General features: G+C 61.8%; 52 protein-coding genes and 1 pseudogene (1 of these 53 only partly in view). 24 read left to right on the top strand and 29 right to left on the bottom strand.

What is annotated here, in order from left to right:
- Positions 1-397: the 3' portion of a DUF4136 domain-containing protein gene (locus AC1RMX_RS06970; protein WP_096819727.1), read on the top strand. The gene continues 161 nt to the left of window position 1, outside the view; only the last 397 of its 558 coding nucleotides appear in the window; the start codon falls outside the window, past its left edge; the stop codon is at positions 395-397.
- 137 nt (positions 398-534) lie between these two features.
- A complete protein-coding gene (locus AC1RMX_RS06965; RefSeq protein ID WP_493071223.1) occupies positions 535-2,523 on the top strand; it encodes a pilus assembly protein TadG-related protein in 1,989 nt (662 codons plus the stop codon).
- Here AC1RMX_RS06965 and AC1RMX_RS06960 read toward each other — a convergent pair.
- Together AC1RMX_RS06960 and AC1RMX_RS06955 are read right to left on the bottom strand one after the other, a co-directional pair.
- Positions 2,520-5,267 carry a PAS domain-containing sensor histidine kinase gene (locus tag AC1RMX_RS06960; RefSeq protein WP_096819725.1) on the bottom strand — a complete coding sequence of 916 codons (2,748 nt, stop codon included), beginning with the start codon at positions 5,265-5,267 and terminating at the stop codon, positions 2,520-2,522. The genes AC1RMX_RS06965 and AC1RMX_RS06960 overlap by 4 nt on opposite strands.
- The gene (locus AC1RMX_RS06955; RefSeq protein WP_096819724.1) at positions 5,264-5,710 is read right to left on the bottom strand and encodes a TadE/TadG family type IV pilus assembly protein; all 447 of its coding nucleotides are present in this window, start codon (positions 5,708-5,710) and stop codon (positions 5,264-5,266) included. Before AC1RMX_RS06955 ends, AC1RMX_RS06960 begins: the two co-directional genes overlap by 4 nt.
- A 75-nt stretch (positions 5,711-5,785) precedes the next feature.
- On the opposite strand from AC1RMX_RS06955, the gene AC1RMX_RS06950 reads away from it, so the two are divergent.
- Positions 5,786-6,256, top strand: a complete 471-nt coding sequence (locus AC1RMX_RS06950) for an A24 family peptidase (RefSeq protein WP_096819723.1) — start codon at positions 5,786-5,788, stop codon at positions 6,254-6,256.
- Positions 6,257-6,381: 125 nt separating this feature from the next.
- Positions 6,382-7,158, top strand: coding sequence for a response regulator transcription factor (locus AC1RMX_RS06945; protein ID WP_102620221.1), 777 nt, complete (start codon positions 6,382-6,384; stop codon positions 7,156-7,158).
- A 22-nt stretch (positions 7,159-7,180) separates the two neighbouring features.
- Here the strand turns inward: AC1RMX_RS06945 and AC1RMX_RS06940 are convergent, their stop codons facing one another.
- From AC1RMX_RS06940 to AC1RMX_RS06930, 3 genes are all read right to left on the bottom strand, one after another.
- Entirely contained in the window at positions 7,181-7,588 is a 408-nt protein-coding gene (locus AC1RMX_RS06940) for a response regulator (protein WP_102620071.1), read from the bottom strand.
- Between the two features lie 63 nt (positions 7,589-7,651).
- Positions 7,652-7,864, bottom strand: coding sequence for a Flp family type IVb pilin (locus AC1RMX_RS06935; RefSeq protein WP_493071220.1), 213 nt, complete (start codon positions 7,862-7,864; stop codon positions 7,652-7,654).
- 114 nt (positions 7,865-7,978) lie between these two features.
- Positions 7,979-8,188 (bottom strand): Flp family type IVb pilin, encoded by a 210-nt coding sequence (locus AC1RMX_RS06930; protein WP_255261910.1) that lies wholly within the window; start codon positions 8,186-8,188, stop codon positions 7,979-7,981.
- Positions 8,189-8,529: 341 nt separating this feature from the next.
- Here AC1RMX_RS06930 and cpaB point away from each other — a divergent pair, with 341 nt between their 5' ends.
- From cpaB to AC1RMX_RS06890, 8 genes are read left to right on the top strand one after another with little or no spacing between them, the layout of a single operon-like run.
- Positions 8,530-9,471, top strand: a complete 942-nt coding sequence (gene cpaB, locus AC1RMX_RS06925) for a Flp pilus assembly protein CpaB (RefSeq protein WP_493071218.1) — start codon at positions 8,530-8,532, stop codon at positions 9,469-9,471.
- Positions 9,472-9,491: 20 nt separating this feature from the next.
- On the top strand, positions 9,492-10,715 hold the full coding sequence (locus AC1RMX_RS06920; protein WP_493071216.1) for a type II and III secretion system protein family protein: 1,224 nt from the start codon (positions 9,492-9,494) through the stop codon (positions 10,713-10,715).
- A complete protein-coding gene (locus AC1RMX_RS06915; RefSeq protein WP_102620069.1) occupies positions 10,712-11,923 on the top strand; it encodes a CpaE/TadZ family protein in 1,212 nt (403 codons plus the stop codon). The genes AC1RMX_RS06920 and AC1RMX_RS06915 overlap by 4 nt, the downstream gene beginning before the upstream one ends.
- The gene (locus AC1RMX_RS06910; protein WP_096819718.1) at positions 11,920-13,188 is read left to right on the top strand and encodes a TadA family conjugal transfer-associated ATPase; all 1,269 of its coding nucleotides are present in this window, start codon (positions 11,920-11,922) and stop codon (positions 13,186-13,188) included. Before AC1RMX_RS06915 ends, AC1RMX_RS06910 begins: the two co-directional genes overlap by 4 nt.
- Before the next feature lie 18 nt (positions 13,189-13,206).
- Entirely contained in the window at positions 13,207-14,091 is an 885-nt protein-coding gene (locus AC1RMX_RS06905) for a type II secretion system F family protein (protein ID WP_096819719.1), read from the top strand.
- A 1-nt stretch (position 14,092) separates the two neighbouring features.
- On the top strand, positions 14,093-14,977 hold the full coding sequence (locus AC1RMX_RS06900; RefSeq protein WP_096819720.1) for a type II secretion system F family protein: 885 nt from the start codon (positions 14,093-14,095) through the stop codon (positions 14,975-14,977).
- Positions 14,978-14,999: 22 nt separating this feature from the next.
- The gene (locus tag AC1RMX_RS06895; protein ID WP_096819721.1) at positions 15,000-15,722 is read left to right on the top strand and encodes a tetratricopeptide repeat protein; all 723 of its coding nucleotides are present in this window, start codon (positions 15,000-15,002) and stop codon (positions 15,720-15,722) included.
- A 16-nt stretch (positions 15,723-15,738) separates the two neighbouring features.
- Positions 15,739-16,008 (top strand): DUF3613 domain-containing protein, encoded by a 270-nt coding sequence (locus tag AC1RMX_RS06890; RefSeq protein WP_192559683.1) that lies wholly within the window; start codon positions 15,739-15,741, stop codon positions 16,006-16,008.
- A gap of 40 nt (positions 16,009-16,048) precedes the next feature.
- On the opposite strand, the gene AC1RMX_RS06885 is transcribed toward AC1RMX_RS06890, so the two are convergent.
- From AC1RMX_RS06885 to AC1RMX_RS06870, 4 genes are all read right to left on the bottom strand, one after another.
- Positions 16,049-17,719: a ShlB/FhaC/HecB family hemolysin secretion/activation protein gene (locus tag AC1RMX_RS06885; protein ID WP_096819710.1), complete on the bottom strand. Its 1,671-nt coding sequence runs from the start codon at positions 17,717-17,719 to the stop codon at positions 16,049-16,051.
- A 134-nt stretch (positions 17,720-17,853) separates the two neighbouring features.
- A complete protein-coding gene (locus tag AC1RMX_RS06880) occupies positions 17,854-19,410 on the bottom strand; it encodes a collagen-like triple helix repeat-containing protein (protein ID WP_493071213.1) in 1,557 nt (518 codons plus the stop codon).
- Between the two features lie 348 nt (positions 19,411-19,758).
- On the bottom strand, positions 19,759-20,613 hold the full coding sequence (locus AC1RMX_RS06875; RefSeq protein WP_493071211.1) for a MaoC family dehydratase: 855 nt from the start codon (positions 20,611-20,613) through the stop codon (positions 19,759-19,761).
- Between the two features lie 2 nt (positions 20,614-20,615).
- On the bottom strand, positions 20,616-21,968 hold the full coding sequence (locus tag AC1RMX_RS06870; RefSeq protein WP_096819707.1) for a 3-oxoacyl-ACP reductase: 1,353 nt from the start codon (positions 21,966-21,968) through the stop codon (positions 20,616-20,618).
- Between the two features lie 177 nt (positions 21,969-22,145).
- Between AC1RMX_RS06870 and AC1RMX_RS06865 the strand changes: the two genes are divergently transcribed.
- Positions 22,146-23,423 carry an acetyl-CoA C-acetyltransferase gene (locus AC1RMX_RS06865; protein ID WP_096819706.1) on the top strand — a complete coding sequence of 426 codons (1,278 nt, stop codon included), beginning with the start codon at positions 22,146-22,148 and terminating at the stop codon, positions 23,421-23,423.
- Between the two features lie 49 nt (positions 23,424-23,472).
- On the opposite strand, the gene AC1RMX_RS06860 is transcribed toward AC1RMX_RS06865, so the two are convergent.
- Together AC1RMX_RS06860 and AC1RMX_RS06855 are read right to left on the bottom strand one after the other, a co-directional pair.
- Positions 23,473-24,201: a methyl-accepting chemotaxis protein gene (locus tag AC1RMX_RS06860; protein WP_493071617.1), complete on the bottom strand. Its 729-nt coding sequence runs from the start codon at positions 24,199-24,201 to the stop codon at positions 23,473-23,475.
- A gap of 129 nt (positions 24,202-24,330) precedes the next feature.
- Positions 24,331-25,263: pseudogene (locus AC1RMX_RS06855) on the bottom strand (cache domain-containing protein); the annotation flags it as partial.
- Positions 25,264-25,863: 600 nt separating this feature from the next.
- Here AC1RMX_RS06855 and AC1RMX_RS06850 point away from each other — a divergent pair.
- A complete protein-coding gene (locus AC1RMX_RS06850; RefSeq protein ID WP_011332300.1) occupies positions 25,864-26,760 on the top strand; it encodes a PA4780 family RIO1-like protein kinase in 897 nt (298 codons plus the stop codon).
- A gap of 56 nt (positions 26,761-26,816) precedes the next feature.
- A complete protein-coding gene (locus AC1RMX_RS06845; protein ID WP_493071208.1) occupies positions 26,817-28,034 on the top strand; it encodes an MFS transporter in 1,218 nt (405 codons plus the stop codon).
- On the opposite strand, the gene cueR is transcribed toward AC1RMX_RS06845, so the two are convergent.
- The 3 genes from cueR to AC1RMX_RS06830 all read right to left on the bottom strand — a co-directional run bounded on the left by cueR (position 27,988) and on the right by AC1RMX_RS06830 (position 31,304).
- On the bottom strand, positions 27,988-28,401 hold the full coding sequence (gene cueR, locus AC1RMX_RS06840; RefSeq protein ID WP_096819703.1) for a Cu(I)-responsive transcriptional regulator: 414 nt from the start codon (positions 28,399-28,401) through the stop codon (positions 27,988-27,990). The two genes, AC1RMX_RS06845 and cueR, sit on opposite strands and share 47 nt — an antisense overlap.
- Complete coding sequence (locus AC1RMX_RS06835; RefSeq protein WP_493071206.1) at positions 28,398-30,788, bottom strand: heavy metal translocating P-type ATPase; 2,391 nt, start codon at positions 30,786-30,788, stop codon at positions 28,398-28,400. The genes cueR and AC1RMX_RS06835 overlap by 4 nt, the downstream gene beginning before the upstream one ends.
- A gap of 132 nt (positions 30,789-30,920) precedes the next feature.
- Positions 30,921-31,304 carry a hypothetical protein gene (locus tag AC1RMX_RS06830; RefSeq protein ID WP_493071204.1) on the bottom strand — a complete coding sequence of 128 codons (384 nt, stop codon included), beginning with the start codon at positions 31,302-31,304 and terminating at the stop codon, positions 30,921-30,923.
- A gap of 148 nt (positions 31,305-31,452) precedes the next feature.
- Between AC1RMX_RS06830 and AC1RMX_RS06825 the strand changes: the two genes are divergently transcribed.
- Together AC1RMX_RS06825 and AC1RMX_RS06820 are read left to right on the top strand one after the other, a co-directional pair.
- Entirely contained in the window at positions 31,453-31,650 is a 198-nt protein-coding gene (locus AC1RMX_RS06825) for a cation transporter (RefSeq protein ID WP_493071202.1), read from the top strand.
- Positions 31,651-31,767: 117 nt separating this feature from the next.
- Positions 31,768-32,970 (top strand): multidrug effflux MFS transporter, encoded by a 1,203-nt coding sequence (locus tag AC1RMX_RS06820; protein ID WP_493071200.1) that lies wholly within the window; start codon positions 31,768-31,770, stop codon positions 32,968-32,970.
- 10 nt (positions 32,971-32,980) lie between these two features.
- On the opposite strand, the gene AC1RMX_RS06815 is transcribed toward AC1RMX_RS06820, so the two are convergent.
- The 3 genes from AC1RMX_RS06815 to AC1RMX_RS06805 all read right to left on the bottom strand — a co-directional run bounded on the left by AC1RMX_RS06815 (position 32,981) and on the right by AC1RMX_RS06805 (position 34,660).
- The gene (locus tag AC1RMX_RS06815) at positions 32,981-33,154 is read right to left on the bottom strand and encodes a hypothetical protein (protein ID WP_173861408.1); all 174 of its coding nucleotides are present in this window, start codon (positions 33,152-33,154) and stop codon (positions 32,981-32,983) included.
- A gap of 166 nt (positions 33,155-33,320) precedes the next feature.
- Positions 33,321-34,334 (bottom strand): zinc-binding alcohol dehydrogenase family protein, encoded by a 1,014-nt coding sequence (locus AC1RMX_RS06810; RefSeq protein ID WP_493071198.1) that lies wholly within the window; start codon positions 34,332-34,334, stop codon positions 33,321-33,323.
- Between the two features lie 32 nt (positions 34,335-34,366).
- The gene (locus AC1RMX_RS06805) at positions 34,367-34,660 is read right to left on the bottom strand and encodes a putative quinol monooxygenase (RefSeq protein WP_493071196.1); all 294 of its coding nucleotides are present in this window, start codon (positions 34,658-34,660) and stop codon (positions 34,367-34,369) included.
- A gap of 116 nt (positions 34,661-34,776) precedes the next feature.
- Between AC1RMX_RS06805 and vimR the strand changes: the two genes are divergently transcribed.
- The 3 genes from vimR (at position 34,777) to AC1RMX_RS06790 (ending at position 38,253) form a co-directional block, all read left to right on the top strand.
- Positions 34,777-35,706: a transcription regulator VimR gene (gene vimR / locus AC1RMX_RS06800; RefSeq protein WP_096819696.1), complete on the top strand. Its 930-nt coding sequence runs from the start codon at positions 34,777-34,779 to the stop codon at positions 35,704-35,706.
- A 306-nt stretch (positions 35,707-36,012) separates the two neighbouring features.
- Positions 36,013-36,747 (top strand): ArsR/SmtB family transcription factor, encoded by a 735-nt coding sequence (locus AC1RMX_RS06795; RefSeq protein WP_493071193.1) that lies wholly within the window; start codon positions 36,013-36,015, stop codon positions 36,745-36,747.
- A gap of 126 nt (positions 36,748-36,873) precedes the next feature.
- Positions 36,874-38,253 (top strand): MFS transporter, encoded by a 1,380-nt coding sequence (locus AC1RMX_RS06790; RefSeq protein ID WP_493071191.1) that lies wholly within the window; start codon positions 36,874-36,876, stop codon positions 38,251-38,253.
- Between the two features lie 49 nt (positions 38,254-38,302).
- Here AC1RMX_RS06790 and AC1RMX_RS06785 read toward each other — a convergent pair whose 3' ends face one another.
- The 3 genes from AC1RMX_RS06785 to AC1RMX_RS06775 form a co-directional block, all read right to left on the bottom strand.
- Positions 38,303-39,256, bottom strand: coding sequence for an adenosine deaminase (locus AC1RMX_RS06785; RefSeq protein WP_011332312.1), 954 nt, complete (start codon positions 39,254-39,256; stop codon positions 38,303-38,305).
- Positions 39,257-39,336: 80 nt separating this feature from the next.
- Positions 39,337-40,302 carry a 2-oxoglutarate and iron-dependent oxygenase domain-containing protein gene (locus AC1RMX_RS06780; RefSeq protein ID WP_493071189.1) on the bottom strand — a complete coding sequence of 322 codons (966 nt, stop codon included), beginning with the start codon at positions 40,300-40,302 and terminating at the stop codon, positions 39,337-39,339.
- 76 nt (positions 40,303-40,378) lie between these two features.
- Positions 40,379-41,452 carry a BMP family ABC transporter substrate-binding protein gene (locus AC1RMX_RS06775; RefSeq protein WP_192559694.1) on the bottom strand — a complete coding sequence of 358 codons (1,074 nt, stop codon included), beginning with the start codon at positions 41,450-41,452 and terminating at the stop codon, positions 40,379-40,381.
- Between the two features lie 285 nt (positions 41,453-41,737).
- Here AC1RMX_RS06775 and AC1RMX_RS06770 point away from each other — a divergent pair, with 285 nt between their 5' ends.
- Positions 41,738-42,829 (top strand): calcium:cation antiporter, encoded by a 1,092-nt coding sequence (locus AC1RMX_RS06770; protein ID WP_102622760.1) that lies wholly within the window; start codon positions 41,738-41,740, stop codon positions 42,827-42,829.
- Positions 42,830-42,887: 58 nt separating this feature from the next.
- Here the strand turns inward: AC1RMX_RS06770 and AC1RMX_RS06765 are convergent, their stop codons facing one another.
- The 3 genes from AC1RMX_RS06765 to AC1RMX_RS06755 all read right to left on the bottom strand — a co-directional run bounded on the left by AC1RMX_RS06765 (position 42,888) and on the right by AC1RMX_RS06755 (position 45,503).
- Positions 42,888-44,246, bottom strand: coding sequence for an 8-oxoguanine deaminase (locus AC1RMX_RS06765; RefSeq protein WP_493071187.1), 1,359 nt, complete (start codon positions 44,244-44,246; stop codon positions 42,888-42,890).
- A gap of 183 nt (positions 44,247-44,429) precedes the next feature.
- Entirely contained in the window at positions 44,430-45,116 is a 687-nt protein-coding gene (locus AC1RMX_RS06760) for an SDR family oxidoreductase (protein WP_493071615.1), read from the bottom strand.
- A 36-nt stretch (positions 45,117-45,152) separates the two neighbouring features.
- Entirely contained in the window at positions 45,153-45,503 is a 351-nt protein-coding gene (locus AC1RMX_RS06755) for a MerR family transcriptional regulator (RefSeq protein ID WP_064593282.1), read from the bottom strand.
- 83 nt (positions 45,504-45,586) lie between these two features.
- Between AC1RMX_RS06755 and AC1RMX_RS06750 the strand changes: the two genes are divergently transcribed.
- A complete protein-coding gene (locus tag AC1RMX_RS06750; protein ID WP_493071613.1) occupies positions 45,587-46,003 on the top strand; it encodes a hypothetical protein in 417 nt (138 codons plus the stop codon).
- Here AC1RMX_RS06750 and AC1RMX_RS06745 read toward each other — a convergent pair.
- The 6 genes from AC1RMX_RS06745 to AC1RMX_RS06720 all read right to left on the bottom strand — a co-directional run bounded on the left by AC1RMX_RS06745 (position 46,000) and on the right by AC1RMX_RS06720 (position 52,387).
- Positions 46,000-46,926, bottom strand: coding sequence for an ABC transporter permease (locus AC1RMX_RS06745; RefSeq protein WP_096819685.1), 927 nt, complete (start codon positions 46,924-46,926; stop codon positions 46,000-46,002). The two genes, AC1RMX_RS06750 and AC1RMX_RS06745, sit on opposite strands and share 4 nt — an antisense overlap.
- Complete coding sequence (locus AC1RMX_RS06740) at positions 46,926-48,032, bottom strand: ABC transporter permease (RefSeq protein WP_096819684.1); 1,107 nt, start codon at positions 48,030-48,032, stop codon at positions 46,926-46,928. Before AC1RMX_RS06740 ends, AC1RMX_RS06745 begins: the two co-directional genes overlap by 1 nt.
- 11 nt (positions 48,033-48,043) lie before the next feature.
- The gene (locus tag AC1RMX_RS06735; RefSeq protein WP_096819683.1) at positions 48,044-49,594 is read right to left on the bottom strand and encodes an ABC transporter ATP-binding protein; all 1,551 of its coding nucleotides are present in this window, start codon (positions 49,592-49,594) and stop codon (positions 48,044-48,046) included.
- 537 nt (positions 49,595-50,131) lie between these two features.
- Positions 50,132-50,713: an IMPACT family protein gene (locus AC1RMX_RS06730; RefSeq protein WP_096819682.1), complete on the bottom strand. Its 582-nt coding sequence runs from the start codon at positions 50,711-50,713 to the stop codon at positions 50,132-50,134.
- 7 nt (positions 50,714-50,720) lie between these two features.
- Positions 50,721-51,371, bottom strand: a complete 651-nt coding sequence (locus AC1RMX_RS06725) for a TetR/AcrR family transcriptional regulator (protein ID WP_096819681.1) — start codon at positions 51,369-51,371, stop codon at positions 50,721-50,723.
- 95 nt (positions 51,372-51,466) lie between these two features.
- Complete coding sequence (locus AC1RMX_RS06720) at positions 51,467-52,387, bottom strand: LysR family transcriptional regulator (RefSeq protein WP_192559700.1); 921 nt, start codon at positions 52,385-52,387, stop codon at positions 51,467-51,469.
- 139 nt (positions 52,388-52,526) lie between these two features.
- Between AC1RMX_RS06720 and aptA the strand changes: the two genes are divergently transcribed.
- Positions 52,527-53,876, top strand: coding sequence for an omega-aminotransferase AptA (gene aptA / locus AC1RMX_RS06715; RefSeq protein WP_493071183.1), 1,350 nt, complete (start codon positions 52,527-52,529; stop codon positions 53,874-53,876).
- Positions 53,877-53,953: 77 nt separating this feature from the next.
- Positions 53,954-55,447 carry a CoA-acylating methylmalonate-semialdehyde dehydrogenase gene (locus tag AC1RMX_RS06710; RefSeq protein ID WP_096819678.1) on the top strand — a complete coding sequence of 498 codons (1,494 nt, stop codon included), beginning with the start codon at positions 53,954-53,956 and terminating at the stop codon, positions 55,445-55,447.
- Positions 55,448-55,617: the final 170 nt, after the last annotated feature.

Below are 55,617 nucleotides of genomic sequence, written 5' to 3'. Positions count from 1 at the left end.
CAAGAGCGACCTGACCGAACAGCGCATCCGCCAGTCTGTCGCCGATCAACTCGACCAGCGCGGCCTGCGTCCGGCCGCTGCGGGCAGCAAAGGTGACTTGAATGTGCAGACCTACCTGATCGTCGAGGATCGCCAGCAACAGGTGACCACCAACTACGGCGGCGGTTGGGGTGGTCCGTGGAACGGTTACTGGGGCGCACCGATGTACAACGAAACCCGCAACATCACCTACAAGGTGGCGACCATTCAGGTTGATCTGCTCGACGGCAAGGACGGCAAACTGGTGTGGCGCGGCAGCGATGAACAGATGCTCAGTCGCACGCCGAACCCGGCGGATCGCAGCAACGCCATTCGCGAGACGGTGACGCGAATCCTGTCGAACTATCCACCGCGCTAAGCCAGTGCAAAAAACGGGAGCCATGGGCTCCCTTTTTTTTTGCATGGCGCGTTGCCAGCAGTCTCGTTGTGCCACGTCTACACTGACACCCACCCATGGAGGTTGCGCCCGGCTGTGCGCCGGCAAAGGAGTGCGCCATGTCGCGTCATTCACAGTGTGGCGGCCCGGCCCGGCAGCGGGGGGCCATCGGCTTGATGGCGGCTGCCACCCTCAGCCTGGCGCTGATACTGATGCTGCTGGTGGTGGATACCGGCCGGTTGTACATGGAGCAGCGCAAACTGCAGCGACTGGTGGATACCGCCGCCCTGGAAGCCGTCAGCCGTGGCGGCAATTGCCTGCCGGGCCTCACCGCCGCCAGTTACGCCGGGCAAAGTGCGACCCGCAACGGGTTTACCGCCGATGCCAACAACGTCATCGTGGTCGATTGCGGAACGCTGGTGACCGCTGCCAGCGGCCTGCGCACCTTTACGGTGGATGCCACGCAATCGGCGGCGGTCAAGGTCGCGGTCAACCACACCGTGACCACCAGTTTTGCCGGGGGCGTGCAGGCGCTGTTCAGTAGCACGCCGGTCAGTCTCAACACTGTGCTCTACGCCTCGGCGGTGGCTGCCCTGCCAAAGCCGACCGTCGCCCAACTGAATATCCGCAGTAACCTGGCCAGCATCAACACCGCCCAGTCGAACATCCTCAACCCGCTGTTTTCCGGATTGCTCGGCGGCAACGTCAACCTGACGGCCCTGGGCTGGAACGGCTTGCTCAACACCGACATCAACCTGCTCAGCTACCTGAATCAACTGGCGATCAACCTCAACGTGGCCGCTGGCAACTACACCCAGTTGCTCAATACCCAGGCCACGGTGACGCAACTGATTCAGGCTGCTGTCTCGGTGGTGCAACTCAATGGCGCGACAGCCGACGTGATCACTGCGTTGGGCCAGCTGCAAGTGGCGGCAACCAATGCCGCGCCGGTAAAGCTCGGTGACATCCTGCAACTGCAGACCGGCACCACGGCGGCCGGACTCGACGCCAATCTGCAATTGCTGCAACTGGTTCAGGGGGTGATTCAGTTGGCCAACAGCAAAAGTGCGGTGGCCGCGACCTTGCCGATCAGCGTGCTGGGGCTGGCGAATGTCACGGTGCGGGTCAAGGTCATCGAGCCGCCGCAGTTCTCTGCGATTGGTGATCCGGCGCTGGCCAAGGCCAATCCCACCGGGCCGAACCGCATTTATGTGCGCACGGCGCAGATCCGCACGATGCTTTCAGTGAATCTGCCGGTGTTATCCGGGGTGGCCGGGCTGAGCAACGCGGTATTGGGGCTGGTCGGCACGCTGTCCACGACCATCAATCAGTTGTTGACCCTGAATCTGGTCTCGTTGGTGAACTCACTCGTCTGTCTCAGTTGCGAGCGAATGGACCCGTTGTTGTTGCCATCACCGGAAATCGACATCAGCCTGGATGCCGGCGGCGCCATCAGCTACGTCACCGACTACAGCTGCCCGACCGACAATAGCGGCACCAAAAGCCTGACGGCCCACACCATCACGTCGGTTGCCGACCTCAAACTGGGCAAGATCGACCCGACCAACGCGTTTTCATCCTCTGCCGAGCCCACGGTCACCCCGTTGCCCCTGGTGGACCTGGGTATTGTGACCTGCCATACGATTTTGGGCATTGGTGGCTGCGATCCAAGCACCCACGTTCAATACGCCGCCGGCGGCATTGCGATCATGGTCAACACCAGCGTGGCGCAGAATACTCAGGATCTGGTGTTTTCCAGCGGCACGCCGTTCGCCACGCCGCCAAACCTGAAACTGCCGCCGAGCGTGATTTCCGCTGCGCCCTCCAGCAACATCGTCAACAGCCTGGCGAGCACCCTCGCCGGGATCAATCTGATTGTCTACCAACCGGTCGGCAGCAATCCCCTTGGCGCCGTTGTCGCTGGCGTGGCGGGCCTCATCAGCAGCGTCACGACGATCCTGCAGCCGCTCATTACCAACCTCGTGAGTCCGCTGCTCGACCCGCTGCTCAACAATTTGCTCAGCGGGCTGGGGATCAATCTGATGGATGTCGACGTCGGCGCCAACATGACCTGCGGCCAGACCGGCAAGGCGTATCTGGTGATTTAGTCGTCGGGGGCGATCGGCAGTTCGATGCAGAACCGTGCGCCGTCCACCGAGTTGCGCACACTGAGGTGGCCGCCCATGTTGTCGATGATCCCGTAACTCACCGACAACCCCAGACCGGTGCCGACACCCACCGGTTTGGTGGTGAAGAACGGTTCGAAAATCCGCTCCAGCAGTCGCGAGTCGATACCGCCGCCGTTGTCCTCGACCCACAGTCTTACTTTCTGCTCGTCGCGCTCGGCATAGATCGAGATCCACGGTTTGAACGCTGAATCGGACTCACGCTTGCCCAGCAACGCATCCCGAGCGTTGACCATCAGGTTGATCAATACCTGCTCAAGCTGATCGACATAACCGCGTACCTGAACCTCGAACGCGGTTTCACTGATGCGCAAATCCACGCCTTTGCCACGCATGCCTTCGGCCAGCAGCGACAGCGTGCCTTCGATGGCGCTGGCCGGGTTGAACAGTTGTTGCTCGATCTCGGAACGGCGGCCGAACACCCGCATGTGGTCCACTACTTTCGCGGCGCGCTGGACCTGCGCGTCGATGCGGTTGAGTTTGTCGGTCAGGTAATCGATCTGCACATCGCCGTTGCTCAGGCGCTTCTGCACGTTGACGATGGCCATGCGCATGACGTTCAGCGGCTGATTGATTTCGTGGGCGAGACCTGTGGCCATTTCGCCGAGGGTGGCCATTTTCGCGCTTTGCGTGAGTTGCTGCTGGGAGCGGCGCACTTCGGTGTTGTCGCGGCCCACCGCCTGCACTTCGATCAGTTTTCCGTGCTCATCGAACACCCCGCGATCCGACCACACCCACCACGCATGTTCGCGCCCCGGCAATTGCAGGTTGATTTCCGCGGTGCTGACGGGTGATTGCGGGGTCAGCAACGCCAGGCGCTCAACGAAGGCGGCGCGCTGAACGTCGGACATCCAGCTGCCCAGATCGACGCCCGCCAGGGCTTGCGGGGCGCATTCCAAGTACGTCGCCAGCGGCCGGTTGCCGAACGTCAGGATCAGGTCCGGGCGATAGCGGCAGATCATCGCCGGAGAGTCTTCCACCAGAATCCGGTAGCGTTCTTCACTCTGTCTGACCTGTTCGGCGGCCAGCGTCGCTTCGGTGACGTCCAGCCACAAACCGACGGCCTCCACCGGCAGGCCGAGGTCATTGCGCAATAGCCGGGCTTCGTCGAGCAACCAGTGATAATCGCCGCGACTGTCGCGCAACCGATAACGGGCGCGCACCGAGCCTTCGCGCAGCAGTTGTCGGGTTCGTTCGAAATACAGGGTCCGGTCATCCGGATGAATCCGCTCTGCCAGCGCACCGGCGTCGCAGTCTTCCAGGCTCCAGCCCATTAACGGTTGCAGACTGGCGCTGAAGAACGCTGGCAGCAAGGCCCCTTCGACGTAGTGCTGGACGTAAATGACCGCCGGCGAACTGGCGATCAGGTTGTCCAGCCGCGCATGGGCTGCAGCGGCCAGTTGCTGTTGGTTCTTGATGTCGCTGATGTCGAGCATGAATCCCACCAGCCGGCGGTGATCGCCGGTGCCGGTGACTTGTCCCTGAAGGCGATACCATGCCGGCATCTGACCGGCGTCGGGATGATGCAAACGCACGCACAGGTCGAGGATTTCCCCGTGCAGTTGCAGGGCTTGCAGGCGGCTGCGGACTTCTTCGCGGTCAGCGGGGTGGATCAGCATCAGCCAGTTTTCCAGCGTCAGTGTCAGCCTGTCCTGTTGCAGGAGGGTGGCCAGCGTCGGAGCCAGGTGAATTTGTTCGCCATTGTCGATTTCCCACCAGCCGGTGCCGAGCAATGTCTGCAAGGATTCCAATCGCTCCAGTTGCAGCTGATGTTGCTGTTCACGCAGGCGCCCGAGCAGCGGCCCCGCCAGTGCGCCGGCCAGCATCAGCCAGTCGCGATCGGTCAGATACGGCGCGGTCTTGTCCACCGCATAAAAGCCGCAGAGCAACCACGCCATCACGCCTCGGTCATCGCTGTAAGGCACGGCGAAACCTTCGGCATTGCCGAACAGGCCCTGGACCCGTGAGTGTTCATACTGGCCGTAATGCGCACCCAGGCGCTGCGGGCCGGTGCCATTGAGGCTGTCGAGCGGCGTGCCCAGACGCTGGCCGTCATGCCACAGCGCCGGTGCGTCATGGGCGTGGAATTGCTGGTGGATCAGCCAGCCCTGTTCCTGTTCATCGAGCAGCGCGAGTGCCAGGCACGGGATCTGCCAGCGCTGGGCGATCACTTGCAATTGTTCGCTGACAAGCATCGGCAATCGTCCCAGGCTGCAGCTGCGCAACTGTTTGCTGATCTGCTCGGCGATCAGATGGCACGCTTCGCGCTGACGTGATTGCTGGCGTTCGAGCAACAGGTCGGCAATGTCCATCAGTTGCAGCAGCCAGCCACTGCCCAGCGGCTGGACCCAACCTCGCAGGTGCAGGGTCTGGTCGCTCAGGCCTGGGAAATCCAGATCCAGCAGTTGCCCTTGCCAGTCCAGCGGCCGGCCCTCGATGGCCAGCGTGCTGTGAGGCAGCAGGTAGTCGTGCAATGGCAACGGTTTGTCACGGGGCGTCTGTTGCGCCAGCAGCAGGCGCAGCGGGCCGGCCATTTGCAACACGCCGCCTTCGCTGTCGAGGTGGATATGCAGGCCCGTCAAAGGCGAACCGAGCACGTCCGGCAAATCGTTGGCGAGCATGCCCCGCTTCATCAGGCGGCCGAGCAGGTTGTCACCCGGGGTCAAAATTTCAGGCTCGAGATGGCGGTCAGGTTGGTGGGCAGGCTGGGCACAGTGCCGACGCCCGGCAACACCAGAAACGGGATGACCTGATTCAGTTTGCTGACCGGGTAATTGACGCTGACGGTGAGGGTGCCAAGTGTCGGGTCATAGACCGCTGACGTATCAGTGCCGACCACCACATTCAGTGACGACGGCAGCACCGACAATTGCTGGGTCAACGCAGCATTGGCGGTACTGACCAGCACGGTCGAATAGTTGGGGATCGTGGGATCGACCGCTACGGCGCGGCGTATCGCTTCGGCCGTGACCTGGTTGAACGTCTGCATCAACACAAACGGCAGGCTGTAGCTGACGAGGCCGTAAAACACCGCAAAAAAGATCACGAATACCAGGGCGAACTCGATCGCCACCGCACCTTTTTGCGCCTTCCGAGAGCCGGTTTTCATCCGTGCGTCTACCCTGACAGTCACTGCGTAGTATCAGCATAGAATCATTCAGCAAAAACGGACGGTTTTTACCGGATGCAAAGTCTTGTCCTACTGATCTGGCTGGCGGTCTGCGCGGCACAGGATGCCCGGCAACGACGGATTGCCAATGCCCTGACCCTGGGGGTCGGTACCCTGGCGCTGGTCTATCTGGTGTATTTCGGCACCACCTGGATGGGCGCCGAAGCGGGGCAGGGCGGTTGGGCTTGCCTGGTGGCGCTGGCGTTCACGTTGCCCGGGTATTTCATGGGGCGAATGGGCGCCGGCGATGTGAAATTAATGACAGCTCTTGGCCTTGCGACGGACGGCACATCGCTGCTCGGGATTTTTATCGGTGCCGGCGCGGCGAGCCTGATCTGGATTCTACTGGCGCCAAGAGTCTGGCTGCATATGAGTCAAGGGCTTAGGCATCGTCTTCGATATATGGCGCCATCGATGTCAAAAAAGCTGCCATTTGCGCCGTTCGTGCTGATCGGGTTTTTACTTGCACTACCCTGGATCCATTAGTCGCTAAACGCCACTAGTCTTATGTACATAGTCGGAAAGTGCGTCTACTTTCAAAGGTACTGGTTATACGGCCAACGGCTGACAGTACAGGAATGGTCAGTTTTGGCCCGGGCATGGAGTGGCACGTGAACAAGCTTACATCTGCGGTAAAAGTCCTCGTTGTCGATGATCAGCCTCTGATCGTCGAAGAACTCTGTGAATTTCTCGAGAGCAGCGGCTACCGCTGTGTTCCGTGCGAGTCCAGCAAAGAGGCGATCGAGCGTTTTACTGACGACACCGCGATCGGTCTGGTGCTGTGCGACCTGCACATGCCGGACATGGACGGCATTCAGCTGGTGCAGGAACTGCAACGGCTGGCCGGCAAACACCGGGCGTTCGAAGCGATCATGCTCACCGGCCGCGCCGACAAGCAGGACGTGATCAAGGCGTTGCGCGCCGGGATTGCCGACTACTACCAGAAACCGGTCAATCTGGACGAGTTGCTGGAGGGTCTGCAGCGTCAGGAGGTGGTGCTGCAGGAACGGCAGAAAACCCTGCAACTGGGGCATCTGAATCAGAAGCTTCAGGACCTGTCGTCGTCCATCGATGATCTTTATCAGGATCTGGACAAGGTTCGTCGCGGCCCTGCGCCCGTCAGTAACGAGGTGCCGAGCGAGGCCGATGCACTGGAGATCCCGGCGATCTTCAATCAGCTGTCGCCACGGCAACTGGACGTGGCACGCCTGGTGGGCAAGGGACAGACCAATTATCAGATCGCGTGCGAGTTGGGCATTACCGAGAACACCGTGAAGCTTTACGTTTCGCAGGTGTTGCGCCTGACCCACATGCATAACCGCACGCAGTTGGCGTTGGCGTTGTCGCCGGGTAACTCCGGTTTGCGTCAGCGAGTGACCGCACACTGAGACCGACTGCCGGGTAATCGCTCTACCCGGCATTCACCTTCGGTTTTGGAAACAGGTTGTCGAGGGTTTCCAGCAAACGCACGTGATAGATCGGCTTGCGGAACAGATCCAGCACCTGCAACCGCAGCATGTCGCTCACGTCCTCCATGTCCGCATGCCCTGACGTCACGATCACCGGCAGATGCTGGCGCGAGGTGTGTTCGCGCAAGCGCTTGATCAACGACATGCCGCTTTCCTCCGGCATGCGCAGATCGGTGATTACCAGGGCGATATCGGGATGGCGGGTCAGGTGATGCAGGGCGAGTTTCACCGAGGTCGCGGTATGACAGACGAAGCCCTCGCCCTCCAGCAACTCCGCCAGCTCCAGCAATGCGTCCTCTTCGTCGTCAACCAGAAGCAACTGTTGGCGGGGCAGTGAGGAAGCAGTCATGGGGCAATCCCTGAGAAACTGAAGGTGGGTCCGAGTGTAGTGTGAGATTTACCAACCATCGAGTCAGGGCAGCTGCGTCGGCGCATTCTGTGACGAACCGCCCAGGGCCACGAGGATGTTGTTGAAGATCGCGAACACCTTGCCACCAACCGGCGTCACGAACACCACGACCACCACCGCGACCATTGCCACCACAATCGCGTATTCGATAGCCGACGCGGCTTCGGTACTCGTCAGAAGCAACCGGGCACGCATCATCAAGTATTCAAAGAGCATGGGAGTTCTCCTTACATGCCAGGGGCTGCCGGGCACCGGAAAGACAATGGGCGGGCAATGCCTGCGCGCTTTTTTCTCGGCAGCCGGCAGGCATGGATGGAGAGAAGGACTCGGTCAGGGGATGGTGGGTTTGGTCGGAACCGTACCATTCAGCGAGGTCATTATCGTGCTGAAGATGTTGTAGACCTTGGTGCCCATCGGGGAGACGAACACCACGACCACCACCGCCACCATGGCTACCACAATCGCGTACTCGATAGCCGATGCTCCTTCATCGCTCTTGAGGAACAGCCGCACCCTGGCCGCCAGATAGTCGAGACTCATACGAAACATACGTCTACTCCTTCGCGCCTTTGGCGCTGATGTCACGCGACAGCGGCAAGGTTCCACCGTGCCATTTGAGCATTGTCAACAAACTCCCTCCCAACAACTGTAAGAACGAACTAATCACAAAGGATTAGTCGCTTCGTCATTTCCGGTATTTCGACTGCTAATTGGCCAACACCCATACTTTCGTAGGTTATTTGCCCGCCAGTAATGGCGTTTTGGCTTGTTTCAGCTAGCGTGGAAATAGCGAAATAGTTGGATGTTCATAGCTGCCTGATTGCGATGTTCCCTTGGTTGGAAGTGCGGGCTGGTAGTGCAGCAGGATAGGGAGAGCCGTCATGAACAGTCGTGTCACCATGGGCCTTGCCGCCGTGCTTTTACTGGGGGCCATTGTTGTCGGGTATTGGGGCCTGGTGCTCAGCCGGCAACCTGCTCCGGTTGCCGAGGCACCCGTGCCGGCGGTGGTCACCGTCGAAAAAACCGTCGCTGCCGCCGAAGACCAGACCCGCCAGCCAGTGGTGGTCCTGGTGCATGACGTCCCGCCGTTCACCCCCCTCACCGCCGCCGACCTGGCTGTTGAAAAACTGCGCAGTGCGCCTGCCGGCAGTCTCGGCACCATCGAGCAGGCCGTGGGCCGCACGCCGTGGCGCCACCTGAGTGCCGGGACCTGGCTCAACGATGAAAGCTTCGAGGCCGGTGGGACACTGGCGCGCATGATCCACCGCGATGAGCGCGCGCTGGCGGTGTCGGTCGATGAAGTCATCGGCGCGGCCGGGCAACTGGTTCCCGGGGATTACGTCGATGTGCTGCTGTTCCTGCGCCAGGACGCCAGCAACCCGCAGCAGTCGGCGCAGATTGTGGTGCCGGCCATGCGCGTGCTCGGTGTCGGCGAGCAATACGGCCTGACCAATGACGGTCAACCGTCCGCCCCCGCGTTGAGTGCCGACGACAAGATCAAACAGGATCAGCGCCGGATTGCCGCGCGCACCGTGGTGCTGGCGGTGCCCGAACAACTGCTGAGTCGAATGATGCTCGCCACTCAGGTCGGGACATTGCGCCTGGCGGTGCGCAGCAGCGAAGAACAGCGCCTGGCCAAGTATTGGGCCGGCGAAAGCCAGGCACCGGACAAACTGGTTGCCGCCAACAGCCAACTCTTCCAGTTCACTCAGCTGGCGCTGGGGACTGCGCCGAAAGCGCCGCCGAGCGGCGACCACGCGGGGGCGATACGGCCTGCGGTGGAAGTGATTCGCGGCAATCAGATCAACCAACAAAATCCATGACTGAGCAAGGATCCAAGTGCATGCAGAGTCGTTCCTGGCCGACCTTCAATCCCGTGCTCCGGGCCTTGCTGCTGATGGGACTGTCGATTAACGCGGCTCATGCGGCCAGCAGTAACTGCTCGGCCCTCGGGCGCCTGCCGCCCGTGATCGAAATCAACGAAGGCTGGCAACAGGACATGCAATCACCGGTGGCGATCACGCGCCTGGCCATCGGCGATCCGAAAATCGCCGACGTGCATGCCAACGGCAGTTCCTCGTTCCTGCTCACCGGCATGGCGCCGGGCGCCACCAGCCTGATGGTCTGGACGGGCTGCTCCGGCGAACCGCGTCAGAGCATGGTGTTCGTCAAGGGCGCCGCCACCTCGGCCTTGACCGGCACCGGTGCATTGCCTTCGGATGATGCGCTGTTGCCCTCGCAAGTGCAGACCGACATTCGTTTTGTCGAAGTCAGCCGCACCAAACTCAAACAGGCCTCGGCCAAGCTGATCGGCACTCGCGGCAATTTCCTGTTCGGCTCCCCCGGGACATTGCCGCCCATCGATGGCGTGCCGCAGCCGCGATTGCCGGTGGACAACTCGCTGTTCAACTTCTCGTGGATCGGCGGCAATACCATGGCGATCATCAACGCCCTTGAGGGCAGCGGTTTCGCCTACACCCTGGCGCGACCAAGCCTGGTAGCGCTGAACGGGCAGAGCGCGAGCTTTCTCGCGGGGGGGCAGATTCCGATTCCGGTGCCCAGTTCCGGTAGCGACAGCGTGTCCATCGAATACAAGGAATTCGGCATCCGCCTGACGCTGACGCCCACGATCATCAGCCACGACCGCATCGCCCTGAAAGTCGCGCCGGAAGTCAGCGAACTGGACTTCAGCAACTCCGTGCAGATCGCCGGCACCACGGTGCCGGCCCTGACCATCCGCCGCACCGACACCAGCATTTCCCTGGCGGACGGCGAGAGTTTTGTCATCAGCGGCTTGATCAGCACCACCAACAGCTCCCAGGTCGACAAGTTTCCGGGGCTGGGCGATATCCCGGTGCTGGGGGCGTTTTTCAAAAGCTCGCAGATCAAGCGCGAAGAGCGTGAACTGCTGATGATCGTCACCCCGCATCTGGTGCGGCCGTTGTCGGCAGACGCGCAACTGCCGTCGTTGCCGGGCGAAAAACTGCGCAACTACGACCCGAATTTCTACCGCATGTTCTTCCTGGAAAACGGCAACTTCGACAAGCGCAGCGGGTTGTCCCAATGAGCCAGAACCTGAGTCAGACCTTTCTCGCCATCACCCGCAACAGCACCGATCTGGAGTGGCTGCAAAGCGCCCTCGCGCCCTTGGGCCAAGTGGTCAGCGCCGGTGCCGGCAGCCTCGATGAATTGCTCGCACTGGTGGATGTCACCTTCGCCAGCCTGGTGTTTGTCGGTCTCGATCGCGAACACGTGGTGGCCCAAAGCGCGCTGATCGAAGGCGCGCTGGAGGCCAAGCCGATGCTGGCAATCGTTGCCCTCGGCGACGGCATGGACAACCAGCTGGTGCTCAACGCCATGCGCGCCGGAGCGCGAGACTTTGTCGCCTATGGTTCGCGCTCCAGCGAAGTGGCCGGGTTGGTACGACGCTTGAGCAAGCGCCTGCCACCGGTGGCCAACAATGCCCAGTTGGGTGGCCTGACCGTTTTGTACGGCGTGCAGAGCAGTTCCGACGGCGCGTTACTGGCCAACCATATGGCGCTGGTGGTGCAAAAAAGCGGACAGCAGACGCTGTTGCTGGATCTCGGCCTGCCCCGTGGCGACAGCCTTGCACTGCTGGGACTGGAGAGCTCGTTCCACTTCGGTGATGCCTTGCGCCACCTGCGAAGGCTCGACGCCACGCTGATCGACAGTGCCTTCACCAGCGCTGAAGCGGGGCTGCGGATTCTGGCGTACGCCGACAATGACGAGCCACTGGAAAGCACCAGCGCCGCCGAGCTGTACATGCTGCTCAGCGCCTTGCGCCAGCACTTCCAGCACATCGTCGTGAACCTCACCGGCCAGCCCGACAGCGAAGCCTTGCGTACCTTTGTCAGCCACTGCGACAAGCTGCTGTGGTACACCGACCAGAATGTGCTCGATTGCCGGCGCAACCTGGCGGTGTTCAATCTGTGGCGGGAAAAAGGCATGAAGCTCGATCACGGACGGCTGTTGGTCGACCGCTATCTGAGCAACGTCGCGCCGGATGCGGACACCCTCGGCAAGACCTTCAATCTGGAAGTGATCGCGGTGCTGGCCTTGAGTCCGGAGCTGCGCATGAACGCCAAGAACCAGGGCGTCAGCCTGTTTGAACTGGCCCCCCGGGAAAAACTCACCCAGAGCCTGCGGGCGCTTGGCGAACGCCTGGCCAAACGCTCCGAAAACATGGTCAATCGTTCAGAAGGCCTGACCAAACCCAAGTCCACCTGGTTCGACCGGTTGCGAGGCACCTCATGAGTCCGGAAAAACTCTTCGGCGCCCCCGCGCGAGGCCAGTCGGGCAACGGTGATCACGAAGGCCTGAAACTGGTCCTGCATCGCTACATCATCGATGCCATCGAGGAGTCCGGGAAAAACCTGCTGGAAGGTTCGCGGCAGTTGCTCGCGCAATTCGTCACCGACAAGGTCGCCGAATACATTGCCCGTTTGCACCTGGCGATTTCACGTTACGAGATGGAGCGGCTGGCGGAAGAAATCGTCGACGAGCTGACCGGATTCGGTCCGCTGGAAGTGTTGCTGCGTGATCCCGCCGTGACCGAAATCCTGGTCAACGGCCCGCACCGGGTATTCGTCGAGCGCGACGGGGTACTGCATCAGAGTGATCTGCGCTTTATCGATGCGCATCACGTCGAACGGGTCATGCAGCGCATTCTGGCGCCGCTCGGGCGACGGCTGGACGAGTCTTCGCCGATGGTCGATGCACGCCTGCCCGACGGCAGCCGGGTCAACGCGATCATTCCTCCCATTGCCCTCGATGGCCCGTGCCTGTCGATTCGTAAATTCCGCAAGGACATGCTCAAGAGCAGCGACCTGATCGCCATGCAGACCATCGATCTGGCGATTTTCGATTGCTTCCAGGACGCCGTGGGCAAGCGCTGCAACATCCTGATCAGCGGCGGCACCGGCACCGGCAAGACCACGTTGCTGAACATCCTCAGCCAATTGATCAACCCCCACGAACGGCTGGTGACCATCGAAGACGTCGCCGAATTGCAGCTCGGCCACCCGCACGTGGTGCGTCTGGAAACCCGGCCGCCGAACGCCGAGGGTCATGGCGAGGTCAAGGCCAGCGATCTGATCCGCAACGCCCTGCGGATGCGCCCGGACCGGATCATTCTCGGCGAGATCCGTGGTGTCGAAGTGCTCGACGTGCTCACCGCAATGAACACCGGCCACGACGGCTCGATGAGCACGGTGCACGCCAACAATGCCCAGGATGCGTTGCTGCGTCTGGAAACTCTGGTCGGTCTGACCGGGCGCACCGTGGCCGAACGCACCCTGCGCCAGATGATCTGCGCGGCGCTCGACGTGATCATCCAGTTGACCCGCATGCCCGATGGCCGCCGCTGCGTCAGCGAAGTGGTGGAGGTGGTCGGTGTGCGTGAAGACGTTTATGTCACCAACACGCTGTTCCGTCTTGATCGACGCACCGGTTTCGGCTTCCTGCGTGAAGCGGTCAACCCGGCCGGCGACAAGTTACGGCACGAGTCGAGTCTGGGCTGAGCGCATGGAGCCTTCGTCATGATCGGACCGGTGATCCTGATCGTCATTTGCCTGCTGATGCTGGGGCTGTCGATTCGCCTGTTCCTGCATGGTGTGCGCAAGACCGCCAATGAACGGGTGCTGACGCGACTGGCCGCCGGGCAACCGCAGGCGGCGGTCGAAAAATCCTCCTGGGCGGGGCTGGAGCGGATGTTTCTGCGGGCGGGTCTCGGCCGTCCGAGCGAGCACTTCGGGTTATGGCTGGCGTTGTGGGTCCTGGCCATGATGCTGGGTTACCTGATGGCCGAATGGATCGGCCTGTTGATCCTGATGCTGGCGCCGCCCCTGATTCTGCGGTTGTACATCGCCTGGCTGTACCGGCGCCGGCTCAATCGCATGATCGAACAACTGCCGCAGTTGCTGGACCACACCGTGCGCAGCCTCAAGTCCGGCCGGACCCTGAGCGACGCGGTGATGGGCGGCATCGAAACCAGTGACGATCCGTTGAAGTCGGCGATGGGCCGGGTGCAGCGCAACGTGCAGCTGGGGGTCAACCTGCCGGACGCGGTGAGCGATTTCGCCGAACTCTACGAGCAGGATGAACTGCGCATGTTCGCCCTGGGCCTGAAGGTCAATCATCGCTACGGCGGCAACGCCAGCGAATTGCTGGAGAACCTGATCAAACTGATTCGCGAGCGCGACCAGGGTGCCCGCCAACTGCGCGCCCTGACCGGCGAAACCCGCATGACCGCTTGGGTGCTCGGATCGCTGCCCTTGATCCTGGTGAGCTATTTCATGCTGACCAATCCCGGCTACATGCTCGGCATGTGGAACGACTCCGGGGGCCAGACGATGCTGATTATCGCGGTAGTGCTGCAGGTGCTCGGTTGCCTGGCGCTGTGGCGCATGTTGAGGAGTGTCTGACATGGTGATGCTGGCCAGTCTCATGCTGTTGCTCGGCGCCCTGCTGCTGGTCGGCAGCCACCTGTTGACCGAGCGCCGTCGGGTGCGTCAGGTCAACCAGCGCCTACAGGGCCATCTGGTGCGTGAAAGCCGCTTGCGCACCTGGTTGCGAGCGCTGGGCAACAGCCGCTTCGGCCAGCGCTCGGTGAGCATGGACAGCGAAACCCAGACCCTGCTCAGCCGCCTTGGCTGGCGCCGGGCCAGTGAACGCTCGCTGTTTGCCGCCTGCCAGATCGGCACGCCGTTACTGACGCTGGGCCTTGGGCTGTTCTTGCAGGAAGTGTTTTTCCCCCAGGCCCCCAACGGCTGGCTGGTACCGATGATCGCTACCGGCGCCGGCTATCTGCTGCCCAAACGCCTGCTGGCGTATGCCGCTGGCCGTCGGCAGAAAATCATTTCGGTGGAAGTGTCGACGTTCATTCCTCTGCTGCGGATCCTGTTCGAGTCCGGCATGGCCGTCGAGCAGGCCTTGCGCGTGCTCAGCATCGAGGGGCAAAAGCTGCTGCCGGAACTGACCAGCGAACTGCGCCTGATTCTGGCGCGTGTCGACTCGGGTCTGGAACTCGGCCAGGAACTGAACAAGGCGGCGGCGATGCTGGCAGTGGATGAGTTCACCGACACCAGCGTGATCCTGCAACAGCTGATTCAGCAGGGCGGCGGGGCAATGAAATCGCTGCTGGCGCTCAAGCAACTGCTCGATGACCGCCGCCTGACGCGCTTGCAGGAATACATCTCGAAGATGTCGGCGAAGATGTCGGTGGTCATGATGCTGTTCCTGTTTCCGGCCTTGCTGATTGTATTGGCGGGCCCCGGTTTTACCGCAATCACTCGGGCGTTTGCGTCCTGACACTGGCGATGGAGAGCATTTGATGAAAGCACTGATGGTTGTGGCAAGTCTGTTGCTGCTCGGCGGTTGCGCAACGGACGGTCAGGCGCCGTGGACGACGATGCTGGCGCCGGCCAGTTGCAGCAAGCTGAGTTCCGAGCAGGAGCTGTCGCTGAACCTGGTCGATGACCTGGCCAACGACGGCAAGCTGCACGCCAGCCTGGCCAACCTGCAAAGCCTGCCCGACAACCTCGTCGAGGTGCGGCTGCGCAAGGCCAGGGTCTATCGTCTGCTGGGGCGCAGTGAAGCCGAGCCGTTGTATCGCGGCCTGCTCGGTACTTGTCTGAGCGCCGACGCCGAACATGGCCTGGGCCAGCTGTATGCCGCCCGTGGCGACAACGGTCAGGCGCAGGCCCACTTGCAACGGGCGGTGCGACTGGCGCCCACCAACGAAAACATCCGCAACGATCTGGGCGTGGTGTACCTCAATCAGCTGCGACTCCAGGACGCCCGGTTCGAGTTTCTGACGGCGATCGAGTTGAAGCAGAACAATCAACTGGCGACGCTGAATCTGGTCACCCTGTTGATCTACCAGAACAACTGGCAACAAGCCGCCGAAGTCGTCAGCCGCGCGCACCTGACCCCGGAACAGTTCACCGATGCCCAGGAGCGCGCGGAAAAACTCAAGGCTCCGGTGCCGGCCAAACCCGCCGCGAGCAATCAGGTTGCGGTGGTGGCTGACCCGCAACCGGCGACGATCAAGTGAACCTCCAGGAGGCGCCATGAACACGTTCAAGACCCTGTGCTGCCTGAGCCTGCTGAGCCTGCCGCTCGCTGCCTTCGCCATCGACGCCGGCCCGGCATCGGCCCAGCAGCAGGAAACCGAAGGCTGGCTGTTGCTGCAAAGCCGCAACAAGGCCGCGTCCCCTGACCCGCAAGCGGCCACGGCCACCGAGCGAGAACTGGCGATGCAGCGCTGGCTGAAGAAATACAAATATGAAATTCCCGATTTCTATGACCCGGATGCGGGCGGGAAGATCGAGAAGCAGTAGTCGTGCTTCGCAGGCCACCGGAGTGGCCTGCGACAGCGACTTACAACTGATAGCTGAAACTGATGCTGTAACGTGGCCGGCGATTGAACGTATCCAGCGCTTCATCCGACATCGGTTTGGCCGCCTCCAGCGCTATGTTGTAGTACTTGGCATCGCCGAACCTCAGGCCCACCGCGGCCGAAGACAGACTGTTGGCCTGTACCGGCAACTGGTTGAACCAGCTGCGCGAGCGATCGAGCACCACGTAGGGTTGCAGGATGCGCACCCAGTTGCCGTCGCGGTTGAAGCTGTAGTTGATCTCGTAAGCCACCCCCCAGCCCTTGTCGCCGGACGCCTGGTCGTCGGGGTAGCCACGACCGAAATTCTGCCCGCCGAACACCGCGCGCTCGCTGTCGGGCAGGGTGTCGTCGCTCCAGTACAACGCCCCTGATAGCACGCCTTGCCAGTTGTCGAAGAACTTGTCGCTCTGTACCCCCGACAGTCGCAGACGGAAGAAATGCAGGTCGATGGCGCTGTTGTTGGTGTGCGCGCCCATGCTGTCGAAGCCTTGATAAACCCCGCCACTGAGAATCCGCAGTTGCCGGGCATCGGCCTTGCGCCAGTCGCTTTCGAAGGCGAGGGCGCGGATGTCGGTGCGTTCTTCGGCGCTGAGTGGATAGCCGATGACGTTGTAGCGGGTCTTGTCGTTGACCGCGTACAAGCGTGATCCGGCCGTCAGCAGTTCATTGGAGGCGGCAATCAGCGGCATGCTGAAACCGATGGAGTAACGGTCGTTTTCGCGGTGCGGCTTGAGTTCCAGACCGTTGTTCAGCAGCACGTTGGTGCCGGGGTCGGCGCGGTAACGTGAGGCGGAAAGGCTCAGTTGCGTGCCTTCGTCATCGAGGAACTGGCTGTAGTCCAGGCGATAGTAATGCTCGTGGTCATCGCCCGGCGGAAACAGGCCGCTGAGGCTCAGCTGTTCGCCCATCGAGGTCTGTGAGTTGCTGCTGACGCCGAGCAAGGCCTGGGTGCCGTTGCGGTTGTCTTCGGTGGTACTCAGGGTGCTGGTGAACGGTTTTCGGCTGGCCTGGGCGATCAGGGTCGTTGCGCCGTCGGTGGTGCCGGGCGGCGGCACCTGGGCCTGGATCGTGACGCCGGGGATGCGGGTCATCAGCGTGGTGTAGCGCTCGAAGGTCTTGCGGGTCAGCGGGCGTTCAGCCTGGATCTTCGCCGTCAGTTTGTCGATCAGTCCCTTGACCCGGCCGATATCGCCCTGGACCTGAACATCCCGCACATAACCTTCCACCAGCACCACCCGCGCGGCACCGTCGTCGAAAGTCTGCTGCGGCAGGAAGGCGTAGGACAGCAGGTAGCCGTCGTTCTGGTAGCGACGGGTGATGTTGCGTGTCGCTTCAATCAGATCGGCGAGGCTGGTTTCGTGGCCGATCAGGGGTTTGTAGATCTCTGCCAGTTCGTTGAGCGGGTAAATCGTGCCGCCTTCGATCTGCACGGTTTTCAGGTTGATCTTCGTGCCCATCATCAACGGCTCGGCAGCCGCGGCACCGGGTTCCGGAACTTGCAGCGGCGCGGCGCTCGGACGGTAGGCGTCGGCGGGCAGATTCGGCACCGGCAGGTTGCGGATGGTTTCGTTGCTGTTGAGAAAGCTGGGAAGGGTGTCGGCGAGGGCAGCGGAACTGAGACTGAGGAACAGCAGGGATGCCATAACGCGCATAGGACACTCCATGTTCAAACCGCAGCACTTGGCGGGTTTTTTCCTAAGAAAAAAGCGGAAGACTCGTGGGAATCTTCCGCCCTCAACCAAGCGTAGGCGCTGTAGGTTAGGCCGTCGAATCGGCCAGGTGCAATTCAGCGTTTGTTGCCGCCCAAGGTGCCAGTCAGGCCACCGAGAACTCCGCCCAGACCGCCACCGGTGCCAGCGGCGGTGCCGCCGTTGACCAGCCCGCCGACGGCGGTGACGGTGTTGCCCACGGTGGCGACGGTGTTGCCGACAGCGGTCACGACCGGGTTGCTGTTGGTACCGGCGATGGCACCGCCAAGGTTACTGACCGCACCACCTGCCTGACCGGTGAGGCCGGCAATCGGGGCGCCGAGACCGGTAGCACCGCCGACATTCTGAGTCAGGTTGGTGACGGCGGCGGTGACCGGTGCAAGGCCGGTGCCTACGTTGTTGCCCAGTGTTGCCAGGGGAGTGGTGGGCGTGGTGATCGGTGAACCCGAACCACCGATTGCTGTATTGAGCGAGGCCACAGTATTGCCCGCCGATGCCAGGACATTGCCCGGTGAACCGAGTGAGCCGTTGCCGGCACCGAGCCCGGCGCCGACATTCACGACCGCGCCACCAACGGTTTGCAGCAGACCATTGTTGCCAAGGCCACCGCCGACGCCTGTTCCGGAACCGGTGCCGTTATCCGCCAGCCCGCCGGTCTTGCCGACCGCCGAACCGACATTGCTCAGGGCGCCGCCGACGGTGTTGGTCAGGGCATTGCCGTTGCCTGCACCGGTGACTTTGTCGCCCACACCGTCAACCGTGCTGCCGACTTTCTGCAGCAAGCCGTTCAGTGAATCACCCACGCCGGTGGTGCCGCCGAGTTTGTCCGTGGTGCTTTCGACCATGGCGATCACCGGCACCAGTTTGCTGCCGACCTCTTTGGTCGCCGAGCCGAGTGGGCCAGTGGTAGTGGCGGTGCTAAGGGTGTCGCCGAGCATGGTGACTTTTTCGCCAACCCCGTTGAGCAGCGGCGCCACTTTGGTGACCACGCCGCCGACCACAGGCACGCTGCCGGTGGCGGTCGCCAGTTTGCCGCTCAGGTCAGACACGCCGTTGCCGACATCCTGCACCACGCCACCGACGGCCGACGCGGTGACGCCCAGGCCGTTATCGGTGGTTGCCAGTTTGCCAATCCCGTTACTGATGCCGTCGCCCAGTGTGGATACCACATTGCCGGCGGTTCTGGCCGCGCTTTGCACCACACCACCCACCACCGGCACGCCACTGAGTGAGTCGCCGACCTGACCGACGCCATTGCCGACGCCGGCAACGGTGCCGCCGACATCCTGCACCAGGGTTGAGGTGACCAGCGGCTGAGGCGTAGTCGGGTTAGTGGGGTTGGTCGGGTCGGTTGGATTGGTCGGATTCGTCGGGTTGGTCGGGTTTGTCGGATTGCTCGGATCCGAGCCACCAGTCCCACCGGATACTGTGGTGCCGTCGGTTCCGGTTGTGCCGCCAGTCCCGGTTGTACCGCCGCTGCCGGATGTCCCGCCAGTGCCTGCGGTGGAACTGTCTGGCGAAGAGCTGCCGGAACTGCTGTGGTGACCGCCACCGCCACTGCTGCAACCGGCCAGGCCGAGTGAGAGGATCAATGCCAGCGCTGTTGCTGATTTGCACCAAACTTGAGTTTTCATGAGGGATATTCCTTGCACCTGTCTCAACGTTCGTTGTCTTCGACGGCTAGCCGGTTCTGTTGCCGGCAATGCCTTCGTCCGTTGTGCTCATATCAGTCGCAAGGTTGGATCCACACCATTCTCAAGTTGGTATTAACGCCTTTATATAAGCGTGTGATTTGCTGCTTAACGACTAATGCCGAGGATATAAACGCGCAAAAAAAAGCCTTGAGAATCAAGGCTTGATGTTTGGCCGGGGGCTGGATAACGGCGGCAGAAACTTAAGTTATATACACACAATTGATCATGTTTCTCTGTTGTGATCGAACTCCGCGAGGGGCGCGGTAACGATCGGCGCGGCCTATTGATTCAGGCAATCGGTTGCCAGTGGCCGACCATGTGCTCCAGGTCCCCGGCACCGATAAGACGCAACTCACCGCTGGAACCCGCCGCGCTGGCGAACAGCGATACCTCGCTCGGCAGGCGCACCGGTTTACGAAAATGCACGGCGATTTCCAGGTTGGCCCTGGGCAGGTGATCCGCCAGCGCGGCCAGGGTGCGGGCCTTGTTCCACAGACCATGGGCAATGGCGGTGGGGAAACCGAACAGCCTGGCACTGGCGGCGCTCAGGTGGATCGGGTTGTAGTCGCCGGAGACCTTGGCGTACTGCCGGCCGATGTCCGCCGGGGCTTTCCATTGCGCCACCTGCATCAGTGGCAGCATGGGCTCCCACGCCTGTTCGAGCGCCTCGCCTTCAAGCTTCACGCCTCGACAGAGCATCTGGCTTTCGGCTTCCCATAATGGGCCGAGCTGATCGTCGAGGTTGGTCAGCAGATCGAACGTTGCGCCTTTGGGATGCGGTTGCAGGTTATGCACCCGAACGCTGACCTGCACGTGGCTGATTCCACCCATCGGCCGCAGAATGCGGATGCAATTGCTCAGGTGAATCAGCCCCAACAGCGGGAATGGAAAGTCTTTGGCCGTGAGCAACTGCATCTGCAACGCAAACGCCAGGACATGTGGATAAGTTGGCGGCAGCAGACCGTCATCGGCAAAACCGCAGACCTTGCGATAAACCGCCAGACGTTTACCGTCGATGTCGACCCCGCAGCGCAGACCGCTGTCGGGCAAACGGGTGCCGGTGATTTTGCGCCGGGTCGCGGCCCGGACATACAAACCCGGCAGACTCGGTTCGCGGTGCAACGTGTGCCATTCGATGCTCATGCCTAAGCCCCCAGAACACTTTGTCCACAGACCCGCAATGCCTGTCCGGTGAAGGCACCGGTGCCCGGTTGCGCCAGCCAGGCCACGGCTTCGGCGACGTCTTGTGGCAGGCCACCCTGGCCCAGCGAACTCATGCGCCGCCCGGCTTCGCGCAGGCCAAAGGGAATGTGCGCGGTCATCTGGGTTTCGATGAAACCCGGCGCCACGGCGTTGATGCTGATGCCACGCTCCAGCAGCGTTGGTGCCCAGGCCTGGGCCAGTCCGATCAGCCCGGCCTTGCTCGCCGCGTAATTGGTTTGCCCGCGGTTGCCGGCGATGCCACTGATCGAGGCGAGCAGAATCACCCGCGCGTTATCGCGCAGGGTGCCGCTGTCGAGCAGCGCCTTGGTCAGCACTTGTGGGGCATTGAGATTGACCGCCAGCACCGCGTCCCAGAACTCGGGCGTCATGTTGGCCAGGGTCTTGTCGCGGGTGATGCCGGCGTTGTGCACCAGAATGTCGAGGCCGTCCGGCAACTGTTCGATCAGCTGCGCGGCGGCGTCCTCGGCGCAGATGTCGAGGGTGATGGCGCGCCCGCCGAGGCGAGCGGCCAGAGCTTCGAGATCGGTTTTTGCTGGCGGCACGTCGAGCAGGATCACCTCGGCGCCATCACGGGCCAACGTCTCGGCGATGGAGGCGCCGATACCCCGCGCCGCGCCGGTGACCAGCGCCTTGCGCCCGGCCAGCGGGCGCGTCCAGTCGGTCACCGGCGTGGCACAAGGATTCAGACGAATCACCTGCCCGGAGACAAATGCACTTTTCGGCGAGAGGAAAAACCGCAGCGGCCCTTCGAGCTGATCCTCGGCGCCTTCGCCCACGTAGATCAATTGCAGGGTGCCGCCGCTGCGCAGCTCCTTGGCCAGCGAGCGGGAGAAACCTTCAAGTGCCCGCTGAGCACTGGCGGCGAACGGTTCGCGCAGGGTTTCCGGGGCGCGGCCGAGGATCACCAGATGCGCGCTGCTGTCGAGGTTCTTCATCAATGGCTGGAAGAACTCGCGCAGTTGCTTGAGCTGGTCGGTGTGCTGCAATTCACTGGCGTCGAACACCACCGCCTTGAGTTTCGGGCCATGGCCGGGAATCCATTGGGTGGCGGCCGCTGGCTGATCGCCGTAGCGATAAATGGCATCCGTCAGCCGGTTGGCGAAGGCGCTGACCCGTTCGGCCAGCGGCCCGCCGCCGATCAGCAGCGCACCCTCCACCGGCCGCAGGCGCCCGGCCTGCCAGCGTTCCAGCCGCACCGGCGACGGCAGGCCCAGGGCCCCGACCAGACGGTGGCCGATGGACGAGTTGGCGAAGTCGATATAGCGGTCAGACATGGAACGCTCTCCAGAAGATGGGGTTCAAAGTGTGGACTGCGAAGGGCAATCAATCGTTCGATCCACGCAATAAGGCCTACGCTAGAACAGCAGAGTAGTTTGCCCCCGGTGTTTTTGGGGCCCGGCGGGATTTTCAGTGCCCGATTTTCAGACTGGATATTTCACAAGGAGTTTTTCATGAGTCAGCTGCGCCGCGTCGCGATCATCGGTGGCAACCGCATTCCATTCGCCCGTTCCAACGGGCCGTATGCCACCGCGAGCAATCAGGTGATGCTCACCGCCGCCCTTGAAGGCCTGATCGAACGCTACAACCTGCACGGCCAGCGCATGGGCGAAGTGGTCGCGGGAGCGGTGCTGAAATTGTCACGGGATATGAACCTGACCCGCGAATGCGTACTCGGCTCGCGCCTGTCGCCAGCAACGCCTGCCTATGACATCCAGCAGGCCTGCGGCACCGGCCTGGAAGCCGCGTTGCTGGTGGCGAACAAGATTGCCCTCGGTCAGATCGATTGCGGCATTGCCGGCGGCGTCGACACCACGTCGGACGCGCCGATCAGCGTCAGTGAAGGCCTGCGTAAGATCCTCCTGCAAGCCAACCGCGCCAAGACCACCGGCGACAAGCTCAAGACCTTTCTGCAATTGCGTCCGAAACACCTGATCCCCGAATTCCCGCGCAACGGCGAACCGCGTACCGGCCTGTCGATGGGCCAACACTGCGAACTGATGGCGCAGACCTGGAACATTCCTCGCGAAGAGCAGGATCAACTGGCACTCGAAAGCCACCACAAACTTGCTGCGTCCTACAGCGAAGGCTGGCACAACGACCTGATGACTCCGTTCCTCGGCCTGACCCGCGACAACAACCTGCGCCCGGACCTGACCCTGGAAAAGCTCGCGACCCTGAAACCGGCCTTCGAGAAAAGCGCCAAGGGCACGCTGACCGCCGGCAACTCCACGCCACTGACCGATGGCGCGTCGGTGGTGTTGCTGGGCAGCGAAGAATGGGCCAAGGAACGTGGCTTGCCGATCCTCGCGTATCTGCGCGACGGCGAAGCGGCGGCGGTGGACTTCGTCAACGGCGCCGAAGGACTGTTGATGGCCCCGGTGTATGCGGTGCCGCGCTTGCTGGCGCGCAATGGTTTGACCTTGCAGGATTTCGACTACTACGAAATCCACGAAGCATTTGCCGCGCAAGTGTTATGCACACTGAAGGCCTGGGAGGATCCGGAGTACTGCAAATCCCGGCTGGGGCTTGATGCGCCGTTGGGGTCGATTGATCGCAGCCGTTTGAACGTCAAGGGCAGTTCGCTGGCGGCGGGGCATCCGTTTGCTGCGACGGGCGGGCGGATCGTGGCCAATCTGGCGAAGCTGCTGGATGCGGCGGGGCGGGGGCGGGGGTTGATTTCGATTTGTGCGGCGGGGGGGCAGGGGGTGACGGCGATCATCGAGCGCTGAAAGAACAAGACGCCCCTCTCCTGAAAGGAGAGGGGCTTTCATAGATCACTCAGGTACGGAACCTGCGCACCAACCCATCCAGCTCATTCGACAACCCCGCCAGACTCTGCGAATCCAGCCGCGCCGAATTGGCCAGATCCGCCACCAACTGCGCATCACCGTGAATCTGGCTGATATGCCGATTGATGTCCTCGGCCACCTGATGCTGCTCTTCGGCGGCTGTGGCGATCTGGGTATTCATGTCACGAATCACATCCACCGATTCACGGATCTGACCAAAACTCGCCCGGGCCTCGCCGATTCGCGTCACCGATTGCTGCGACACATCGAGGCTGGCGCGCATTTGTTGGGTCACGGCGCTGGTGCGCTTGGCAAGGTTGCCCAGCAGACCGTCGATTTCCGCCGTCGAATCCGCCGTGCGTTTGGCCAGTGCGCGAACCTCATCGGCCACCACCGCAAAACCACGGCCTTGCTCACCGGCCCGCGCAGCCTCGATGGCGGCGTTGAGCGCCAGCAGGTTGGTCTGTTCGGCGATGGAGCGGATGGTGCCGAGGATCGACTGAATGTCGTTACTGTCGCGTTCCAGTTGCTGCATCGACTGCGCCGATTGCTCCAGTTCCTGGCTCAGTTGATCGACGCTGTGCACTGCTGCGTCGATCTGCTGCTGACCTTCGCGAGCCTGGCGCTGGCCGCTGTCGGCCGACTCTGCTGCCTGACTGCACGAGCGGGCGACTTCGTTGGCGGTGGCGACCATTTCGTGGAACGCAGTCGAGACCATGTCCACGGCTTCACGCTGGCGTCCGGCGGCTTCGGCCATGTCGCCGGAAACCCGGGTCGAACTCTGCGAGGTGGCGAGGATTTTCCCGGCCGCGCCACCGATGTGCTGGATCAGGCTGCGGATCGCGGTCAGGAACTGGTTGAACCAGTTGGCCAGTTGCGCGGTTTCATCGTTGCCACGGATATCGAGGTTCTTGGTCAGATCACCTTCGCCCTGGGCGATGCCTTCCAGACCGCTGGCCACGCTGCGGATCGGCCGCACGATCAGGCTGGCGAAACTGGCGCCGACCACGGCGAACAGCACCGCCAACACTGCCGCGATAATTGCGATCAGCCAGGTCAACTGAGTGGCCGAGCTCATCACGTCGTTCTGTTTGATCAGGCCGATGAAGGTCCAGCCCAGTTGCTCCGACGGCCAGACGTTGGCCATGTAGCGCTCGCCGTTGAGTTCGACTTCCACCAGCCCTTTGCCGGCCTTGGCCAGTTGCGCGTAACCGTCGCCGAGGCTGTCGAGGGGCTTGAAGTTGTGCTCGGGCTGTTTCGGATCGACCAGCACCATGCCGCTGTTTTCCAGCAGCATCAGGTAACCGGTTTCGCCGAGCTTGATCTGTTTGACGATCTCGGTGAGCTGCTTGAGCGTGACGTCGATACTGACCACGCCGCCGTTGCTACCGAGTTTGTTGTCGATGGTGCGCACGGTGCTGACGTAGGTCGCATCGTCCTGCGCCCAGTAATAGGCGGCGGTGCGCAACGGTTTGCCGGGTTTGGCCTGAGCGGCCTTGTACCAGGGACGCTGACGCGGATCGTAGTTGCTCAGCTTGGGGTCATCGGGCCAGGAAACGTAACCACCGGCAGCGGTGCCGACGATCGCGTAGGCGTAGGCCGGGTGGCTGTTGCCCAGATCCTGCAGGAAGGAAAAGACCTTTTTGTCCATCTCGCCCTGCGGGACGCTTTCGGCGTTGGCGCTCATGTAAGTCTTGAGGCTGTCGTCGGTGTTCTTGATCAGCGGTTGCGTCGCCAGGTAATCGACGTTCTGGCTGATACCGTCAAAAAAAAGCTGCATGGCGTTGCTGACCTGACGGATCTCGCGTCCGCTGCCGTCGACAAAACCTTCCCGGGCATCGCTGCGCAGGTTGAGTACCACCAGCGTGGCGACCAGCACCACGGGCAAGCAGGCGATGATTGCAAACGCCCACGTCAACTTCTGTTTGATGTTCATCCGCGCTCCAGATTTTCTTGTAGGCCCACGCAGTGCAGATGACTCGCGGTTTATTGGCAGCCGAAAACGGTGTTTTCCACTCCATTCCCTGAGTGCGACATCGAAGCTTTTTTGGAACGATTGTCGGACAAATTCCTCTGTCTCTGAGGGCTTCGGCTGCCGGAGAGGGAAATTGAGGCTGTAAGAGAAAATTCTTACGGGTGGAGTGATGCTGGATGTCAGATTCTGTCGCAAATGCCCTCAAGTCCTTGCGCCAACAAGTTCGGCAGGCTCGGCTATGATTCGCAGCGGTCGATACAAGAGCGGCGGATTGGCCCGTTTGATCCGGCACAGTGTGTGCATCCACAGGTTCACAGGTCGGCAACCCCTCCCCGTGATGCGAGGATTGCCGTATAACGAATGACATTCGCGTGTTTGGTAATAAAGGACCCACAATAAAAGCTGATGAAGACTCCAAAACGCATTGAACCCCTGATCGAGGACGGTCTGGTCGACGAAGTGCTGCGTCCACTCATGAGTGGCAAAGAAGCAGCTGTTTATGTGGTGCGCTGCGGCAATCAGTTACGTTGCGCAAAGGTCTACAAGGAGGCGAACAAACGCAGTTTCCGCCAGGCGGCCGAGTATCAGGAAGGCCGCAAGGTTCGTAACAGCCGACAGGCCCGGGCGATGGCCAAGGGTTCCAAGTTCGGGCGCAAGGAAGCCGAAGACGCCTGGCAGAACGCCGAAGTCGCGGCGTTGTTCCGCCTGGCTAACGCCGGGGTGCGGGTGCCCAAGCCGTACGATTTCCTCGAAGGCGTGCTGCTGATGGAACTGGTGGCCGACGAATACGGCGACGCCGCGCCGCGTCTGAACGACGTGGTGCTGGAACCGGATCAGGCCCGCGAATACCACGCGTTCCTGATTTCGCAGATCGTGCTGATGTTGTGTACCGGCCTGGTGCACGGTGACCTCTCGGAGTTCAACGTGCTGCTGACGCCGACCGGCCCGGTCATCATCGACCTGCCGCAAGCGGTGGATGCGGCGGGCAACAACCACGCGTTCAGCATGCTGGAGCGTGACGTCGGCAACATGGCGTCGTACTTCGGCCGGTTCGCCCCGGAGTTGAAGAAGACCAAGTACGCCAAGGAAATGTGGGCGTTGTACGAAGCGGGTACGTTGCACCCGGCCAGCGTGCTGACCGGCGAGTTCGACGATCCCGAGGACCTGGCCGATGTCGGCGGGGTCCTGCGCGAGATCGAAGCGGCGCGTCTGGATGAGGAGCGCAAGCAAGCCATCCGTGCGGCGGACGACGAGCCCAAGGGCAAGTCCGACGAACCGCCTCCGCCACCGTGGATGCAGTAAGCATCTGAAAAAGAAAACCCGGCTTCGGCCGGGTTTTACACATTCAAGGATTGATTGTGACCACCACCTCCCGCAATGCCCGGCTGATCATCACGGCGCGGCTGATTTCCGATTTCGGCGCTTTCCTCAACATGGTTGCGCTGGCCACTTATGTCTACCTGCTGAGCAACAGCGCCATGAGCGTCGGGATTTTCCTGGCCAGTCGCGTGGGCGGCGGGATCTTCGCCAGCCTGATCGGCACCGCGTTTTATCGCCGATGCAGCGGTCGCTTGCCGTTGATTGCCTTCGATCTGCTGCGCGCCGCTGTGCTCGGGTTGTTGCTGATCGTGTCGGTCAGCCAGCAGGCGTTGTTGCTGCCGCTGATTGCGTTCGGCCTGGGCTTTGGCAATTCGATGTTCGCCATCGGCCTCAACAGCCAGTTGCCGCGTCTGATCGAGCCTGCGCAGTTGCTCAAAACCAATGCCTGGATCACGTCCGCCTCTTCCATGGCGATGGTCGGTGGCAGTCTGGTGTCCGGGCTACTGGTCGCAGGGTTTGGTTTTGAAACGGTGTTCGCGCTGAATGCGCTGACCTATCTGCTGGCGGCGGTGTTGATTGCGCCATTGCGGTTCAGCGCACCGGAACCCGTTGCCGAATCCAGCGCTAAACAGGGTGAATGGTCGGCGTTGTTGCAAGGCCTGCGCAGCGCCCCGGTGGTGGCGGCGATGCTGGCTGTCACGATGGCCGACACTTTGGGTAGCGCTGCACACAACGTCGGATTTCCGATCATTTCCAAACTGCTTACGCCGGATTCTGCGAGCACCACGCTGGGCCTGATGCTCGCAGTGTGGGCCAGTGGGAAATTGCTGGGCGCGCGAATCGCCAGTCGCCTGAAGGGCTCGGAAAACATCCATCTGGAGCGCAGGTACTTTGGCGGGGTGCTGCTGATGTCCTGCGGTTTCATCCTGATGTTCCAGCAGCACAGCGTCGTCGGGCTGTTGCTGTTTTCGCTGCCGGCCGGATTGGGTGACGGGTTTTCGGAAGTCGGCCTGATGTCACGTCTGCAACGGGAACCGGAGCCCCTGCGCCTGCCAATCTTCAGTTTCCTGACGCTGTTGCAGATGACCGGGTTCGGCGTCGGCATGCTGATCGCCGCACCGTTCTATTCGTGGTGGGCGCCGGGTGCCGTGGTGCTGCTGTTCCACGGCATTCCCCTCGCCACGGTGCTGTCGATGAAAGTCCTGCTGCTCAGGCGCGAGCGGGTTGCGCGCAGCAGCCCGACGCCAGTTCCTTGAGGATCGGGCAGTCCGGGCGATGGTCGCCCTGGCAGTGTTCGACCAGATCCTGCAGGGTGTCGCGCAGTTCGCCGAGTTCGCGAATCTTCTGATTCAGCTCGTCGATGTGCTGGCGGGCCAGGGCCTTCACATCGGCGCTGGCGCGCTGGCGGTCCTGCCAGAGGGTCAGCAGTTTGCCGACTTCCTCCAGCGAAAAGCCCAGGTCCCGCGAGCGCTTGATGAACGCCAGCGTGTGCAGGTCATCGTCGCCATAGACGCGATAGCCGCTGTCAGTGCGATGGGCGGCCTTGAGCAGGCCGATCGACTCGTAATAACGGATCATCTTCGCGCTCAGGCCACTGTGGCGGGCCGCTTGGCCGATGTTCATCGGTTGTCCTCCAGATCCTCGGGTTTCCAAGTTTTCAACAGTAGCGCATTGCTCACCACGCTGACGCTCGACAGCGCCATTGCCGCGCCGGCCAGCACCGGATTGAGGAAGCCGAACGCCGCCAGCGGAATGCCGATCAGGTTGTAGACGAAGGCCCAGAACAGGTTTTGCCGGATCTTCGCGTAGGTCTTGCGGCTGATCTCCAGCGCTGCCGGCACCAGCCGAGGGTCGCCGCGCATCAGGGTGATGCCGGCGGCGTGCATGGCCACGTCGGTGCCGCCGCCCATGGCGATGCCGATATCGGCAGCGGCCAGTGCCGGGGCGTCGTTGATGCCGTCGCCGACCATGGCCACGACGCCGGTCTTTTTCAGCTCGGCGACGGTGGCGGCTTTGTCCGCCGGCAGCACTTCGGCGTGGACGTTTTCGATGCCCAGCGCTTCGGCCACCACACGGGCACTGCCGCGGTTGTCGCCGGTCAGCAGGTGGCTGTGGATATGTCGCGCAGCCAGTTGTTGCACCGCGTGCAGCGCGCCGGGCTTGAGGGTGTCGCCGAAGGCGAACAGGCCGAGGACACGGGGAACGGGGCTTTGTTCGATCAGCCAGGACAGTGTCCGACCTTCGGTTTCCCACGCCTTGGCGGACTCCGCCAACGTGCCGGCGTCCAGACCGCTTTCTTCCAGCAGTCGACGATTGCCCAGAGCGAGGCGTCGACCGTCGAGATGGCCGGCAATGCCGCGACCGGTCAGGGACTGACTGTCGCTGACGTCGGGCACCGTCAGATTGCGTTCGGCACAGGCATCCAGCACTGCTTTGGCCAAGGGGTGTTCACTGCCGCGTTGCAGCGCGCCGGCCGCTGTCAGCAGGGCGTTCTCATCACCGTCGATCGCACTGAAATGCGCGATGCGCGGGGTGCCGGAGGTCAGGGTGCCGGTCTTGTCGAACACCACGCTGCTGACTTCATGGGCGCGCTCCAGCGCTTCGGCGTCCTTGATCAGAATCCCGTGACGCGCCGCCACGCCGGTGCCGGCCATGATCGCGGTCGGTGTCGCCAGACCGAGGGCGCAGGGGCAGGCGATAACCAGCACCGCGACGGCGTTGATCAGCGCGGTTTCCAGCGGCGCGCCATACAACCACCAGCCGATCAGCGTGGCGAGAGCCAGCAGCAGAACCGTCGGCACGAACACCTGACTGACTTTATCCACCAGTTTCTGGATCGGTGCCTTAGCCGCCTGAGCGTCCTCCACCAGGCGGATGATCCGCGCCAGTACGCTTTCCGCGCCGAGCGCCGTGGTGCTCACCAGCAAGCGGCCTTCGCCGTTGATTGCACCGCCGGTGACCTTGTCGCCCGGTTGCTTGGGCACTGGCAGGCTTTCGCCGCTGATCAGCGCTTCATCGGCATGGCTCTGGCCTTCCAGCACTTCGCCGTCCACCGGGAAACGTTCGCCGGGTTTGACCAGTACAAGGTCACCGAGGCGCAGGGCGCTGATGGCGACGTCTTGTTCGCGACCCTCGATGACTTGAATTGCCCGTTCCGGGCGCAAGGCTTCCAGTGCGCGGATGGCGCTGGCGGTCTGGCGTTTGGCGCGGCTTTCGAGGTATTTGCCAAGCAGCACCAGAGCGATGACCACCGCCGAGGCCTCGAAGTACAGATGCGGCATGCGCCCGTCAGCGGTCGCCCATTCATAGAGACTCAGGCCGTAACCGGCGCTGGTGCCCAGGGCCACCAGCAAGTCCATGTTGCCGGCACCGGCGCGCACGGCTTTCCATGCGGCCACATAAAAACGTGCACCGAAGATGAATTGCACTGGGGTAGCGAGAGCGAATTGCGCCCAGGCCGGGAGCATCCAGTGAATGCCGAAGGGTTGCAGCAGCATCGGCAACACCAGCGGCAAGGCGAGGGTTATCGCGCAGATCAGCGCCCAGCGTTCATGGTTCAGGCGTTGCTGGCGATTGTCGGTCTGGTGTTCAAGTTCGAAGAGGCTGGCCGAATAACCGGCCTTGCTCACGGCGGCGATCAGGAGCTGCGGATCGACAGCGCCAAGCAGTTCGAGGTGGGCGCGTTCATTGGCGAGGTTGACGCTGACGCTTTTCACCCCCGGAACCTTGTTCAGGGCGCGTTCGACACGGCCGACGCAGGAGGCGCAGGTCATGCCGTCGATGTTCAATTCCACGGTTTGCTGCGGCACGCTGTAACCGGCACGTTCAACCGCTTCCATCAGCGCTGGCAGGCTGTCGCCGGGTGCCTGCACGCGGGCCTGTTCGGTGGCGAGGTTGACGCTGACGGCACTGGCGCCGCTGACTTTACTCAAGGCGCGTTCGACGCGGCCGGCGCAACTGGCGCAGGTCATGCCGCTGATGGGCAGATCGAACGTGATGGAATCGGACATCGGTCGTACTCCCTGTAGTGGATGCCTACAGGATCAACCTTGCCATGCTGGCAAGGTCAAGCACCAGTTCCGCTACCCGATCGTTCCCACGCAGACGGTTCGACGCCTCGATGTGGGAACGATCGGGGTGACTCAGTAACCGAGGTCGGTGCGCTTGAGGTACATGCCTTCCGCATTCATCGCAATCCGGAACTTCAGAATGTCGCCGGCATGCAGTTTGATCTCCTGCGAGCCCGGCGCGAGCATGCCCGGGTTGCAGCCCGGCATTTGCCCCGGCAGCAGTTTCAGGCGCAGCGAGACATTGCCCGGCGGCAGGTTGAACGAGGTGCTCTGTTCCTGGAACAGTCGCGCCGACAGTTGATCCTGGATGTACACGCCGATCTCGCAGGAGGTCGCGACTTCCAGGCGCTCGCGGGAAATGATCAGCACCCCGAAATCTTCCCCGGCGGCATGCACCGAAGGGATCGCGGCAAAGAGGCTGAGTAAGCCAAACAGGCTGAAAGCTGACCAGCGCATGGCTGAATCTCCTGAATTTATGTCATTGATGCACGCAGCTTGGCCGAGCGCGGCGCCGATTGCCAGCCCGGCAGTTTTTTGCAGAACTTGACCTTGCCATCGTGGCAAGCTCGAAACTGCCGGCAACCTCACTCAAAGGAGTCATTCCATGCAAGTGTTCACTGTTGAAGGCATGTCCTGCGGTCACTGCGTCAAAGCCGTCACGCAAGCGGTGCAGAGCAAGGATCCAGCGGCCAGCGTGCGGGTCGATCTGGCAGCGAAGGAAGTCGGCGTCGAAAGTGCGTTGAGCACCGAGCAGGTGATCGAGGCGATCAGCGAAGAAGGTTATGTCATCAAACTCGCCTGATCTTTTTAATAGTTAGCGAGCTACCGGAATGTTCAAGGCGTCCTCGCGCGGCTAGACTGTCGGGCTGCACTCTCTACTAAAGTGCTCGCCCAACTGCCTGCCGAACCTGGACGCCTGATGAACTTCCGTACCCTTCTGATTCTCGGTGCCTTGACCGCTTTCGGTCCGTTGGCGATCGACTTCTATCTACCCGCGTTTCCCACCATGGCGCTGGCGTTCGGCACCGATGAGAAACACGTCCAGCTGACGCTGTCGGCTTATTTCTTTGGCCTGTCCATCGGTCAACTGGCTTACGGGCCGGTGGCGGATCGCTTTGGCCGACGGATTCCGCTGCTGGTGGGGCTGACGCTGTTCACGCTGGCGTCAGTGGCCTGCGCCTATGCACCGAATCTGGAGTGGCTGATCGGTGCGCGGTTCGTTCAGGCACTGGGTGGATGCGCCGGGATGGTGATTTCCCGGGCGGTGGTCGCTGACAAATGTGACGCTGTGGGCTCGGCGAAAGTCTTTTCGCAATTGATGCTGGTGATGGGGCTGGCGCCAATCCTGGCGCCGATGCTCGGCGGTCTGCTGGTCAATACGACGGGTTGGCAGTCGATCTTCCTGGTGCTGACCGGGTTCAGTGCCCTGGCCGGCCTGGCGGTGGCCCTCGGCCTGCCGGAAAGTCTGCCGGCCCATGTTCCGCGCCAGCCACTGTCCGGTGCTCTGCGTCAGTACGGTCGACTGCTGACCGACCCGGTCTACATGGGCCATGCCCTGACCGGCGGCATCGCGATTGCCGGGATGTTTGCCTACATTGCCGGCTCGCCTTTCATTTTCATCAAACTGTATGGCGTCCCGGCCGAGCATTTCGGCTGGCTGTTCGGCACCAACGCGGCGGGCTTCATTCTGGTGGCGCAGGTCAATGCGCGACTGTTGGCCAAGCGCGGCCCGGCGTTTCTGCTGTCACGGGCAGTGTGGGTTTACTTCGGCGCCGGGCTGACGCTGCTTGCGGTCAGCTCGATGCACACCGAGGCACTGTGGCCGCTGCTGATTCCATTGTTCATTTGCGTGGCGAGTCTTGGTTGCATCAGCCCCAATGCGGCGGCGAGTGCGATGAACGGGCAGGGCGCTCGCGCCGGCAGTGCGTCAGCATTGCTCGGCAGCATGCAGTTCAGCGTCGCCGCCGGGGCTTCGGCGCTGGTGGGGGTTTTGCACGATGGCACCGCCGTGCCGATGGCCATGGTCATCAGCCTGTGCGGTCTTTTGGTGGTCAGCGCGGCAATGCTTACCCGGCGCATACAGAATGCCCGGGCGCTGGCAAAGGCGCAGGCCGAAGTCTGAACGGAGGAACTCAGCCGACAGCGCGTTGCTGGCCGAGGTCGGGAATCTGATGGGGCGCGTACAGACGCGCTTCGAGGGTGCGGGTGAAGGCCCGAGCTTCGGCCTCACTGCGGAATGTCACGGCGTGCTGGTCGAGACGAACTTGCCACTGGGACTTTGCCACTTCTTTTATCAGGATCTTCATTGCTGACCTCCCGGACGTAAAAGATTGCATCGCAGAGGTTTCGATTGTAGACCCGAATACGATCGCAATTGTGACAAGGGTCAAGCATCTGACTGACGGCAAAAAGCGACCGCAGCCCCCGAGTCAGCCACTTCTGGCACTGACGAAGGCTGCGGCCTCCGAAGTTTTAGAAACTTTCTAAAACAATTTTTCCCTTGGCCTTGCCGCTTTCCAGCAATTCATGGGCTCGGCGCAGATTGCTCGCGTTGATCGTGCCGAAGTGCTCGCCCACCGTGGTCTTCAACGTCCCGGCATCGATCAGCTCGGCCACTCGGTTGAGCAGTTTGTGCTGCTCGATCATGTCCGGCGTTTCGAACAGCGAGCGGGTGTACATGAACTCCCAGTGCAGTGACAGGCTCTTGCGCTTGAGCTTGGTGACGTCCAGCGACTTCGGATCATCGATCAGCGCCAGTTTGCCTTGCGGCGCCAGGGCCTCGACCAGTTGGTCCAGATGCTGGTCGGTCTGGGTCAGGCTGGCGACGTGGGTCACGTGGCCGAGGCCGGCGTGTTTCAGCTCTTCGCTCAACGGCTGGCTGTGATCGATCACCACGTCGGCGCCCAGCTCACTTACCCAGTCACGGGTTTGCGGGCGGGAGGCAGTGCCGATCACTTTGAGCCCGGTCAACTGGCTGGCCAGTTGGGTGAGGATCGAGCCCACGCCACCGGCCGCGCCGACGATCAACAGGCTCTGGCCTTCGTCGGTGTTGCCTTCGCGGATCTGCAGGCGTTCGAACAACAGTTCCCACGCCGTAATGGCGGTCAGCGGCAGGGCGGCGGCTTCGGCGAAACCAAGGGTTTTCGGCATATGGCCGACGATCCGCTCATCCACCACGTGCAGTTCGCTGTTGCCACCAGCCCGGGCGATGGAGCCGGCGTAGAAGACCTTGTCGCCGGCCTTGAACAACGTCACTTCACTGCCGACCGACTTGACCACGCCGGCCACATCCCAGCCCAGCACTTTGGCGGCGCCACCTTCTGGTGCGACGTTCTGGCGAACCTTGGTGTCGACCGGGTTGACCGAGATCGCTTTGACTTCGACCAACAGGTCGTGTGGGCCGGCCACCGGCTCCGGCAGTTCGATGTCTTGCAGGGATTTTTCGTCGCTGATCGGCAGCGATGCGTAATAGGCGATGGCTTTCATGGATGACTCCGAAAGGTGCTTGAAGGAAGGATTCAGGCGATGGCGCGCAGGCGCTTGAGCTCGAAGTGTTCGAGGAAGCCTGCGGCCTGCGCCCGGAAATGCTGGATATGCGCACTGTCGTCGTGGGCCTGCAGGGCTTCGTCACTGGCCCACTGCTCGATCATGTAGAAGGCCAGCGGGTTGGCCATGTCCTGGTGCAGGTCGTATTGGCCGCAACCGGCTTCCGCGCGGGTCGGTTCGATCAATGCGCGCAGATGTTGTTCGAGGGCGTCCTGCTGGCCAGGTTTGGCGATCAGGGTGGCGATGGCGGTGAAGGGCTGGGACATGTTCGACTCCGGAACGGGATGAATTCGATGGGAGGCATGATTGGCTATTTCTACGCGAGATAAAACCGGCTAAAAGAGCAGTCTCTTTCAATATTTTTTTGATAATCGAGGCTGAAATGCTGCGTTTCGATGACTTGCAGTTGTTTGTCCGGGCGGCGGATCTGGGCAGTCTGTCGGCGGCGGCACGGGTGATGGACATGTCCGCCGCCGTGGCCAGTGCGGCGCTCAAGCGTATCGAGCAACAACTCGGGGCACGGTTGCTGGCGCGTTCCACCCGCAGTTTGCGCCTGACCTCCGAGGGCGAAGGCTTCCTCGAATACGCCCGGGCGGCGCTGAGCAACCTGGATGAAGGCCGTCGTCTGCTGGCCAGCGGTCAGGACCAGGTCAGCGGGATTCTGCAACTGTCGGCACCGTCGGATTTCGGCCGCAACCTGCTGTTGCCGTGGCTTGATGAGTTTCAGCGTGAACACCCGAAATTGACGGTGCGCCTGTTGCTGGGCGATCGCATTGCCGACCTGTTTCGCCAACCGGTGGACATCGCCCTGCGTTATGGCGAACCGGAGGATTCCAGTCTGGTCGCATTGCCCATCGCTGCGCAGAACCGGCGGGTGCTGTGTGCCTCTCCCGGCTATCTGGCGAAACACGGCGAGCCGACTCAGCTGGAACAGCTCGCGCAGCACAATTGCCTGTTGTACATGCTGGGCAGTCGGGTGCATGACCACTGGAGTTTTCATGACGGCAAACGCGAAGTCAGCCTGACCGTCAGTGGCGACCGCTTCAGCGATGACGCCGACGTGGTGCGGTTATGGGCCGTCGCGGGGGCGGGCATCGCCTACAAATCCTGGCTGGATGTGGCCGACGATGTGCTCGCCGGGCGATTGAAAGTGCTGCTGCCCGGCCTGCTCTGCGAGCGGGCTCCGCTGAATCTGCTGTGCGCCCATCGCGCACAATTGAGTAAGCCGGTGAACCTGTTGAGGGAGATGCTCGCCAGCCGTTGCGCCGAACTGAGTAGCCGATTTCCCGTTTTTCCGCAGGTTGATCATTAGTCGCAGGTAAATAGCGAAATTTCTGTCAGGAACAATCACCAGCCGTACCCGCTCCGGCGCAGGACGCCGCGAGCAACCCGCTTATACTAGCGACCGCCTGAAGCCTGCACCGGCACGCGGGAACAGGCTCGCTCGGACCGACACTGACCGGGCAGCGGTGAGGGTTGCATCAATTACTGCGAATGCCGGGTGGCAGTGTGTTGCCTTGCCTCGGATCAAGGCGTTTTGCGCGGCTTGGCCGACGACTGATTACTGGTCAAGATGTCTCTGAGCAGTAGACGATACGATTCAACAGGGAGTGAATACATGGAACATGCACCTTGCATCAGCCAGATCGCCACGTTGCTGGCCGATCCCAAACGCAGCGCAATGATGTGGGCGTTGATGGATGGCTCGGCCCGGCAGACCGAGGAACTGGCTCTGTTGGCGGGGCTGTCGCCCTCGTCGGCCAGCGCGCATCTGGGGCGCTTGTCCACGGGCGGTCTGTTGAAGGTCGAGGCTCGCGGGCGCAAGCGCTTCTTTCGCCTGGCGGCTCCGGAAGTCGGCGCGGCCATCGAGGCCCTGGCCAGCGCCACGCTTGCCAGCGCGCCGCGGGAGGTTCCCGACGTGTTCAAGCGCGCCACACCCATCGCCAGACCACAGGCCGCGCCGTCTTCCCTGCTGCGTGCGCGTTTTTGCGACGATCATCTGGGCGGTACGCTGGCGGCCGACCTGTACCAGCGTCTGCTCGATGCCGGGTGGATCGAACAGCTTGAACATCGGGTGGTCGTCACCCACAAGGGCTCGACACAGTTGGCCAGTCGCGGGGTCTTCATCCAGGCGCTGGCTCATCGCAATGTTCAGGTGGCTTGCGCGTGCCCGGACTGGAGCGAGCGACGCCCGCACATGGGCGGTTCGCTGGGGGCGGCGTTGTTGCAGCTGTTCATGCAGTCCGGCTGGTTGATGCTGCCCAACGACTCCCGCGCCCTGCAACTGACGGCGGCGGGACAGCGAGAAATTCATCGATTCGCCCAGGAAACCGAGCTGGAAATGGCATTGTAGAGCGCTTCGCACCATTGTCCGGATGACTGGCGTCGCCTACGACTGCGAACAGGTCGCATCTGGCACAAAGGCTGAACGGCTATCGCGCACACTCGATCCGCAGACATTTCGGATGGAGGAGGTGGCATGGACACGGGAAACTTCAGCGCGGCAGATCGACTGGAACGCCTGCCGGTCAGCGGTTATCACCGGATCATATTCATCATCATCGCCCTGGCGTTTTTCTTCGACTCCATGGATCTGGCGATGATGACCTTCCTGCTCGGCTCGATCAAAACCGAATTCGGCCTGAGCAGCGCCGAAGCCGGGCTGCTCGCCAGTTCGAGTTTTTTCGGCATGGTGCTGGGCGCATCGCTGTCCGGATTGCTGGCTGATCGTTTCGGCCGTAAACCGGTGTTTCAGTGGAGCATCGTGTTGTGGGGTGTGGCCAGTTACCTGTGCTCTACGGCGCAAACGGTCGAGAGTCTGACCCTGTTCCGCATCCTGCTGGGGATCGGCATGGGCATGGAGTTTCCGATTGCCCAGTCGATGCTGTCGGAGCTGATACCGGCCCGGCGTCGCGGGCGCTACATCGCCTTGATGGACGGCTTCTGGCCGCTGGGCTTTGTTGCTGCCGGGGTGCTGTCGTATTTCCTGCTGCCGCTGATTGGCTGGCGCGACATCTTTCTGGTGTTGGCGGTGCCTGCGGTATTTGTATTGGCGATCCGCTTTTTTATTCCCGAGTCACCACGCTGGCTGGAACAGGCGGGCAAGCATGACGCGGCGGACAAGGTGCTGTGCGCCATTGAGGACCGGGTGCGGGCGTCGCTTGGCGGGGCTGCGTTGCCGGAGCCGGTTCGCCTGCCTCGGGTGATCACGCCTCCGGGCAACTTCCTGTCGGCCCTCGGCCAGATCTGGTCGCCGCTGTACCGCCAGCGCACGATGATGCTCTGGAGCCTGTGGTTCTTTGCATTGCTCGGGTTCTACGGACTGACGTCCTGGCTCAGCGCGTTGCTGCAACAGTCGGGGTTCGCGGTCACTCAGTCGGTGTATTACACGGTGCTGATCTCCCTGGGCGGGATTCCCGGGTTTCTGATGGCGGCGTGGCTGGTGGAGCGCTGGGGGCGTAAGCCAATGTGCATCGTCACGTTGCTGGGCGGCGGGGTGATGGCGTTTCTGTACGGCCAGAGTGCGGTGTTCGGCGGCAATGTCGGGCTGCTGATCGGCACGGGTCTGTTGATGCAGTTTTTCCTGTTCGGCATGTGGGCGGTGCTCTACACCTACACGCCCGAGTTGTACCCGACCTCGGCGCGGGCGACGGGCTCGGGTTTCGCCTCGGCCATCGGGCGCGTGGGATCGCTGCTCGGGCCGTTGGTCACCGGGCTGGTGTTCCCGATCACCGGGCAGGGCGGGGTGTTTGCGTTGGGGGCGTTGTGCTTTGCGATTGCGGCGGGGGTGGTGTGGCTGTTCGGGATGGAGACCCGGGGCAAGACGCTGGAAGAGTTGACTGAAGCGGTTGTGCGCTGAGACCTGAAAAGCCGTTCGAACACGGGCGTGTTCGAACGGCTTTGTGCTGTTACGGTTTTACCAACCGCGCATCCAGGCTGTTTTGTGCCAGGCGTTTGGCCTGATCCTGGGTCATGCCCAGATGTTCGTGCAAGGCATGGAAGTTTTCGGTGACATAACCCCCGAAGTACGCCGGGTCATCGGAGTTCACCGTGACCTTCACGCCGCGCTCGAGCATGTCGAGGATGTTGTGCTGGGACATGTGATCGAACACGCAGAGTTTGGTGTTCGACAGCGGGCACACGGTCAGCGGGATCTGCTCGTCGATGATCCGCTGCATCAGGCGCTCGTCTTCGATGGCGCGAACGCCATGGTCGATACGCTGGATTTTCAGCAGGTCGATGGCTTCCCAGATGTACTCCGGCGGGCCTTCTTCGCCGGCGTGGGCGACGGTCAGGAAGCCTTCGTGACGGGCACGGTCGAACACGCGCTGGAACTTGCTCGGCGGGTGACCCATCTCGGAACTGTCCAGACCTACCGCGACAAACGCATCACGGAACGGCAGTGCTTGGTCGAGGGTTTTCTGCGCTTCGTCTTCGCTCAGGTGGCGCAGGAAGCTCAGGATCAAACCGCTGGTGATGCCCAGTTGCTGCTCGCCATCCTTCAGCGCGGCGGCGATGCCGTTGAGCACCACTTCGAACGGGATGCCACGGTCGGTGTGGGTCTGCGGATCGAAGAACGGTTCGGTGTGGATCACGTTCTGTTCTTTGCAGCGCAGCAGGTAGGCCCAGGTCAGGTCGTAGAAATCCTGGGAAGTGCGCAGCACGTCGGCGCCCTGGTAATACAGGTCGAGGAATTCCTGCAGGTTGTTGAAGGCGTAAGCCTTGCGCAGGGTCTCGACGTCGCTCCACGGCAGGGCGATCTTGTTGCGTTCGGCCAGGGCGAACAGCAGCTCGGGCTCCAGCGAGCCTTCGAGGTGCAGGTGCAGTTCGGCCTTGGGCAGGGCGTTGAGCCAGTCGTACATATTCTTTTCTCATCAGGTGCAATGACGGCATTCTACAGATGCGCGCCGAAACAATTGGCAAAACCTGACCAACCGATCCATCACACCGCTTCCTGCTCTCGTCGGTAGGCGTAGGTATCGGCGAAGCGTGACAGCAGGAATTCGGCGCAGGTGGTGGTCGGATATTTCGCTGGATGTCGGTCGTCCTGGCAACCGGGCAGGCATTCGATGCGGGTGTCCGGATGCGGTTCGGCGAAGAACGGCATCGAATAGCGATCAACGCCTAACGGGCTGATCACCCGGTGCGGAGTCGAGCGATAACGGTCGTTGCTCCAGCGCGCCATCATGTCGCCGAGGTTGACCACGAACGTGCCGTCGATGGGCGGTGCGTCGATCCACTGGCCTTTTACGTTTCTCACCTGCAAGCCGCCGGCCGCGTCCTGATACAGCAGAGTGATACAGCCGTAATCGGTATGCGCACCGGCCCCCTGCTGTTCCGCGGAACTGGCGGTGTGACGCGGCGGGTAATGGATCATCCGCAGTACGCTGACCGGCTCGTTGAAGCGTGTGTCGAAGAAGTCGCGCTCGATGCACAGTGCCAGGGTCATGGCTCGCAGCAGGGTTTGTGCGAGGGCCTGCATGTCGAGGTAGTGCTGCTCCATCAGCGTTTCCCAACCGGCAATGGCCGGATGACGGTTGGGGCCGCGCAAGGGTTTTTCCGCCAGCACGTCGGGATGATCGGCCGGCAAGTGCAGGCCCATGTCGAAGGTTTCCTTCAGATCGCTGGGTTTGTCCGGGTCGAGCTGTTCAGTGGCGATGGCACCATAGCCGCGATGATGGGCGGTCTGGGTGATGTCGATCTTGAGTTTTTCCGCTGCCGGCAATGCGAAGAAGTGCCGGGCGTGGTCGAGCAGGGCGTCGATGCGCTGCGCTGAAATCGGATGCCCCTTGATGTAGAAGAAACCCCATTCGCGGCAGGCGTGGTCGATTTGTTCGGCGACGGCGGACCAGGCGTTCTGGTCGTCGGCGTAGAGCGGCGAGATGTCGATGATCGGAAGCTGGTTCATTTCGAATGCTCTTTATCGATTGTTCCCACGCGGACGGTTCGACGCCTCGACGTGGGAACGCTCAGGGTCAGGTGGATTACTTCGGCATCTCGGCCTTCATGCCTTCGACGTAGTAGTTCATCGACGCCAGTTCCACATTGGTCGCGCTCACACCCGCCGGGATTTTCTCGACCCCGGCCTGATCCTTGATCGGCCCGGTGAACGGTTGCAAGGTGCCGCTCTTGATGTCAGCGATGATCTGCTCGGCTTCGGCCTTCACCGGCGCCGGCACCAGATCGCTGATCGGCAGTTCGACCGTGCCTTCCTTCAACCCGCCCCAGTAGTCCTGGGATTTCCAGTTGTGATCGATCACGCTCTGGGTCGCCTGAATGTAGTGCGGTGCCCAGTCGTTGACGATCGAAGTCAGCACCGCTTTCGGGCCGAAGTGCGCCATGTCCGAAGCGTAGCCCACGGCATAGACGCCGCGCCGTTCGGCGGCCTGAATCGGTGCCGGGCTGTCGGTGTGCTGGAACACCACGTCCACGCCCTGATCGATCAGCGCATTGGCGGCGTCGGCCTCTTTACCCGGATCGAACCACGAATTGACCCACACCACTTTGATTTCGGTGCCGGGGTTGTACTTGTTCAGGGCTAGCTGGATGGCGTTGATATCGCGGATCACTTCCGGGATCGGGAACGAGGCGACATAGCCAATCTTCTTGGTCTTGGTCATCTTCGCCGCGAGGAAGCCACCGACGTAACGGCCCTCGTAGGTGCGCGCCAGATAGGTGCCGAGGTTCTTGTCCTGCTTGTAGCCGGTGGCGTGTTCGAAGGTCACCTTGGGAAACTGTTTGGCGACCTTCACTGTCGGGTTCATGTAGCCGAAAGAGGTGGTGAAGATCAGGTCGTAGTTGTCCTTGGCCATGTTGCGGATCACCCGTTCGGCATCGGCGCCTTCGGCGACGTTCTCCACGTAGTTGGTGGTGATCTGCGTGCCGAGTTTTTCCGCCAGCGCCTTGCGCCCCTGTTCATGCTGATACGTCCAGCCGTGGTCGCCGATGGGGCCGATGTAGACGAAGCCGACTTTCAGTGGGTCGGCGGCACTGGCGCTCAGGCTGAGGCCAAGGCCCATGGCGATACACAGCAGTGTTTGCAGTGGACGTTTTTGCATGAACGCGAACTCCCTTTTGTTGTGTGTGGGGAGGGCAATGCAAAAGGCTGACCAAACGGACAACAAATCGAGTCGAAATCGCGGCGAGGCCTTCGCGAGCAAGCTCGCTCCCACATGGGAGCACGATCACCCGTGGGAGCGTGCTTGCTCGCGATGAGGCCGCCAAGGCCAATAAAGTGCACCTGCCGAACCGGCTGCCATTCCGTGGTGCGCTAAGGTGTAACGAACCATTAGCGCCGCCCCGCAGTCAGTCACTCATTCGTCCCCAGCGCCCGCAGGCCCGCCATGCTCACGATCCTCAAGCAAGAAAGCTTTCTGCTGCTGGCCCTGATCGCTGCTCTCGTGGCGTATCCGCTGGAACACTGGTTGCTGCACAGTGGCCAGGTCGTCGCCTTGACCGGCGGGCTGGTGTTGATCGCGTTCATCGTCGCCGCCTCGATGCGCGTCGCCCATCAGGCCGAATTGCTCGCGGAAAAAGTCGGCGACCCGTACGGCACGATGATCCTGACCCTCGCCGCCGTGCTGGTGGAAGTGGTGATCCTGGCGATCATGATGAGCAACGAAGCCTCGCCGACCCTGGTGCGCGACACGATCTATTCGGCGGTCATGCTCGACATCAACGGCATCCTCGGTCTCGCCGCATTGATGGGCGGGATCAAGCATGGCGAGCAGTCCTACAACGATGATTCGGCCCGCAGTTACAGCGTGATGATTCTTACCGCCATGGGTGTGTCGATGGTGGTGCCGGAGTTCATTCCCGAGGCCGACTGGAAAATCTATTCGGCGTTCACCATCGGCGCGATGGTGGTGCTTTATACGTTGTTCCTGCGCATGCAGGTCGGCCCGCACAGCTACTTTTTCAGCTACAGCTACCCGGATAAACGCCGCAAGAAAGAGCCGGTGGAGCAGGAGCCGAAACCGGTCAGCCTGGCGCTGTCGATCGGCATTCTGGTGTTTGGTGTGGTGGTGATCGGCGCACTGGCCGAGGTGATGTCCAAGACCCTCGATCTGGGTCTGGAAGGGACGGGCGCACCGCCGGTGATCACGGCGATTCTGGTGGCGGCGATTTCGGCGGCGCCGGAGATCCTGACCGCGTTGCGCGCGGCGCTGGCCAATCGCATGCAGTCGGTGGTCAACATTGCGATGGGCGCGTCGTTGTCGACAGTGATCCTGACGGTGCCGGTGATGGAAGCGATGGCGCTCTACACCGGTCAGCCGTTTCAGATGGCGATGACCCCGGTGCAGACCGTGATGATCTTCATCACGCTGATCGTCAGCGCGATCAACCTCAATGACGGGGAGACGAATGCCATTGAGGGCATGACCCATTTTGTGTTGTTTGCGACGTTCATCATGTTGTCGCTGCTGGGGTTGTGATTGATCGTTCCCACGCGGACGGTTCGACGCCTCGACGTGGGAACGATCAGAAGGAGAATCAGGTGCCGGCGATCAACTGTCGAGCCGCCTGGCTGTGATCGGCAATCAGGCCTTTGAGATCCAGCCCTTCAACCTGCCCGTCAACCACGCGCCACTTGCCGCCGACCATCACGCGATCCGCGCGGTCCGCGCCGCACAACAGCAATGCCGAAATCGGGTCATGACTGCCGGAGAAGCGCAGTTCATCCAGCTTGAACAACGCCAGGTCCGCCTGCTTGCCAACCGCCAGTTCGCCGATGTCGGTACGACCCAACAGACTCGCCGAGCCCTTGGTCGCCCAACCCAGCACGCGTTTCGGGGTGATCTTCTCGGCGCCATAACGCAGGCGCTGGATGTACAGGGCCTGGCGGGCTTCGAGGATCATGTTCGACGCATCGTTGGACGCCGAGCCATCCACACCGAGACCGAACAGCGCGCCGGCATCGGTCAGGTCGATGCTCGGGCAGATGCCGGACGCCAGACGCATGTTCGAGCTCGGGCAATGGCAGATACCGGTGCCGGCTGCGCCGAGGCGGGCGATTTCGTCGGGGTTGAAGTGGATGCCGTGGGCCAGCCACGTGCGCGGGCCGAGCCAGCCGACGCTGTCCAGATAATCCACGGTGCGCAGGCCGAAGCGTTGCAGGCAGAAATCCTCTTCGTCGAGAGTTTCGGCGAGGTGAGTGTGCAGGCGCACATCGAGTTTGTTTGCCAGCTCGGCGCTGGCGGACATGATTTCCGGGGTCACCGAGAACGGCGAGCACGGCGCCAGGGCGATCTGGATTTGCGCACCGTCGCCACGTTCGTGGTACTCGTGAATCAGGCGCTGGCTGTCGTCGAGAATCACCTGGCCTTCCTGCACGGTCTGCTGCGGAGGCAGGCCGCCGTCCTTCTCGCCGAGGCTCATCGAACCACGGGTGAGCATGGCGCGCATGCCCAGTTCGCGCACGGTTTCGACTTGCACGTCGATGGCGTTTTCCAGGCCATCCGGGAACAGGTAATGGTGGTCGGCAGCGGTGGTGCAACCCGACAACAGCAACTCGGCCAGCGCGACCTTGGTGGCGAGGGCGAGTTTTTCAGGCGTCAGGCGTGCCCAGACCGGGTACAGAGTTTTCAGCCACGGGAACAACGGCTGATTGACCACCGGCGCCCAGGCGCGGGTCAGGGTTTGATAGAAGTGGTGATGGGTGTTGATCAGGCCCGGAAGGATCACGTGCTCACGGGCGTCGAACACTTCATTGTACGGTGTCGACGGTTGCTGGCCGGCGTCGAGCACTTCGGTGATCACACCGTCCTGCAGCACCAGACCGCCACGGGCATCGAGACCGTTGGCCGTGAAAATGGCGAGGGGATTTTTTAACCAGATACGGGTCGCAGGCATTGTGGCCGGCTCCTCTGAAAGTTGGGTTCAGGGTTGCCAGCTCAGTGTTGCCCTGTCTGCTGATCCAGGGTCGCCGCGAAGGACGAGGTGCGGAGTTTCGAACAAAATGTTGCGACGGGCAAGCCCAACCCGACCAGACACCGGGATAATCCTGTGGGAGTGAGCCCCCACAGGGTCCAGTGTTTACCAGGGAATGGTTTCACCCTTGTAGTTCACAAAGTGATGGCCGCCCTTGCCGGCAAACGCGTCCACCTGATCCACCAGGCCGCGGGTGCTGGTGTCGACGTCAATGTCGGCGCCTTCGCCGCCCATGTCGGTTTTCACCCAGCCCGGATGCAGCGACAGCACAGTCAGTTTCTGATCGCCCAACTGAGTGACGAAGCTGTTGGTCATCGAGTTCAGCGCCGCTTTGCTGGCCTTGTACAGCGCCAGTTCCGGCGCGTCGGGCATGGTCACGCTGCCGAGCACCGAACTCATGAACGCCAGCACGCCGCTGCCGTCGCGAATCTGCCCGACAAAACGCTGGGCCAGGTTGATCGGCGCCACGGCGTTGGTGAAGAACAACTGACCGACTTCCGCCAGCGTCGCGCCGCCTGGCGTCTGCACTTCAGGGCCTTTGACCCCGGCATTGACGAACAGCAGGTCGAAGGTCTCGCCCTTGAGTTGCTGGCTCAGGGCTATCACCGCTTGCTGGTCGTCCATGTCGAGTTTTTCGACTTGCACGTTGCCCAGTGCTTTCAGCGCCTCGGCGTTCGAAGGATTGCGAACGGTGGCGGTGACTTGCCAGCCGTCGGCCAGCAGGGTTTTCACCAGGCCCAGACCCAGGCCCCGGGAGGCGCCGATGATCAGTGCGTGCTTGGCAGGATTCAGTGCGGACATGATTGGCTTTCCTTGAAAGTTGAAAGATCACGGGTTCAATGGACAACGTTGACCGAGCCGATGCTGCAATTCCTGGCGCAGCTCACCGAGTTCAGCCATGCGGGTTTCGACCAGCTTGAGTTTGTCTTGCAGCAGTTGCGTGACGGTGGTGTCGGGGTTTGGCGATTGCCACAACGCGCCAACGCTGCTGCCGATCTCGCCAAGGGTAAAGCCCAGACGCTGCGCCGTTTTGATGTAGAGCACCAGTTGCACCATTTCCGGCGGATAGTCGCGATAACCGTTGGCGCTGCGTTGCGCCGCGATCAATCCGCGTTCCTCGTAAAATCGCAGCGTGTCACGGCTGACATCGCAGGCCTGGGCCAGCTCACCGATGCGCATCAAAGACATCTCGAAAGTGTTTGACCCTGGAGCATACTCCAGGCTTTACCGTGATTGCTCCCTGAATTTTCGGAGCAAGGATGATGTGGACTTCAACGCAGTATCGACAGTTGGTGCGCGGCAGTGCCTGGTATGACTTGATCGTGACAGTGGCGTTTGTCACGCCATGGAGTTTTGCTGTGTTGCATGGGGTGTTGACGGCGTTGAGTCAGGCGCTGGAATTGCCCGGTGAGTTGCCGGCGTTCGAACCTGCGCATCTGTTGATGGCGAATCTGTTCGGTTCGGTGGTGTGCATGTGGTCGGTGCTGCGGATTCGTGATCCGCAGCCGGTTTATGGGCGCTATGACGCGGTGACGCGATTTCTGTTCGCGGCGTGGATGACGTATGCCCTGGCCCACGGCGCCAGTTCGTTGGTGGTGGGTTTCCTGGTTCTCGAAGTGGCGTGGGGCATTGCTCAGGCGTTGCCTGTTCGGTCGCTGTCGCGGGCCGTCACGGCTTAATGTCCGGCCTGCCACGGCTGTCCCAGTGATACCGGCGCGTACAACCGTGTACGCACCGCATCCCGCGACAACAACACCAGCACCAGAATGGTTGCGACATACGGCAGCATCGCCAGCAAGCTTGAAGGAATCGCCAGCCCCAACCCCTGCGCCACCAGGTGCAGGATGCTGGCGAGTCCGAACAGATACGCCCCGAGCAACAGTCGCCACACCCGCCAACTGGCGAACACCACCAGCGCGAGCGCGATCCAGCCACGCCCGGCCGTCATGTTTTCCGCCCACATCGGCGTGTACGCCAGCGACAGATAAGCCCCGGCCAGTCCGGCCATCGCCCCGCCGAACAACACCGCCAGTGTGCGCACGGTCAGCACCGGCAAGCCCATGGCACTGGCCGCATCAGGATTCTCGCCGACCGCTTGAATGATCAGTCCGACACGGCTTTTCACGATCACCCAGGCCACCAGCGCAAACAGCGCAAACGACAGGTACACCAGCAGATCCTGGGCAAACAGCATGCGGCCGATCAGCGGGATTTCACTCAGGTAGGGAATCGCCAGCGGCTCGAAACCGGCCAGCGGTTTGCCAACCCACGCAGCGCCGACAAAGGTCGACAGGCCCACACCAAAAATCGTCAGCGCCAGCCCGGTCGCCACCTGATTGGCGTTGAACACCAGCGCCACCAGGGCAAACAGCGACGACAACAGCATCCCGGCAAGCATCGCCAACACCACGCCCAGCCACAGGTTGCCGCTGTTGAACGCGACGATGAAACCGATCACCGCACCAAACAGCATCATCCCTTCCTGCCCGAGGTTGAGCACGCCGCTCTTTTCGCAGATCAGTTCACCCAGCGCCACCAGCAGCAGTGGCGTACCGCAACGCACCATGGCGTAGAAAACATTGCTCAGCAGATCGATGTCCATCACAGCGCTCCGGCGGTTACGGCGGTGGTTGAAGTGCGTCGGGCCCAGCGCAGGTTCAGACGGGGTCGGTAGAGGATCAGCACGTCACAGGCCAGCAGGAAAAACAGCATCATTCCCTGGAACAACTGGGTGATCGCCTGCGGCAGGTTCAGCGTCATCTGCGCGCTCTCGCCACCGATGTACAGCAGCGCCATCAACAGGCTGGAAAACAGAATGCCGATGGGATTGAGCCTGCCGAGAAACGCCACGGTGATCGCCGCATAGCCGTAGCCCGGCGAGACCTGCGGCACCAGTTGCCCAATCGGCCCGGTGACTTCGCAGACCCCGGCAAGTCCCGCCAATCCTCCGCTGATCAGCAGTGCGAGCCAGATCAGACGCTTCTCGCGAAACCCGGCGAACCCCGCCGCGCGTTTATCCAGCCCGAGCACTTTGATCTGGAAGCCGACGAAGCTTTTCTGCAACAACACCCACACCGCCACCAGCGCGAGCAGGGCGAAATACACCCCGGCGTGAACCCGACCATCCTCCATCAACAACGGCAGGCGGCTGGCGTCGCCGAACATCGCCGACTCGGGAAAGTTGTACCCGGCCGGGTCCTTCAACGGTCCGTGGACGCAGAACAGCAGCAGGTTCAGCGCAATGTAATTGAGCATGATACTGGTGAGGATTTCGTTGGCGTTGAAGCGCGTGCGCAACCAGGCGGTTAGCCCGGCCCACGCGGCGCCGGCGAATGTGCCGGTGAGCAGGATCAGCACCAAGGCCCAACGGCTCTGCATATCGATGATGTTCACCGCCAGCGCACTGCCGGCCAACGCACCGAGCAACAATTGACCTTCGGCGCCGATGTTCCAGATTCGCGCCTGATAGGCCACCGCCAGACCGAGGGCACAGAGCAGGATCGGCAACGCCTTGACCAATAATTCGGAGACGCCATACAAGTCGCTGACCGGCGCGATCAGCAAGGTGTGCAAGGTTTGCAGCGGATCATGACCGAGGGCGATGAACAGCAGCGAGCCACAACCGAGGGTCAGCACCGCCGCCAACAGCGGCGAGCACCACAGCATCAGGCGCGATTGCCGGCCACGGGGTTCGAGGGAAAGCAGCATGGGAAACTCCGTTAAACCGTGGCGGGTTGTGGTTGAGGGCTGTGGAACTGGCCGGCCATCCAGCCACCGACATCGCTGATTCGGGTTTGCACCGTGTCTTGCAGCGCCGACATCCGCCCGCCGCAGAGCGCGCCGAGGCGGTCGCTGATCTGGAACAGTTCGTCGAGGTCTTCGGAAATCACCAGGATCGCCGCGCCGGCGTCGCGCAGGGCGATCAGGGCGCGATGGATCACGGCCGCCGCGCCGACGTCCACGCCCCAGGTCGGGTGCGCCGCGATCAGCAGTTTCGGTTGCTGAAGAATTTCCCGACCGAGGATGAATTTCTGCAGGTTGCCGCCGGACAGGCTGCGGGCGCTGGTTTGGGTGTCCGGGGTTTTCACGCCGAAGCGCTGGATGATCAACTCGGCGAGGGATTCGACTTTGTTGCGCTCGATCAACCCGTGGCTGACCAGTCCTTGTTGAAAGGCTGTGAGCAGGGCGTTGTCCGCCAGGCTCAACTCCGGGACCGCGCCGTGCCCGAGGCGTTCGGCGGGGACGAAAGCCAGGCCGAGTTTGCGTCGCGCCTCCGGACGTAGATCGGCGACGGCGCGTTCTCGGAAACAGATGGTTTGCGCTGCATCGCGGGGCAGGATTTGCTCGCCGCTCAGCAGTGCCAGCAATTCATCCTGACCGTTGCCCGCCACACCGGCGATGCCGACGATTTCACCGCTGCGTACTTGCAAGTCGATGTCGATCAACGAACAGCCGAACGGATCGGGGTTGTGCCAGTTCAATCCGCTGACCTGCAAAAATGTCGCGCCGCCACTGGCTTTCGGATACTCGCTGATCAATGCCGCCGACTCGCCGACCATCAGTTGCGCCAACTCTCGGTCGGAACATTCGGCCGGTACGCATTGCCCGGCCACCCGGCCGCCGCGCAGAACCGTGGCGCTGTGGCACAAGGCACGCACCTCGCCGAGCTTGTGGCTGATGAACAGAATGCTGCAGCCCTCGGCCGCGAGCCGACGCAGGGTGATGAACAGTTCCTCGGCCTCCTGCGGCGTGAGCACCGAGGTGGGTTCGTCGAGAATCAGTAGGCGAATGTCCTGCATCAGGCAACGGACGATCTCCACTCGCTGGCGCTCGCCGATCGACAGACTGTGGACAAGTCGCTCCGGTTCCAGCGCCATGCCATAACGGCGGGACACCTCACGGATTTTCGGTTCAAGCTGTTTCGGCGTCCCGGCCGCCGGGCCCATTGCCAGCGCAATGTTCTGCGCCACGGTCAGGGTTTCGAACAGGGAGAAATGCTGGAACACCATGCCGATGCCCAACTGCCGGGCCTGGGCCGGGTTGCGCATGTTCACCGGTTGCCCTTGCCAGAGCATTTCACCCGAGTCGGCCTGGGTGACGCCGTAGATGATCTTCATCAGCGTGCTTTTACCCGCGCCGTTTTCACCCAGCAGGGCGTGGATTTCACCGGGGGCGATGCTCAGATCGATGGCATCGTTGGCCAGACAACCGGGATAACGTTTGCTGATGCGGCGCAGTTGCAGGCGCGGGGTGGGCGTGGCGTTGGGCATGACAGGCTCGGCTTGCTTGGAGTTGTGCCTGTGGATAAAGCAATTTCCTGGCCATTGAGTCAGGAACCCGTCAGGCCCTTGCCCGGCGACCCTTTGCGTAGAGCATCGAATGCAAAATTGCCCGGATGGGCAGCACCAATTGAGCGCAAAGCCGTTGATCAGGCTCCAGTTTTGTTCGTGAAAATCTGGTTAAAAAACGAGCAATCCCGCCGGAGCCAAGCAGCACCTGCGGCTAAGGGAGTCATGAACGGGTTATCCACAGGTTGCTCCACAGTATTTGTGCGCAATCGGAAAACCTTGGCATAAGCGCATCGGTGCTATCTCCCAATGGCGATAAACAGATCTAACTGATTGTTTTTGCTTGGAATTAAACTTTTTTCACGTGGTTTGGGCGAAAAGTGAACAAAACGCGCAAAGCCACGTGACAGAAGGGTTACAGCGGTGTGTGCTCAGGTTATCCACAGTCGGGTGCACAGCTGATGTGGGCAACTCGGTGGAATAAGCGAATCGTGTCGTGCCCCGAAATATTGCAGGTGTTCAGCGCTGGAGCAGGATGCGTCCACGGCTGAGATCGGCCAGTTGGTTTTGCAGCAACGGGATCTGCGCTTCCCCCACTGCCAACTGTAATTCGACGCCGTTGGCGGTGAAGTTTTCCTCCACCACCAGACCGCCGAGATCCGCCACTCGCAATTTCACCAGCGCCAGCTCGGAAAACCCGCAGGCACAACGCAGGGGCACACGGCTGATCAGTTCGACTTTCGCGGCGGCTTGCAGGCACTTGTTGGCCCCGCCGCCATAGGCCCGGGCCAATCCGCCGGTGCCCAGTTGAATGCCGCCGTACCAGCGGATCACCAGTACTGCGACCTGATCGCAATCCTGCGCTTCGATGGCCGCGAGAATCGGCCGTCCGGCCGTGCCGCCCGGTTCGCCGTCGTCGTTGCTACGGTACTGATCACCGAGTTTCCATGCCCAGCAATTGTGCGACGCGTTCAAGTCGCTGTGCTGCTCGATGAAGGTTTGCGCGTCGGCAGGGCTGCCGATCGGTGCGGCGAAGGTGATGAAACGGCTTTTGCGAATCTCTTCGCGGAATTCGCAAAAGTCGCTGAGGGTGAAAGGCATAAACGTCTTATAGAGAAGGAGTGAGGCCGCAGCCTTTGAGAATGATGCGGATCAGGTTGGTGCCAGCGTCGTCCATGTCCTGTTTGGTCAATTTGCTGCGACCGCTCACTCGGCAGATCTGTGTGGCGAAGTCGGCGTAATGCTGCGTGCTGCCCCACAACAGGAAAATCAGGTGCACCGGATCCACCGGGTCCATCTTGCCGGCATCGATCCACGCCTGGAACACCGCGGCCCGGCCCTGGAACCAGGCGCGGTAGTCCTGGTTGAAATACTCGGTCAGGCATTCACCGCCGCTGATCACTTCCATCGCAAAGATCCGCGACGCTTGCGGCTGACGGCGGGAAAACTCCATTTTCGCGCGAATGTAGCGGGTCAGGGCTTCGGCCGGATCGTCCTCGGCGGTCAGGGTGTTGAAGGTGCTGTCCCACAGCTCGAGGATGTTGCTCAGCACCGCCACGTACAACCCGAGCTTGTTGGTGAAGTAGTAATGCAGATTCGCCTTGGGTAACCCGGCCTTGGTGGCGATGGTGTTCATGCTGGTGCCTTTGAATCCGTGACGGGCGAACTCGTCTTCGGCGGCTTTGATGATGGTCTCTTCGTTCTTCTGACGAATGCGGCTGGCAGGTTTGCCGCCGTGAGCGGGGACTTCAAAGGTCATAGGCACTTCCGGGTTTGTCTGTGGGGTGCAACCAGTTGCGTTGATAGCGCAACCATCGGCCTGCGACAAGCCCCGGGCGAATAAAACCCCGGTCGTCAGCGCGTGGCTGCGAGGCTTTCGAGAAAACTTTCCAGCACCAGATGCGGACGCCGGCCTTTGCGGGTGACCGAGGCGAGGCTCAAATCATAGAAACGCGTGTTGGCCTTGAGCGCGCGCAGCCGCCCCTGTTGCACCCAGAGGCTGGCGTAATGATCCGGCAGATAGCCGATGTAACGCCCGGTCAGAATCAGGAATGCCATGCCCTCCCGGTCGGAAGCGCTGGCCGTGCAATTGAGGGCCTGATAGTGCGCCTGGATCTCCGCCGGCAAACGGAAAGTCGGGGCGATGGCGTCCTGGCTGTTCAGGCGTTCGTCGTCCAGTTGCTTGTCATCGACATAAAACAACGGATGGCCGACCGCGCAATAAAGCAGCGAGCGTTCGCTGTACAGCGGCTGATATTCCAATCCCGACAGCGCACTGGCCTGCGGCACCACGCCGACGTGCAGGCGGCCGTCGAGCACGCCTTGTTCGACTTCGTTGGGTGCGATCATGCGGATCTGGATCTGCACGTCCGGCCCGCGCTCTTTCAACTGCGCGAGCGCGTGGGTGATGCGCATGTGGGGCAGGGTGACGAGGTTGTCGGTCAGACCGATGATCAGCTCGCCGCGCAAGTGCTGGTGCAGGCCGTTGACCTCGGTGCGGAAACTTTCCAGCGCACTTAAAAGCTGCAGCGCCGATTGATAGACCTCGCGACCTTCTTCGGTCAGGGAGAAACCGGCGCGGCCGCGTTGGCACAGACGCAGGCCCAGGCGTTGTTCGAGATCGCTCATTTGCTGGCTGATCGCCGAGCGACCGATGCCGAGCACGGTTTCCGCTGCGGAGAAGCCGCCGCACTCGACCACACTGCGAAAAATCCGTAGCAGGCGAATGTCAAAGTCACTGACCTGGGCCAGTGGATCGGGGCGGCGGCTGCTCATGTTGTTGTTCTCATTGTTTAGCAGTGTTCTAACTGAAGGTTAGAAAAGTTGGATTTCACCGACTTTATCCCCGTGGCAATTTAGCTGCAACAACGCTTTCTATCTCCCTGAAGCTTATTGCCCTGCGAGGTTTTGCCCGATGAACATGCCTGAAAACGCGTCGTCGCCACTGGCCAGCCAACTCAAGCTGGACGCGCACTGGATGCCGTACACCGCCAACCGCAACTTCCAGCGCGACCCGCGTCTGATCGTCGGTGCCGAAGGCAGCTGGCTGATCGACGACAAGGGCCGCAAGGTGTACGACTCGCTGTCCGGTCTGTGGACCTGCGGCGCCGGGCATACCCGCAAGGAAATCCAGGAAGCGGTGGCCAAACAGTTGGGCACCCTCGATTACTCGCCGGGCTTCCAGTACGGTCACCCGCTGTCGTTCCAGCTGGCCGAGAAAATCACCGAGCTGACTCCGGGCAACCTGAATCACGTGTTCTTCACTGACTCCGGTTCCGAGTGCGCCGATACCGCGGTGAAAATGGTCCGCGCCTACTGGCGCCTGAAAGGCCAGTCGACCAAGACCAAAATGATCGGCCGCGCCCGTGGCTACCACGGTGTGAACATCGCCGGCACCAGCCTCGGCGGCGTCAACGGTAACCGCAAGCTGTTCGGTCAGGCGATGATGGATGTCGATCACTTGCCGCACACTTTGCTGGCGAGCAATGCCTTCTCCCGTGGCATGCCGGAGCAGGGTGGTATCGCCCTGGCCGATGAGCTGCTGAAGCTGATCGAACTGCACGATGCTTCGAACATTGCTGCGGTGTTCGTTGAGCCGCTGGCCGGTTCGGCTGGCGTGCTGGTTCCACCACAGGGCTACCTCAAGCGCCTGCGCGAGATCTGCGATCAGCACAACATCCTGCTGGTGTTCGACGAAGTGATCACCGGTTTCGGCCGTACCGGCAACATGTTCGGTGCCGATACCTTTGGCGTGACCCCGGACCTGATGTGCATCGCCAAGCAAGTCACCAACGGCGCGATCCCGATGGGCGCGGTGATTGCCAGCTCCGAGATCTACCAGACCTTCATGAACCAGCCGACCCCGGAATACGCCGTGGAATTCCCGCACGGCTATACCTATTCCGCGCACCCGGTGGCTTGCGCCGCTGGCCTGGCGGCACTCGACCTGCTGCAAAAGGAAAACCTGGTGCAGAGCGTGGCTGAAGTTGCACCGCATTTCGAAAATGCCCTGCATGGTCTGAAAGGTGCGAAGAACGTCATCGACATCCGCAACTACGGCCTGGCCGGCGCGATTCAGATCGCGGGCCGTGACGGCGACGCTATCGTGCGTCCGTTCGAAGCCGGTATGGCGTTGTGGAAAGCCGGGTTCTACGTGCGCTTCGGCGGCGACACCCTGCAGTTCGGCCCTACCTTCAACAGCAAACCGCAAGACCTTGATCGTCTGTTCGACGCGGTCGGCGAAGTGCTGAACAAGCTCGACTGATTTTTCCTTCTATATAGATACGCCAATAGCAGGCGCCCCTCGCGGGCGTCTGCGCACAAGAATTCAGGAGTTCCCCGATGAGCGTTATCCCGCATTTGATCAATGGCGAACTGGTGACCGAGAACGGTCGCGCAGTTGATGTGTTCAACCCTTCCACCGGTCAGGCTATCCACAAGCTGCCGCTGGCCAGCCGCGAAACCATCCAGCACGCCATCGATGCCGCCAAGGCTGCGTTCCCGGCCTGGCGCAACACGCCACCGGCCAAACGCGCCCAGGTGATGTTCCGCTTCAAGCAGCTGCTGGAGCAGAACGAAGCGCGCATCTCGCAATTGATCAGTGAAGAACATGGCAAGACGCTGGAAGATGCTGCCGGTGAGCTGAAGCGTGGTATCGAGAACGTCGAGTTCGCCTGCGCAGCGCCGGAAATTCTCAAGGGCGAGTACAGCCGCAACGTCGGCCCAAACATTGATGCCTGGTCTGACTTCCAGCCGCTGGGCGTGGTGGCCGGCATCACGCCGTTCAACTTCCCGGCGATGGTGCCGCTGTGGATGTATCCGTTGGCGATCGTTTGCGGTAACTGCTTCATCCTCAAGCCGTCCGAGCGTGATCCAAGCTCGACCCTGCTGATCGCTCAACTGCTGCTGGAAGCCGGCCTGCCGAAAGGCGTGCTGAGTGTCGTGCATGGTGACAAGACTGCGGTGGACGCGCTGATCGAAGCGCCGGAAGTCAAAGCGCTGAGCTTCGTGGGTTCGACGCCGATTGCCGAATACATCTATTCCGAAGGCACCAAGCGCGGCAAACGCGTGCAGGCTCTGGGCGGCGCGAAGAACCACGCGGTGCTGATGCCGGATGCGGATCTGGACAACGCGGTCAGCGCACTGATGGGCGCGGCTTACGGTTCCTGCGGCGAGCGCTGCATGGCGATCTCGGTAGCCGTGTGTGTGGGCGATCAGGTCGCGGACGCACTGGTGGCCAAACTGGTTCCACAGATCAAGGCGCTGAAAATCGGTGCCGGTACTTCGTGTGGTCTGGACATGGGGCCGCTGGTCACCGGTCAGGCGCGCGACAAGGTCAGCGGTTATGTCGAAGACGGCGTGGCGGCGGGCGCGACCCTGGTGGTCGATGGTCGTGGCCTGAGCGTGCCAGGTCATGAGGAAGGCTTCTTCCTAGGTGGCTGCCTGTTCGACAACGTCACCCCTGAGATGCGCATCTATAAAGAAGAGATCTTCGGGCCGGTGCTGTGCGTCGTTCGGGTGAATAGCCTGGAAGAGGCAATGCAACTGATCAACGATCACGAATACGGCAACGGCACCTGCATCTTCACCCGTGACGGTGAAGCGGCGCGTCTGTTCTGCGACGAGATTGAAGTCGGCATGGTCGGTGTCAACGTACCGCTGCCAGTGCCGGTGGCTTACCACAGCTTCGGTGGCTGGAAGCGTTCGCTGTTCGGCGACCTGCATGCCTATGGTCCGGATGGCGTGCGCTTCTACACGCGTCGCAAGGCGATCACCCAGCGCTGGCCGCAGCGTGCGAGCCATGAGGCTTCGCAATTCGCTTTCCCTAGCTTGTAAGTAGAAGGGCAGTGCAAAGAAGGCCGACCTTTTAAGGTCGGCCTTTGCGTTTCAGGGCTTTTTTGACCGATATGACAGATTTATGAAAATAGAGGTTGACGGCAGATTCTGGAGGCCTATAATTCGCCCCACTTCCGGCGCAGTCGAAACGGAAAACTCCTTGAAACTCA

It is taken from the genome of Pseudomonas sp. GW822-FHT03F04 (genome assembly GCF_058801405.1).
This window is presented reverse-complemented; position numbering and strand designations above follow the sequence as displayed.

Excerpts from the sequence above, each read along its gene's own strand:
- AC1RMX_RS06965 (WP_493071223.1), top strand. The coding sequence starts at position 535 with ATGTCGCGTCATTCACAGTGTGGCGGCCCGGCCCGGCAGCGGGGGGCC.
- AC1RMX_RS06720 (WP_192559700.1), bottom strand. The coding sequence starts at position 52,387 with ATGAGCAGCCGCCGCCCCGATCCACTGGCCCAGGTCAGTGACTTTGAC.
- aptA (WP_493071183.1), top strand. The coding sequence starts at position 52,527 with ATGAACATGCCTGAAAACGCGTCGTCGCCACTGGCCAGCCAACTCAAG.
- AC1RMX_RS06765 (WP_493071187.1), bottom strand. The coding sequence starts at position 44,246 with ATGCCTGCGACCCGTATCTGGTTAAAAAATCCCCTCGCCATTTTCACG.
- AC1RMX_RS06835 (WP_493071206.1), bottom strand. The coding sequence starts at position 30,788 with ATGTCCGATTCCATCACGTTCGATCTGCCCATCAGCGGCATGACCTGC.
- AC1RMX_RS06850 (WP_011332300.1), top strand. The coding sequence starts at position 25,864 with ATGAAGACTCCAAAACGCATTGAACCCCTGATCGAGGACGGTCTGGTC.
- AC1RMX_RS06865 (WP_096819706.1), top strand. The coding sequence starts at position 22,146 with ATGAGTCAGCTGCGCCGCGTCGCGATCATCGGTGGCAACCGCATTCCA.
- AC1RMX_RS06910 (WP_096819718.1), top strand. The coding sequence starts at position 11,920 with ATGAGTCCGGAAAAACTCTTCGGCGCCCCCGCGCGAGGCCAGTCGGGC.
- AC1RMX_RS06955 (WP_096819724.1), bottom strand. The coding sequence starts at position 5,710 with ATGAAAACCGGCTCTCGGAAGGCGCAAAAAGGTGCGGTGGCGATCGAG.
- AC1RMX_RS06820 (WP_493071200.1), top strand. The coding sequence starts at position 31,768 with ATGAACTTCCGTACCCTTCTGATTCTCGGTGCCTTGACCGCTTTCGGT.
- AC1RMX_RS06780 (WP_493071189.1), bottom strand. The coding sequence starts at position 40,302 with ATGAACCAGCTTCCGATCATCGACATCTCGCCGCTCTACGCCGACGAC.
- AC1RMX_RS06895 (WP_096819721.1), top strand. The coding sequence starts at position 15,000 with ATGAAAGCACTGATGGTTGTGGCAAGTCTGTTGCTGCTCGGCGGTTGC.
- AC1RMX_RS06750 (WP_493071613.1), top strand. The coding sequence starts at position 45,587 with ATGTGGACTTCAACGCAGTATCGACAGTTGGTGCGCGGCAGTGCCTGG.
- AC1RMX_RS06740 (WP_096819684.1), bottom strand. The coding sequence starts at position 48,032 with ATGCTGCTTTCCCTCGAACCCCGTGGCCGGCAATCGCGCCTGATGCTG.
- AC1RMX_RS06730 (WP_096819682.1), bottom strand. The coding sequence starts at position 50,713 with ATGCCTTTCACCCTCAGCGACTTTTGCGAATTCCGCGAAGAGATTCGC.
- AC1RMX_RS06870 (WP_096819707.1), bottom strand. The coding sequence starts at position 21,968 with ATGTCTGACCGCTATATCGACTTCGCCAACTCGTCCATCGGCCACCGT.
- AC1RMX_RS06795 (WP_493071193.1), top strand. The coding sequence starts at position 36,013 with ATGGAACATGCACCTTGCATCAGCCAGATCGCCACGTTGCTGGCCGAT.
- AC1RMX_RS06950 (WP_096819723.1), top strand. The coding sequence starts at position 5,786 with ATGCAAAGTCTTGTCCTACTGATCTGGCTGGCGGTCTGCGCGGCACAG.
- vimR (WP_096819696.1), top strand. The coding sequence starts at position 34,777 with ATGCTGCGTTTCGATGACTTGCAGTTGTTTGTCCGGGCGGCGGATCTG.
- cueR (WP_096819703.1), bottom strand. The coding sequence starts at position 28,401 with ATGAACATCGGCCAAGCGGCCCGCCACAGTGGCCTGAGCGCGAAGATG.
- AC1RMX_RS06755 (WP_064593282.1), bottom strand. The coding sequence starts at position 45,503 with ATGCGCATCGGTGAGCTGGCCCAGGCCTGCGATGTCAGCCGTGACACG.
- AC1RMX_RS06735 (WP_096819683.1), bottom strand. The coding sequence starts at position 49,594 with ATGCCCAACGCCACGCCCACCCCGCGCCTGCAACTGCGCCGCATCAGC.
- AC1RMX_RS06815 (WP_173861408.1), bottom strand. The coding sequence starts at position 33,154 with ATGAAGATCCTGATAAAAGAAGTGGCAAAGTCCCAGTGGCAAGTTCGT.
- AC1RMX_RS06805 (WP_493071196.1), bottom strand. The coding sequence starts at position 34,660 with ATGTCCCAGCCCTTCACCGCCATCGCCACCCTGATCGCCAAACCTGGC.
- AC1RMX_RS06875 (WP_493071211.1), bottom strand. The coding sequence starts at position 20,613 with ATGAGCATCGAATGGCACACGTTGCACCGCGAACCGAGTCTGCCGGGT.
- AC1RMX_RS06770 (WP_102622760.1), top strand. The coding sequence starts at position 41,738 with ATGCTCACGATCCTCAAGCAAGAAAGCTTTCTGCTGCTGGCCCTGATC.
- AC1RMX_RS06830 (WP_493071204.1), bottom strand. The coding sequence starts at position 31,304 with ATGCGCTGGTCAGCTTTCAGCCTGTTTGGCTTACTCAGCCTCTTTGCC.
- AC1RMX_RS06775 (WP_192559694.1), bottom strand. The coding sequence starts at position 41,452 with ATGCAAAAACGTCCACTGCAAACACTGCTGTGTATCGCCATGGGCCTT.
- AC1RMX_RS06940 (WP_102620071.1), bottom strand. The coding sequence starts at position 7,588 with ATGACTGCTTCCTCACTGCCCCGCCAACAGTTGCTTCTGGTTGACGAC.
- AC1RMX_RS06825 (WP_493071202.1), top strand. The coding sequence starts at position 31,453 with ATGCAAGTGTTCACTGTTGAAGGCATGTCCTGCGGTCACTGCGTCAAA.
- AC1RMX_RS06920 (WP_493071216.1), top strand. The coding sequence starts at position 9,492 with ATGCAGAGTCGTTCCTGGCCGACCTTCAATCCCGTGCTCCGGGCCTTG.
- AC1RMX_RS06725 (WP_096819681.1), bottom strand. The coding sequence starts at position 51,371 with ATGACCTTTGAAGTCCCCGCTCACGGCGGCAAACCTGCCAGCCGCATT.
- AC1RMX_RS06930 (WP_255261910.1), bottom strand. The coding sequence starts at position 8,188 with ATGAGTCTCGACTATCTGGCGGCCAGGGTGCGGCTGTTCCTCAAGAGC.
- AC1RMX_RS06915 (WP_102620069.1), top strand. The coding sequence starts at position 10,712 with ATGAGCCAGAACCTGAGTCAGACCTTTCTCGCCATCACCCGCAACAGC.
- AC1RMX_RS06790 (WP_493071191.1), top strand. The coding sequence starts at position 36,874 with ATGGACACGGGAAACTTCAGCGCGGCAGATCGACTGGAACGCCTGCCG.
- AC1RMX_RS06900 (WP_096819720.1), top strand. The coding sequence starts at position 14,093 with ATGGTGATGCTGGCCAGTCTCATGCTGTTGCTCGGCGCCCTGCTGCTG.
- AC1RMX_RS06785 (WP_011332312.1), bottom strand. The coding sequence starts at position 39,256 with ATGTACGACTGGCTCAACGCCCTGCCCAAGGCCGAACTGCACCTGCAC.
- cpaB (WP_493071218.1), top strand. The coding sequence starts at position 8,530 with ATGAACAGTCGTGTCACCATGGGCCTTGCCGCCGTGCTTTTACTGGGG.
- AC1RMX_RS06905 (WP_096819719.1), top strand. The coding sequence starts at position 13,207 with ATGATCGGACCGGTGATCCTGATCGTCATTTGCCTGCTGATGCTGGGG.
- AC1RMX_RS06860 (WP_493071617.1), bottom strand. The coding sequence starts at position 24,201 with ATGGTCTCGACTGCGTTCCACGAAATGGTCGCCACCGCCAACGAAGTC.
- AC1RMX_RS06880 (WP_493071213.1), bottom strand. The coding sequence starts at position 19,410 with ATGAAAACTCAAGTTTGGTGCAAATCAGCAACAGCGCTGGCATTGATC.
- AC1RMX_RS06710 (WP_096819678.1), top strand. The coding sequence starts at position 53,954 with ATGAGCGTTATCCCGCATTTGATCAATGGCGAACTGGTGACCGAGAAC.
- AC1RMX_RS06885 (WP_096819710.1), bottom strand. The coding sequence starts at position 17,719 with ATGCGCGTTATGGCATCCCTGCTGTTCCTCAGTCTCAGTTCCGCTGCC.
- AC1RMX_RS06745 (WP_096819685.1), bottom strand. The coding sequence starts at position 46,926 with ATGGACATCGATCTGCTGAGCAATGTTTTCTACGCCATGGTGCGTTGC.
- AC1RMX_RS06890 (WP_192559683.1), top strand. The coding sequence starts at position 15,739 with ATGAACACGTTCAAGACCCTGTGCTGCCTGAGCCTGCTGAGCCTGCCG.
- AC1RMX_RS06935 (WP_493071220.1), bottom strand. The coding sequence starts at position 7,864 with ATGCTCTTTGAATACTTGATGATGCGTGCCCGGTTGCTTCTGACGAGT.
- AC1RMX_RS06810 (WP_493071198.1), bottom strand. The coding sequence starts at position 34,334 with ATGAAAGCCATCGCCTATTACGCATCGCTGCCGATCAGCGACGAAAAA.